General features: G+C 60.1%; 60 protein-coding genes and 4 pseudogenes (2 of these 64 cut by a window edge). 34 read left to right on the plus strand and 30 right to left on the minus strand.

Annotation, left to right across the window (positions count from 1 at the left end; genetic code table 11):
- Positions 1–292 carry the 5' portion of a Crp/Fnr family transcriptional regulator gene (locus AU381_RS25725; protein ID WP_064244426.1) on the minus strand. The gene continues 266 nt to the left of window position 1, outside the view, so 292 of the gene's 558 nt are visible here — the first part of the coding sequence; it begins with the start codon at positions 290–292; its stop codon lies off the left edge, out of view.
- Between the two features lie 57 nt (positions 293–349).
- Between AU381_RS25725 and AU381_RS25730 the strand changes: the two genes are divergently transcribed.
- Positions 350–868: a hypothetical protein gene (locus AU381_RS25730; protein ID WP_064244427.1), complete on the plus strand. Its 519-nt coding sequence runs from the start codon at positions 350–352 to the stop codon at positions 866–868.
- Positions 869–1,004: 136 nt separating this feature from the next.
- Here the strand turns inward: AU381_RS25730 and AU381_RS25735 are convergent, their stop codons facing one another.
- Positions 1,005–1,226, minus strand: coding sequence for a heavy-metal-associated domain-containing protein (locus AU381_RS25735; protein WP_064244428.1), 222 nt, complete (start codon positions 1,224–1,226; stop codon positions 1,005–1,007).
- Between the two features lie 122 nt (positions 1,227–1,348).
- Here AU381_RS25735 and AU381_RS25740 point away from each other — a divergent pair, with 122 nt between their 5' ends.
- The 14 genes from AU381_RS25740 (at position 1,349) to AU381_RS30920 (ending at position 13,887) form a co-directional block, all read left to right on the plus strand.
- Positions 1,349–1,765, plus strand: a complete 417-nt coding sequence (locus AU381_RS25740) for a hypothetical protein (RefSeq protein WP_244520140.1) — start codon at positions 1,349–1,351, stop codon at positions 1,763–1,765.
- Positions 1,766–1,874: 109 nt separating this feature from the next.
- A complete protein-coding gene (locus AU381_RS25745; RefSeq protein WP_064244429.1) occupies positions 1,875–2,279 on the plus strand; it encodes a FixH family protein in 405 nt (134 codons plus the stop codon).
- Positions 2,276–3,700 (plus strand): efflux RND transporter periplasmic adaptor subunit, encoded by a 1,425-nt coding sequence (locus AU381_RS25750; RefSeq protein WP_064244430.1) that lies wholly within the window; start codon positions 2,276–2,278, stop codon positions 3,698–3,700. Before AU381_RS25745 ends, AU381_RS25750 begins: the two co-directional genes overlap by 4 nt.
- Complete coding sequence (locus AU381_RS25755; protein WP_064244431.1) at positions 3,697–6,873, plus strand: efflux RND transporter permease subunit; 3,177 nt, start codon at positions 3,697–3,699, stop codon at positions 6,871–6,873. The genes AU381_RS25750 and AU381_RS25755 overlap by 4 nt, the downstream gene beginning before the upstream one ends.
- 212 nt (positions 6,874–7,085) lie before the next feature.
- Positions 7,086–7,472: a hypothetical protein gene (locus AU381_RS25760; RefSeq protein ID WP_244520141.1), complete on the plus strand. Its 387-nt coding sequence runs from the start codon at positions 7,086–7,088 to the stop codon at positions 7,470–7,472.
- Positions 7,473–7,590: 118 nt separating this feature from the next.
- On the plus strand, positions 7,591–9,027 hold the full coding sequence (locus AU381_RS25765) for a multicopper oxidase family protein (protein ID WP_082910368.1): 1,437 nt from the start codon (positions 7,591–7,593) through the stop codon (positions 9,025–9,027).
- Positions 9,028–9,048: 21 nt separating this feature from the next.
- Positions 9,049–9,489, plus strand: coding sequence for a DUF411 domain-containing protein (locus AU381_RS25770; protein ID WP_064244433.1), 441 nt, complete (start codon positions 9,049–9,051; stop codon positions 9,487–9,489).
- 20 nt (positions 9,490–9,509) lie between these two features.
- A complete protein-coding gene (locus AU381_RS25775; RefSeq protein ID WP_244520142.1) occupies positions 9,510–10,121 on the plus strand; it encodes a DsbE family thiol:disulfide interchange protein in 612 nt (203 codons plus the stop codon).
- The gene (locus tag AU381_RS25780) at positions 10,118–10,681 is read left to right on the plus strand and encodes a TlpA family protein disulfide reductase (RefSeq protein ID WP_064244434.1); all 564 of its coding nucleotides are present in this window, start codon (positions 10,118–10,120) and stop codon (positions 10,679–10,681) included. The genes AU381_RS25775 and AU381_RS25780 overlap by 4 nt, the downstream gene beginning before the upstream one ends.
- Complete coding sequence (locus tag AU381_RS25785) at positions 10,678–11,040, plus strand: hypothetical protein (protein ID WP_064244435.1); 363 nt, start codon at positions 10,678–10,680, stop codon at positions 11,038–11,040. Before AU381_RS25780 ends, AU381_RS25785 begins: the two co-directional genes overlap by 4 nt.
- 3 nt (positions 11,041–11,043) lie before the next feature.
- On the plus strand, positions 11,044–11,736 hold the full coding sequence (locus tag AU381_RS25790; RefSeq protein WP_064244436.1) for an SCO family protein: 693 nt from the start codon (positions 11,044–11,046) through the stop codon (positions 11,734–11,736).
- A 134-nt stretch (positions 11,737–11,870) separates the two neighbouring features.
- Positions 11,871–12,563 (plus strand): DsbA family protein, encoded by a 693-nt coding sequence (locus AU381_RS25795; protein ID WP_244520143.1) that lies wholly within the window; start codon positions 11,871–11,873, stop codon positions 12,561–12,563.
- Positions 12,564–12,569: 6 nt separating this feature from the next.
- A complete protein-coding gene (locus tag AU381_RS25800) occupies positions 12,570–13,304 on the plus strand; it encodes a cytochrome c biogenesis CcdA family protein (protein WP_064244438.1) in 735 nt (244 codons plus the stop codon).
- A 241-nt stretch (positions 13,305–13,545) separates the two neighbouring features.
- Positions 13,546–13,887: a hypothetical protein gene (locus AU381_RS30920; protein WP_244520144.1), complete on the plus strand. Its 342-nt coding sequence runs from the start codon at positions 13,546–13,548 to the stop codon at positions 13,885–13,887.
- Positions 13,888–14,618: 731 nt separating this feature from the next.
- Here AU381_RS30920 and AU381_RS25810 read toward each other — a convergent pair.
- Positions 14,619–15,110 (minus strand): DUF305 domain-containing protein, encoded by a 492-nt coding sequence (locus tag AU381_RS25810; protein ID WP_064244440.1) that lies wholly within the window; start codon positions 15,108–15,110, stop codon positions 14,619–14,621.
- A 265-nt stretch (positions 15,111–15,375) separates the two neighbouring features.
- Here AU381_RS25810 and AU381_RS25815 point away from each other — a divergent pair, with 265 nt between their 5' ends.
- On the plus strand, positions 15,376–15,849 hold the full coding sequence (locus AU381_RS25815; RefSeq protein ID WP_064244441.1) for a c-type cytochrome: 474 nt from the start codon (positions 15,376–15,378) through the stop codon (positions 15,847–15,849).
- 650 nt (positions 15,850–16,499) lie between these two features.
- Here the strand turns inward: AU381_RS25815 and AU381_RS25825 are convergent.
- The 12 genes from AU381_RS25825 to AU381_RS25880 all read right to left on the minus strand — a co-directional run bounded on the left by AU381_RS25825 (position 16,500) and on the right by AU381_RS25880 (position 27,280).
- Positions 16,500–16,697, minus strand: coding sequence for a hypothetical protein (locus AU381_RS25825; protein ID WP_156528665.1), 198 nt, complete (start codon positions 16,695–16,697; stop codon positions 16,500–16,502).
- Positions 16,698–16,844: 147 nt separating this feature from the next.
- Entirely contained in the window at positions 16,845–17,042 is a 198-nt protein-coding gene (locus AU381_RS29950) for a hypothetical protein (protein ID WP_064244444.1), read from the minus strand.
- A gap of 743 nt (positions 17,043–17,785) precedes the next feature.
- Positions 17,786–18,091 carry a hypothetical protein gene (locus AU381_RS25835; RefSeq protein ID WP_064244445.1) on the minus strand — a complete coding sequence of 102 codons (306 nt, stop codon included), beginning with the start codon at positions 18,089–18,091 and terminating at the stop codon, positions 17,786–17,788.
- Positions 18,092–18,180: 89 nt separating this feature from the next.
- Positions 18,181–18,627 carry a hypothetical protein gene (locus tag AU381_RS25840; protein WP_064244446.1) on the minus strand — a complete coding sequence of 149 codons (447 nt, stop codon included), beginning with the start codon at positions 18,625–18,627 and terminating at the stop codon, positions 18,181–18,183.
- A 34-nt stretch (positions 18,628–18,661) separates the two neighbouring features.
- Complete coding sequence (locus AU381_RS30930; RefSeq protein WP_244520145.1) at positions 18,662–19,312, minus strand: hypothetical protein; 651 nt, start codon at positions 19,310–19,312, stop codon at positions 18,662–18,664.
- Positions 19,212–19,661 carry a hypothetical protein gene (locus tag AU381_RS30935; RefSeq protein WP_244520146.1) on the minus strand — a complete coding sequence of 150 codons (450 nt, stop codon included), beginning with the start codon at positions 19,659–19,661 and terminating at the stop codon, positions 19,212–19,214. Before AU381_RS30935 ends, AU381_RS30930 begins: the two co-directional genes overlap by 101 nt.
- Positions 19,661–20,116 (minus strand): DUF3846 domain-containing protein, encoded by a 456-nt coding sequence (locus tag AU381_RS25850; protein ID WP_064244447.1) that lies wholly within the window; start codon positions 20,114–20,116, stop codon positions 19,661–19,663. Before AU381_RS25850 ends, AU381_RS30935 begins: the two co-directional genes overlap by 1 nt.
- A gap of 1,496 nt (positions 20,117–21,612) precedes the next feature.
- On the minus strand, positions 21,613–22,431 hold the full coding sequence (ku, locus tag AU381_RS25860) for a non-homologous end joining protein Ku (RefSeq protein ID WP_064244449.1): 819 nt from the start codon (positions 22,429–22,431) through the stop codon (positions 21,613–21,615).
- 12 nt (positions 22,432–22,443) lie between these two features.
- Positions 22,444–23,361 carry a non-homologous end joining protein Ku gene (ku, locus tag AU381_RS25865; RefSeq protein ID WP_064244450.1) on the minus strand — a complete coding sequence of 306 codons (918 nt, stop codon included), beginning with the start codon at positions 23,359–23,361 and terminating at the stop codon, positions 22,444–22,446.
- 104 nt (positions 23,362–23,465) lie between these two features.
- Positions 23,466–25,370 carry a DNA ligase D gene (ligD, locus tag AU381_RS25870; RefSeq protein WP_082910381.1) on the minus strand — a complete coding sequence of 635 codons (1,905 nt, stop codon included), beginning with the start codon at positions 25,368–25,370 and terminating at the stop codon, positions 23,466–23,468.
- A gap of 43 nt (positions 25,371–25,413) precedes the next feature.
- Positions 25,414–26,631, minus strand: a complete 1,218-nt coding sequence (locus AU381_RS25875; RefSeq protein ID WP_064244451.1) for an MFS transporter — start codon at positions 26,629–26,631, stop codon at positions 25,414–25,416.
- A 37-nt stretch (positions 26,632–26,668) separates the two neighbouring features.
- Complete coding sequence (locus AU381_RS25880; RefSeq protein WP_064244452.1) at positions 26,669–27,280, minus strand: TetR/AcrR family transcriptional regulator; 612 nt, start codon at positions 27,278–27,280, stop codon at positions 26,669–26,671.
- A gap of 355 nt (positions 27,281–27,635) precedes the next feature.
- Between AU381_RS25880 and AU381_RS25885 the strand changes: the two genes are divergently transcribed.
- Positions 27,636–29,063: an ISNCY family transposase gene (locus AU381_RS25885; protein WP_064244453.1), complete on the plus strand. Its 1,428-nt coding sequence runs from the start codon at positions 27,636–27,638 to the stop codon at positions 29,061–29,063.
- Positions 29,064–29,397: 334 nt separating this feature from the next.
- Here the strand turns inward: AU381_RS25885 and AU381_RS25890 are convergent, their stop codons facing one another.
- A complete protein-coding gene (locus AU381_RS25890) occupies positions 29,398–29,781 on the minus strand; it encodes a hypothetical protein (protein WP_244520148.1) in 384 nt (127 codons plus the stop codon).
- Positions 29,782–29,963: 182 nt separating this feature from the next.
- Between AU381_RS25890 and AU381_RS25895 the strand changes: the two genes are divergently transcribed.
- Both AU381_RS25895 and AU381_RS25900 read left to right on the plus strand, forming a co-directional pair.
- Positions 29,964–31,574 (plus strand): RcgA family putative transporter, encoded by a 1,611-nt coding sequence (locus AU381_RS25895; RefSeq protein ID WP_064244455.1) that lies wholly within the window; start codon positions 29,964–29,966, stop codon positions 31,572–31,574.
- Positions 31,564–32,589 (plus strand): RcgR family putative quorum lactone hydrolase, encoded by a 1,026-nt coding sequence (locus AU381_RS25900; RefSeq protein ID WP_064244456.1) that lies wholly within the window; start codon positions 31,564–31,566, stop codon positions 32,587–32,589. The genes AU381_RS25895 and AU381_RS25900 overlap by 11 nt, the downstream gene beginning before the upstream one ends.
- Before the next feature lie 82 nt (positions 32,590–32,671).
- Here AU381_RS25900 and AU381_RS25905 read toward each other — a convergent pair.
- Positions 32,672–34,972: pseudogene (locus tag AU381_RS25905) on the minus strand (Tn3 family transposase); the annotation flags it as partial.
- Between the two features lie 27 nt (positions 34,973–34,999).
- Between AU381_RS25905 and AU381_RS25910 the strand changes: the two are divergent.
- A complete protein-coding gene (locus tag AU381_RS25910) occupies positions 35,000–35,335 on the plus strand; it encodes a recombinase family protein (protein WP_244520154.1) in 336 nt (111 codons plus the stop codon).
- A 382-nt stretch (positions 35,336–35,717) separates the two neighbouring features.
- Here AU381_RS25910 and AU381_RS25915 read toward each other — a convergent pair whose 3' ends face one another.
- A complete protein-coding gene (locus tag AU381_RS25915) occupies positions 35,718–36,950 on the minus strand; it encodes an SAM-dependent methyltransferase (protein WP_064244457.1) in 1,233 nt (410 codons plus the stop codon).
- A 298-nt stretch (positions 36,951–37,248) separates the two neighbouring features.
- On the opposite strand from AU381_RS25915, the pseudogene AU381_RS29955 reads away from it, so the two are divergent.
- Positions 37,249–37,376: pseudogene (locus tag AU381_RS29955) on the plus strand (IS256 family transposase); the annotation flags it as partial.
- A gap of 351 nt (positions 37,377–37,727) precedes the next feature.
- Here AU381_RS29955 and AU381_RS25925 read toward each other — a convergent pair.
- Positions 37,728–38,792: a sensor histidine kinase gene (locus AU381_RS25925; protein WP_064244459.1), complete on the minus strand. Its 1,065-nt coding sequence runs from the start codon at positions 38,790–38,792 to the stop codon at positions 37,728–37,730.
- A gap of 106 nt (positions 38,793–38,898) precedes the next feature.
- A pseudogene (locus tag AU381_RS30940) lies at positions 38,899–39,037 on the minus strand (IS5/IS1182 family transposase); the annotation flags it as partial.
- A 144-nt stretch (positions 39,038–39,181) separates the two neighbouring features.
- Between AU381_RS30940 and AU381_RS25930 the strand changes: the two are divergent.
- From AU381_RS25930 to AU381_RS25940, 3 genes are all read left to right on the plus strand, one after another.
- Positions 39,182–39,715 carry a group I truncated hemoglobin gene (locus AU381_RS25930; protein ID WP_064244460.1) on the plus strand — a complete coding sequence of 178 codons (534 nt, stop codon included), beginning with the start codon at positions 39,182–39,184 and terminating at the stop codon, positions 39,713–39,715.
- Between the two features lie 542 nt (positions 39,716–40,257).
- Positions 40,258–41,334 (plus strand): AI-2E family transporter, encoded by a 1,077-nt coding sequence (locus AU381_RS25935; protein ID WP_064244461.1) that lies wholly within the window; start codon positions 40,258–40,260, stop codon positions 41,332–41,334.
- Positions 41,335–42,054: 720 nt separating this feature from the next.
- Positions 42,055–42,429 (plus strand): response regulator, encoded by a 375-nt coding sequence (locus tag AU381_RS25940; RefSeq protein ID WP_342028753.1) that lies wholly within the window; start codon positions 42,055–42,057, stop codon positions 42,427–42,429.
- A 164-nt stretch (positions 42,430–42,593) separates the two neighbouring features.
- Here AU381_RS25940 and AU381_RS30385 read toward each other — a convergent pair whose 3' ends face one another.
- The 3 genes from AU381_RS30385 to AU381_RS25950 all read right to left on the minus strand — a co-directional run bounded on the left by AU381_RS30385 (position 42,594) and on the right by AU381_RS25950 (position 43,627).
- Positions 42,594–42,743: a hypothetical protein gene (locus AU381_RS30385; protein ID WP_037461818.1), complete on the minus strand. Its 150-nt coding sequence runs from the start codon at positions 42,741–42,743 to the stop codon at positions 42,594–42,596.
- Positions 42,744–42,816: 73 nt separating this feature from the next.
- Positions 42,817–43,173: a hypothetical protein gene (locus AU381_RS25945; RefSeq protein ID WP_064244463.1), complete on the minus strand. Its 357-nt coding sequence runs from the start codon at positions 43,171–43,173 to the stop codon at positions 42,817–42,819.
- Between the two features lie 58 nt (positions 43,174–43,231).
- Complete coding sequence (locus tag AU381_RS25950; protein WP_037402107.1) at positions 43,232–43,627, minus strand: PRC-barrel domain-containing protein; 396 nt, start codon at positions 43,625–43,627, stop codon at positions 43,232–43,234.
- 383 nt (positions 43,628–44,010) lie between these two features.
- Between AU381_RS25950 and AU381_RS30945 the strand changes: the two are divergent.
- Positions 44,011–44,428 (plus strand): annotated as a pseudogene (locus AU381_RS30945) (integrase core domain-containing protein); the annotation flags it as partial.
- 126 nt (positions 44,429–44,554) lie between these two features.
- Here AU381_RS30945 and AU381_RS25955 read toward each other — a convergent pair.
- Positions 44,555–44,761 (minus strand): CsbD family protein, encoded by a 207-nt coding sequence (locus AU381_RS25955; RefSeq protein ID WP_014762710.1) that lies wholly within the window; start codon positions 44,759–44,761, stop codon positions 44,555–44,557.
- Between the two features lie 416 nt (positions 44,762–45,177).
- Here AU381_RS25955 and AU381_RS25960 point away from each other — a divergent pair, with 416 nt between their 5' ends.
- The 4 genes from AU381_RS25960 (at position 45,178) to AU381_RS25975 (ending at position 48,535) form a co-directional block, all read left to right on the plus strand.
- Complete coding sequence (locus tag AU381_RS25960; protein WP_064244464.1) at positions 45,178–45,438, plus strand: hypothetical protein; 261 nt, start codon at positions 45,178–45,180, stop codon at positions 45,436–45,438.
- A gap of 472 nt (positions 45,439–45,910) precedes the next feature.
- Entirely contained in the window at positions 45,911–46,876 is a 966-nt protein-coding gene (locus tag AU381_RS25965) for a magnesium and cobalt transport protein CorA (protein ID WP_064244465.1), read from the plus strand.
- A gap of 287 nt (positions 46,877–47,163) precedes the next feature.
- The gene (locus tag AU381_RS25970) at positions 47,164–48,162 is read left to right on the plus strand and encodes a sensor histidine kinase (protein ID WP_064244466.1); all 999 of its coding nucleotides are present in this window, start codon (positions 47,164–47,166) and stop codon (positions 48,160–48,162) included.
- 16 nt (positions 48,163–48,178) lie between these two features.
- Positions 48,179–48,535: a response regulator gene (locus tag AU381_RS25975; RefSeq protein ID WP_064244467.1), complete on the plus strand. Its 357-nt coding sequence runs from the start codon at positions 48,179–48,181 to the stop codon at positions 48,533–48,535.
- A 144-nt stretch (positions 48,536–48,679) separates the two neighbouring features.
- On the opposite strand, the gene AU381_RS30390 is transcribed toward AU381_RS25975, so the two are convergent.
- Positions 48,680–48,844 (minus strand): hypothetical protein, encoded by a 165-nt coding sequence (locus AU381_RS30390; protein WP_164476211.1) that lies wholly within the window; start codon positions 48,842–48,844, stop codon positions 48,680–48,682.
- A gap of 497 nt (positions 48,845–49,341) precedes the next feature.
- On the opposite strand from AU381_RS30390, the gene AU381_RS25980 reads away from it, so the two are divergent.
- A complete protein-coding gene (locus tag AU381_RS25980) occupies positions 49,342–49,677 on the plus strand; it encodes a hypothetical protein (RefSeq protein ID WP_064244468.1) in 336 nt (111 codons plus the stop codon).
- A 102-nt stretch (positions 49,678–49,779) separates the two neighbouring features.
- Here AU381_RS25980 and AU381_RS25985 read toward each other — a convergent pair whose 3' ends face one another.
- From AU381_RS25985 to AU381_RS26005, 5 genes are all read right to left on the minus strand, one after another.
- Positions 49,780–50,196, minus strand: coding sequence for a hypothetical protein (locus AU381_RS25985; RefSeq protein ID WP_064244469.1), 417 nt, complete (start codon positions 50,194–50,196; stop codon positions 49,780–49,782).
- Between the two features lie 19 nt (positions 50,197–50,215).
- Complete coding sequence (locus AU381_RS29225; protein WP_082910371.1) at positions 50,216–50,806, minus strand: hypothetical protein; 591 nt, start codon at positions 50,804–50,806, stop codon at positions 50,216–50,218.
- A 405-nt stretch (positions 50,807–51,211) separates the two neighbouring features.
- Positions 51,212–51,913: a thermonuclease family protein gene (locus AU381_RS25995; protein WP_064244470.1), complete on the minus strand. Its 702-nt coding sequence runs from the start codon at positions 51,911–51,913 to the stop codon at positions 51,212–51,214.
- Positions 51,910–52,446: a thermonuclease family protein gene (locus AU381_RS26000; RefSeq protein ID WP_064244471.1), complete on the minus strand. Its 537-nt coding sequence runs from the start codon at positions 52,444–52,446 to the stop codon at positions 51,910–51,912. The genes AU381_RS25995 and AU381_RS26000 overlap by 4 nt, the downstream gene beginning before the upstream one ends.
- Entirely contained in the window at positions 52,443–53,051 is a 609-nt protein-coding gene (locus AU381_RS26005; protein WP_064244472.1) for a hypothetical protein, read from the minus strand. The genes AU381_RS26000 and AU381_RS26005 overlap by 4 nt, the downstream gene beginning before the upstream one ends.
- A 222-nt stretch (positions 53,052–53,273) precedes the next feature.
- Between AU381_RS26005 and AU381_RS26010 the strand changes: the two genes are divergently transcribed.
- The 4 genes in view from AU381_RS26010 to AU381_RS26025 are tightly spaced (at most 11 nt apart) and all read left to right on the plus strand, a layout consistent with a single transcriptional unit that may run on beyond the window.
- Positions 53,274–54,185, plus strand: coding sequence for a lytic transglycosylase domain-containing protein (locus AU381_RS26010; protein ID WP_064244561.1), 912 nt, complete (start codon positions 53,274–53,276; stop codon positions 54,183–54,185).
- Positions 54,186–54,196: 11 nt separating this feature from the next.
- Entirely contained in the window at positions 54,197–54,535 is a 339-nt protein-coding gene (locus AU381_RS26015; protein WP_015241462.1) for a TrbC/VirB2 family type IV secretion system protein, read from the plus strand.
- Positions 54,536–54,538: 3 nt separating this feature from the next.
- On the plus strand, positions 54,539–54,838 hold the full coding sequence (locus AU381_RS26020; protein WP_014531077.1) for a VirB3 family type IV secretion system protein: 300 nt from the start codon (positions 54,539–54,541) through the stop codon (positions 54,836–54,838).
- A 2-nt stretch (positions 54,839–54,840) separates the two neighbouring features.
- Positions 54,841–54,927 carry the 5' end (the start) of a VirB4 family type IV secretion/conjugal transfer ATPase gene (locus tag AU381_RS26025; RefSeq protein WP_064244473.1) on the plus strand. Its footprint extends 2,373 nt past the window's final position, so 87 of the gene's 2,460 nt are visible here — the first part of the coding sequence; it begins with the start codon at positions 54,841–54,843; its stop codon lies off the right edge, out of view.

Here is a 54,927-nt window from a genome sequence, read left to right on the forward strand (position 1 = left end):
CAACGGGTACGAGCAACGCCTGCGTCGCCATCGCAGCGACGGCGTCGCAATGGTACCGCTGCGAAAACACGGACGCCTCGGCCAGTACTGTGCCGGGTGTCGAGCGCTGCAGCACTGCCGGGCTTCCGTCCGCTTGGTGGCGCACGAGGTTCACGCACCCGCTTGTCACAAGGAACAACTTCCGCACGGGGTCGTCCCGGTGAAACAGGTACTCGCCTTTTGCGAAGGATTTTTCGGCGACGGCCTTGGGCCGAAGATGGGCGACTATTTGCTCCGACATGATAGCTATCATGTCACTCGAGTTCGCCCCCTGGCAAGCTGGCGTTCTCGCAACAGCTAGTGGTGAACCATGAAATCTCTGATCCCTGCAATCCTCGTCTTCCTTCTGTCATTGCCCGCCGCGGCCAACGAAGAACACGTTCATTCTTCGCACTATGCCGGACAGCAGATGCGCGAGATCAAGAGTCTGTCCCCGGATGATGTATCCGAATTGCAAAATGGACGAGGGTGGGGGCTGGCGAAGGCGGCCGAGCTGAACGGCATGCCGGGGCCCTCTCATGTTCTGAAGATGAAGCGCGAGCTTGGATTGACGGCCGATCAGGAGGCCGTAACCCGGAATATCTTTGAAAAGATGCGGCACGAAGCCATTGCCGAGGGGAAACGACTGATCGCAGAGGAAGCGTTGCTGGAGGTCGGATTTCGCGAACGATCTCTCGACCGCGACAGCCTTCGAGATCGGCTTCGCGGGATTGAACTGAGCCGCTCCAGCCTGCGCTACATCCATCTTGCCGCGCACCTGGAGATGTTCCGTGTGTTGGACGAACACCAGAACAAGCGGTACAACGAGCTGCGGGGGTACGGACGCTAGTCAAGGCGCATCGATCCTGAGAGGCGCTTCTCTAAACCGGATTCGCTTGTTACGATCCCGCCGTTACCTTTCCATCAAAATTCGCGAACAGCACGCGCCGTCGCAACGGCGCGTGCTCGTGACGGCGGCCGCAGAATCAGGCGACGTGGCTGCAGCAGGATTTCTTGAACGAAGCCCTGTAGCCAGCAGCTTCGATCGCGGCGATGAAGGCGTCCGAGCCGATCCGAGAGTCGATCGACGCCGTTTGTGCCTCGAGATTGACGGCGACCTTGGCGTCCGGATCGACTGATTTCACAGCCTTCTCGACCGCGCTCACGCAGTGGCCGCAGGTCATGTCGGATACGTTGAGATGGTACATCGGAAGTCTCCCGTTTGATTTGACTGCCTCAAGGTGGGGCTTCCAACAATGGTAAGGTCAAGAGGCCTGTTTTAAATTTCTGCGTCGGCGGTGGTGACTGCGGCGGTCCGTCGCAACTTTTCGTGACAGTCTTCCAATCGACCCCGGTCTATGCCAGCTTATGCGCCATGATTGCCATGGTTGTGCTCAGGCGTCTTCTTTTCGCGTTCGCGTTGCTCGGGATCATGTTCGGTCCGGTGAGCGTGAGCGCGGCCGCCAGCGCCATGGCCCTTTCTTCGGACATGCAGATGGCTTCGATGCCGGGGATGGATGATGTCGACGACATGTCCGGCTGCCCGGAGGAGCAACAGGCGCAAAAGGACTGCGGGAAAACATGTCCTCTGGCGCTGATATGCTCGTCGACCATTCTGGCCGATGAGAACAGGGCCGACGGCTGGCGCATGCGCCTCGCAACGCGCAGCCTGTCGCATGGGTTCCTGCAGGAAGCCCATCTGCCCTCGGCCACCGTCGAGCCGCCCCCCAGACCTCCACGGGCCTGATCTCACCCTCCTATCAACCGGACAGGTGCCTTCCGGATGTGAAGCGCCCACCCGACCTCGTTGTTTATTTAGGACGCGGCCTGATCTGCCCGTTCAAGGTGAGATTGCTATGACTGAACGCTATTTTTCTCCGAGGACAATCCTCGGTTCGCTGGCCATGGTCTTGGCCGCGGCGACGACATCCTTCGCCGCCGCCTCCGATTACGAGTTCCAGCTCGTCGAGCCCGAGGTCGCCCAGGGTCCGGAAGCGACCGTTGCCGTGCGCCTGGTCGACAAGCGGACGAATGCGCCCGTGCCGGAAGCGGTGATCTTCACGACGCGCTTAGACATGGCACCGGAAGGCATGGAGGCGATGACGACCTCGGTGGAGGCGATGCCGTCGCCCGAGCCCGGCGTTTACAAGTTCAAGACGAATCTCAGCATGGAGGGCGGCTGGCGCTTCAAGCTCGCCGCCAAGGTCCAGGGCGAGACCGACACCGTCCAGGGCGAACTCGTTCTGCAGGCAAAGCCATGAAGAAATCCAAATTCCTGCTCCTCGTCACCTCCTTCGCCATCGCCGGCGGGGGAGGGTTCGTGGCGGGCACGCGCGACGTGGCCCCGGAACTCAGTGCATTTCTCTCCGGGCCTGCGCTCGGGGAGACCGTCACTCCTCGGCCCGTGCCTACGGGCGAGGTCATCTACTACCAGCATCCCGACAGGCTGCCGGAATATTCCGCCACACCGAGATCGACCTCCGACGGTCGGTCCTTCCGGACAGTGCGGCAAAGCGAAGACGTTAGCTTCGAGCCCGTGAAACCTTCGACAGGAAACTCTGAGGCAGCGTCCAGCGATGGCCGGAAGATACTCTACTACCGGAACCCGATGGGCCTTCCCGACACATCCAAGGTGCCGAAGAAGGATTCGATGGGGATGGATTACATCCCGGTTTACGAGGGCGACGAAGCGGACAGTTCCGTCGTCAAGGTGTCCCTTGGCAAGCTGCAGCGGACCGGAGTGAAGACCGCGACGGCGGAGCGGAGCGTTGTCGCCCGCGCGGTGCGCGTGCCGGGGACGGTCGCCTTCGATGAGCGGCTGATCCGAATTGTCTCAATGCGAGCCGACTCCTTCATCGAGGATGTCGCCAATGTCACGACCGGCGATCGTGTGACGAAGGGGGACCGCCTCTTCCAGTTCTACTCGAAAGAGATCGCGAAGGCGGGAGCCGAATACGCCACTGAACTCAGGAGCGGCGGGAAGCCGGACCTGGACGTCGGAGGGGCGCTGCAGCTGCGCAACCTCGGGGTGCCGGAGGAGACGATCCGTTCGATCACCCGAAACCGTGCAGTGCCCAGGAGCATTCCCTATCTCTCGCCCACCGACGGCGTCGTTTTGGAACGGAGAGCGACAACCGGAATGATGGCGGAGGCCGGCGATGTCCTGTTCCGGATCGCTGACGCCTCGCGGATATGGGTGATTGCTGACGTTCCGGAATACGATGCCGCGTCCGTTCGAAAAGGCGCTCGGGCGAAGGTCGTCGTGCGAAACCTTCCCGGAAAGACGTTCGATGGTGCCGTCGATCTGATCTATCCGGAAGTCCAGATGCAGACCCGGACGGCAAAGGTTCGGATAGAGCTTCCCAATCCGGACGGCCTGCTGCTCGCCAACATGTATGCAGAGGTTGAGATCGAGTCCGGCGCAAGCGACCCGGTTGTCGCCGTGCCGAACAGCGCCATCGTCGACACCGGCCAACGCCAAGTCGTCTTCGTCGACAAGGGCGACGGGCGGTTCGAGCCACGGGACGTCGCTCTGGGCGTCCGCGGTGAAGACAAGACGGAAGTCACCAAGGGGATCGATGTCGGCGACAGGGTCGTCGTCTCGGCCAACTTCCTGCTCGACGCCGAAAGCAACCTCAATGCGGCGCTGAGCGCACTCGGCACCAGCGAGGCGCAGCCATGATATCCAACGTCATCGCCTGGTCGGCTCGCAATCTTGTGCTGATCGTTGTCGCGGCGGCGCTGTCGATCGCAGCAGGTATTTACTCTTTGCGGACGCTCCCTCTCGATGCCATCCCCGACCTATCGGACGTGCAGGTCATCGTCTTCACCGACTATCCGGGGCAGGCACCGCAGGTCGTCGAGGACCAGGTCACCTATCCATTGACGACGTCGATGCTGACGGTGCCGCGATCGCGGGTCGTCCGCGGCTTCTCGTTCTTCGGCGTCTCCTTCGTCTATGTGATCTTCGAAGACGGGACCGATCCCTATTGGGCGCGTAGCCGCGTGCTGGAATACCTCAATGCCGCCTCAAGTCGGCTTCCCGAAGGCGTGTCGCCGAACCTCGGGCCCGACGCGACAGGCGTCGGCTGGGTCTACCAGTATGCGCTGGTCGCGAAGGAACTGTCGCTTGCCGAACTGCGGTCGCTCCAAGACTGGGTGGTCCGCTTTGCGGCCTCCAAGTCCGAAGGGGTTGCCGAGGTCGCGAGCGTCGGCGGCTTCGTGAAGCAGTACTCGGTCGTGGTCGATCCCGCGCGGCTGAAGGCCCAGGATGTTACGTTGAAGCAGATCGCCGACGCCGTTCGCGCCAGCAACCGCGATGTCGGCGGACGGACGGTCGAGATCTCCGAATTCGAATTCATGGTTCGCGGCAGGGGCTACCTGCAGGGGATCAAGGACATCGAGAACATTGTCCTGATGGCGGAAGGCGGCACGCCGCTCCGTCTCGGCGACGTCGCCCGCGTGGAGATCGTTCCCGACGAACGGCGCGGCATCACCGAGCTTAATGGCGAGGGCGAGGTCGCAAGTGGCATCGTGCTCCAACGCTTCGGCGCGAACGCGTTGACGGTCATCGACAACGCGAAGAAGAGCCTGGCCGCGATCAGGGACAGCCTGCCCGCCGGGACGGAAATCCTTCCGGTCTATGACCGCTCCGAACTGATCGACGCTGCCATCGAGACGCTGAAGGGAACGCTGGTCGAGGAGTCCATCGTTGTCGCACTGGTGACGATCGCCTTCCTTCTCCATGTCCGCAGCGCCCTGGTCGCGATCATCATGCTGCCGATCGGCATCCTGATTTCCTTCGTCGCCATGCGGGCGCTCGGCATCGGGGCGAACATCATGAGTCTCGGCGGTATCGCCATCGCCATCGGCGCGATGATCGACGCCGCGATCGTGATGATCGAAAACGCCCACAAGCATCTCGAACGCGCTCCGCCCGACAAATCCAGGACAGAAATACTGATCAAGGCGGCGAGCGAGGTCGGTCCGGCGCTGTTCTTCAGCCTGCTGATCATCACCGTGTCCTTCCTGCCGATCTTCACGCTCGAGTCCCAGGAAGGCCGCTTGTTCGGACCGCTCGCCTTCACCAAGACCTTCGCCATGGCGGCTGCCGCCCTGCTGTCGATCACGCTGGTGCCTGCGCTGATGGTCGTGTTCGTCCGTGGCCGGATCGTTCCGGAGCACAGGAACCCGCTTAACCGTTTCCTGATCCGGATCTATCGGCCGGTTATATCCGGGGTGCTCCGGGCGAAGACGCTCACCATCCTCTTGGCACTGGTCGCCCTGGCCGTGACCGTGTGGCCCGCCCGTCAGATCGGCAGCGAATTCATGCCGAGCCTCAACGAAGGCACGCTGATGTACATGCCGACCACCTTGCCCGGCCTGTCGGTGACGAAGGCGGCCGAACTGATGCAGACGCAGGACCGGATCATCAAGTCCTTCCCTGAGGTCGAGACGGTGTTCGGCAAGGCGGGAAGGGCGCTGACCGCGACCGATCCCGCGCCCACCGAGATGTTTGAGACGATCATCACCCTGAAGCCGAAATCCGAGTGGCGTCCGGGTGTGACGATTGACAGGCTGAAGCAGGAGATGGATGCGGCGCTGCAATTCCCCGGCGTTTCGAATGCGTGGACGATGCCGATCCGCGCCCGCATCGACATGCTGTCGACGGGCATCAGGACGCCCGTCGGCGTCAAGGTCTACGGAACGGATCTCAAGGAGATGGAGCGGATCGCCCGCGAGGTCGAGACGGTGCTGAAGACGATCCCCGGCACGTCGAGCGCCTATGCCGAGCGCGTGATCGGTGGCTACTATCTCGACATCGTTCCGGACCGCACTGCGCTCGGGCGATATGGATTGAGCATCGATGACGTTCAGGATGTGATTGGCGCGGCCTTGGGCTCCGAGGTGGTCACCTCAACGGTCGAGGGTCGCGAACGCTATGGTGTCGCAGTGCGCTATCCGCGCGCCTTCCGAAGCGATCCCCAATCCATAGCCCGCGACGTTCAGGTCGCCCTGCCCGGTGGCGGCACGGTACCGCTGGGAGAGGTCGCCGAGGTGAAGCTGACGCGGGGTGCGACGACGATCCGGACCGAGAACGGGCAGCTCGCCGTCTATGTCTTCGTCGACATCGCCGATCGTGACCTCGGCGGCTATGTCGCCGAAGCGCAGCAAGCGGTCGCCAGCAGCGTGAAGATGCCGCCCGGATATTCGGTCGCCTGGAGCGGTCAGTATGAGTATCTCGAGCGGGCGAAGGCGCGTTTGGCGATTGTCGTGCCGCTGACGCTCGCGTTGATCTTCCTGCTGCTCTACCTCAACTTTAAGGCGCTCACCGAGACGCTGATCGTCATGTTGTCGCTGCCCTTCGCGCTCGTCGGCGGCATTTGGTTGATGTGGTGGCTCGGCTTCAACGCCTCCGTTGCGGTAGTCGTCGGCTTCATCGCCCTTGCCGGGGTCGCGGCGGAGACTGGGGTGATCATGCTGATCTATCTCGATCAGGCCTGGAAGGAGCGACGCTCCGCATGCGAGGCCGAAGGTCGAGACCTGACGCGCGCCGACCTTCACAAGGCGATCATGGTCGGAGCGGTCGAACGGGTGCGGCCGAAGATGATGACGGTCGTCGCGATCATGGCGGGCCTGGTGCCGATCCTCTGGAGCACGGGTGCCGGCTCGGAGATCATGCAGCGGATCGCCGTCCCGATGATCGGCGGGATGATCTCGTCCACGATCCTGACGCTCGCTGTGATCCCAGCGATCTACGGGCTCGTCAAGGGATGGCGGCTGCCGGCAGCCGCAGCCGCCCCGTCGGCCGACACCGAGACCGATCAGGCGATCCTGAAGGAGGCCGCAGAATGAAGGGAGGAGGCCATGATGGACGATATGATGGGCGGCGGCATGATGTGGGGCATGGGCTTCGCGGGACTGATCGGGCTTGTTGTGGTCGCTCTCGTGATCGCGGCGCTCGTCAAGTACGTGTTCTTCCGTTGACGGCTTTGCCCGCCTCACGCAATCGTGGCCCGAATGCAAACTTTCCGGCCGCCGCAAACGGCCGACGCGGCTTGCCTTTGGTGCAGTTCGGCATCATTCTTTCTCTGATGAAACGTTGGTCGGCTCGACAGTTGATCCCTCTGCTTCTTGCGGTTTTCGTCGCCGCGGGCATGAGCCTGTCGGCTGCTCAGGCAAGCGTCATGACGGCCAAGATGACGACGATGGCCGAAATGGACATGTCCTCTGAAGCCGGCTGTCTGGATTGTCCCGCCTACTCCCCTGACAGCGGGATGAAGGCTATGGCCTGCGGTGTCGTCTGCGCGGCCCCCGTTCTTGCGGCGCTGCCGACGGCTCTGCCTCTGCCTTCTTGCGAGACGGCTGTTTCCCTGCCGCCGCGTGAGGCGCTCCTGCACGGCAGGGCGTTGCCGCCCGAGCCTTATCCGCCACGAACCTCCGACATCGCCTGATGTCCCGGCGGTCGCGATCCAAGCGACCGGACCGGGCAAGCGAACGCGTGCGAGCCGCGCGTTCCATCATCCACGATGATCGGAAGGATCGAATGTGACTACCGAATTTCATGGCCGCATGTCGCGCCGGGCCTTGCTCCAGGTCTGCGCTGGCCTCCTGTTGACCACTGCGTTGCCGGCGGGAGCGGTGCGGGCTGCGCCATCCACCGGATATCGGATCACCGCCACGCCAGCCCGTGCTCGTCTTGCCGGCCTAGCTCGTCCGGAAACCGATGTCTGGACCTATAACGGGACAGTGGCGGGCTCGCTCGTCCGGCTGCGCCAAGGCGTACCGGCGCGCCTCGTCGTCAAGAACCGGCTTAGCCAGGAAACCACTGTTCACTGGCACGGCATCCGGTTGCCCAATGAGATGGACGGCGTGCCCGGCCTGACGCAGCCGCCGATCAAGCCAGGGGAGAGCTTCGTTTACGAGTTTACCCCGCCCGACGCAGGGACCTTCTGGTACCACCCGCATTCGAACAGTTTGGAACAGCTCGGCCGCGGACTTGCCGGAGCCGTGATCGTCGAGGAACGCGAAGCCGTCGCCGTCGATCGCGATCTTCTCTGGTTCTTGGCCGACTGGCGACTGACCGAGGGCGGCGGGATTACTGCCAGATTTGGCAACCGCATGGAGGCGGCGATGTCCGGTCGGGTCGGCAACACCGTCACGCTGAATGGCCGGGTTTCTGAGGCGGAAGCGGTCCGGGCAGGCGAACGCGTCCGCCTGCGTCTCGTCAACGCTTCCCTCGCGCGGGTCATGGCGCTGCGTTTCGATGGCCACCGGCCGGTGATCGTTGCGATTGACGGACAACCGTGCGATCCGCACGAACCCGCGGCCGGCCGAATTCTGCTCGGTCCGGCCATGCGCGTCGATCTCATGATTGACATGCAGGGAGAGCCGGGGCGGCGGTACGGCGTCATCGACGATTTCTACGACGGCCTCTCCTACCGACTGACCGAACTCGCCTATGAGGAGGGGCCGCCGCTCCGCGCGCATCCGCTCGCCGCTTCGCTTGACCTGCCGCGCAATCCCTTGCCGGAGCCCGATCTTGCCACGACCGAGCGTCACGAGCTGACGCTCCAGGGCGGCATGATGAGCGGCATGATGATGGGTGGGGGTGGCATGCAGGGCGGAGGAATGATGCACGGCATGATGGGCATGGGCGGTGGTCCCGCCTGGTCGATTAACGGTTTGTCGATGACGGGAGACGGCCATGCCGGCATGGCGCCCGCCCTCACGTTCCAGCGTGGACGCAGCATCATGCTGACGATGCGCAACGAGACCGCCTGGTGGCATCCGATGCATTTCCACGGCCACAGCATGCGGGTGCTGAGCCGCAACGGCGTGGCCGTACCGCATCGTCAATGGCAGGACACCCTGCTGATGGCACCGAAGGACGTCGTCGAGGTCGCCTTCGTTGCCGACAATCCCGGCGACTGGATGCTGCATTGCCATGTCTTGGACCACCAGATGAGCGGAATGATGACCGTGCTGCGCGTCGACGGATCCAATTGAGTTATTCAGGGAGAAACCGAAATGAACCATACAATCCGCTTCGCCAGCCTCGCTGCTCTCATCGCCTTCGCCTCGCAGGCACTCGCCGAGCCCCTCCAGGCGACGCTCTACAAGAACCCGCAATGCGGCTGCTGCGAGGGCTATGCCGCCTATCTCCGCGACAACGGCTTCAATGTCGACGTGAAGCCAACCAACGACCTCGCCGAGATCAGCGCCAAGGCCGGAGTGTCTGAGGCGTTCCAAGGCTGCCACACCACGTTCATCGACGGCTACGTGGTCGACGGACACGTTCCGGTGAACGTCGTCCGCAAGCTCATCACCGAGAAGCCCGCGATCGCCGGCATCACACTGCCGGGGATGCCGATGGGGTCGCCTGGGATGTCCGGCACGAAGACAAAGAAGTTCGTGATCTACACCGTCCCGAAGGACGGCAAAGCACCTTCCGTCTACGCGGAGGAATGATTGCGGGAGGGAGGTACTCCATGACCCACTTTGCAACACACGAAACATCAAGGATGGATGGCCGCCCGACATCCGTCTTGCGCCGCCGGCTGCTGCTGGCCCTGCCGGCCGTCGCATTCGCAGGGCTGGCCGCCGTATTCGCCTGGGGCATCAGCCGTGATCCGAACCAGCTTCCGTCTGCGCTGATCGGCAAGGACGTGCCCCGGTTCGACCTACCGCCCGTTGAGGGCCGGATCCTTGGTCTCGCAAGCAAGGACCTCTACGGCGAAGTCTCCCTCGTTAACGTCTTCGCCTTCTGGTGCGTCGCCTGCCGGGCCGAGCACCCGTTGTTCATGCGCCTCCCTCGGAACAAATCCGTTCCTATCCATGGCTTGAACTACAAGGATCGACCACAGGACGCGGCGCAATGGCTGAACACGCTTGGCGATCCCTACACCCGCACGGGAGCCGACCGGGACGGCCGCGTCGCCATCGACTGGGGTGTCTACGGTGTGCCCGAAACCTTCGTGGTCGGGGCTGACGGGCGCATCGCCCACAAGCACATCGGGCCGGTGACCGAACAGGCGTTGCGCGAGACGATCCTGCCTCTCGTTGAGCGGCTGCGTCGAGAGGCGAACGGAGGGACCTCATGAGGCTGCTTGTCTATGCCATCCTGGCGGTCGTTGCGTTTGCAGGGCAGGGGTTCGCTGCTCCGCCGGGGAACTTCGTGCTGCATGCTGCTCCGGTCGCCGTGCCGGAACTTCAGTTTACCGACGGCGAAGGACAGCCGCGTTCGCTCGCGGATTTCCGCGGCAAGGTCGTGTTGCTCAACCTCTGGGCGACGTGGTGCCTGCCGTGCCGCGAGGAGATGCCGACACTTGACCGGCTGCAGGCGACGCTGGGCGGAGACAAGTTCCAGGTGCTTGCTCTGTCGATCGACCGCGGCGGCGTTGAGACGGTGAAGAAGTTCTACGACGAGATTGGCATCCAGCACCTCGCGATCCACGTCGACACTTCCAGCCAGGTCGGCTTTGCGCTCGCCACTGCAGGACTGCCGACGACCCTGCTGATCGATGCCGAGAGCAGGGAGCTTGGACGGCTGATCGGCCCCGCCAAATGGGACGCGCCGGAAATGGTCACATTCCTGAAATCCATCGTCGAGAAGGAACGGGAGCGTCTGGCGGCTCCTGAGAACAAGGAGAAATCTCTATGAACATACCCAATTCAGCCAAGGCGCATCCGCGCGCACCGCCGCAACCGCTCGCCGACAAACTCCCGTCGTGGCTGCGACGCCGCCGGGGACTCGTCGTGCTCGGAATCCTTGTGCTCGGTCTCGGCGCCGCCTTCAACTGGAGCTGGCTGGTCGCTGTCGGTGTTGCGCCGCTGCTGCTGAGCTTGCTGCCCTGCGTCGCCATGTGCGCCCTCGGGCTCTGCATGAAACATATGGCTGTCTCTCATGGCAAGGCGTCGACAACCGTTTCGTCGGAGACCGATGCCGTTCCCGCTCCGCTCGAGGCCCCTCGGTCGTGCTGCGCATCCCGATCCAGCGATATCACGGCTGTCGAGAGGTGACCCATGCGCGCCTTGCATTCCGCTGCACTTGCCATCGCGGCGACGGTTGCTTCCTTCACCTCGGTGCTGGCGCACTCGCTTGAGGAGGTACACCAGGAGCTGCGCGCCAAGGAGACGTACTTCCAGCCTGTCGACAGCAAAGCTCCAGGATACACGCTGCAGGACGCCAACGGCCGCCTTGTCCAGCACGGCGACTTCCTCGGTAAGGTCGTCATTTTGAACTTCGTCTACACGAGCTGTACGGACGTCTGTCCGCTTCACGCCGAACGGATCGCCGATCTGCAGGCGATGATCAACCAAAGGCCCATGAAGAAGATAGTCAAATTCGTCACCATCACCACAGACCCGAAGCGCGACACCGGCCCGGTCCTTCGCGATTATGGCGAGGCCCATGGTCTTGACCCCGAAAACTGGATGTTTCTGACCTCTGCACCGGAGGAGCCCGAGGACACGACCCGCAAGATCGCCGAAGCCTACGGCCTCAAATTCACTGGAGGCGAGGGCGGCATGCAGATGCACGGGATCGTCACCCACGTGATCGACCAGGACGGCCGCCTCCGTGCCCGCTTTCACGGCCTGAGGTTCGATCCAGCTAATCTTGTCGCCTTCGTCAATGCGCTGACAAACCGGGTCCAGGAGCGGCACGCGCACGCACAGCCGAGCTTCTGGGACATGCTCAAAGGAGCGTTCCGATGATAGCAAAGCAACCCAGCAGTTCGGAATCCGGCTCCTCCGGCTCCGCCTCCGACCAAGTAGGAAGGGAAGGACGCCTGAAACCTTTGGTGTTTGCCTCGTTTGCCCTGGCCGGGCTGTCAGTCGTGCTTTCTGTCGTGGCGCTGCTCTTCGCAGCAGGGGTACTTTCGCCTCTGCGCGACGGCTCGGATTTGGATGGCCGGATGCACGCTTATCTCCTGGCCAACCCAGAAGTCCTCATCGAATCCATGAATGGCCTGCAAGCGCGTCGGCAGGCAGCGGAAAACAACGATCTGACGGCCGTCATTTCGCAGCGGCACGATGAAATTTTCAATGATCCCGGTTCGCCCGTCGGGGCCAATCCAAAGGGGGAGGCCATCCTGGTCGAGTTCTTCGACTACAATTGCCCTTACTGTCGCCAGGCGACGCCGATGCTCGACAAACTCGAGCAGGAGGACAAAGGGTTGCGCCTCGTCTTCAAGGAATATCCCATCCTTGGTCCGGGCTCAGTCTTCGCCGCCCGAGCCGCGCTCGCTAGCCAGAAGCAGGGCAAATACCTGGCCTTCCACAAGGGGATGATGGCCTACCAGGGCCGCATAACGGAAACCTCCAGTCTGGAAGTCGCAGCCAATGTCGGTCTCGATGTCGAGCAGTTGAAGCAAGACATGAAGGACCCCGCGATCGACGAGATCATCAAACGCAACGTCGCACTGGCGCAGGCCTTGCACATTTCCGGTACGCCAAGCTTCGTCGTCGGCAAGGAAATCGTGCAGGGCTTGACCGACGCCAGTTCTCTGAAGCGGTTGATCGCATCTGCACGGGGGAGCTAGGAAACCGTGTCGGCGATCTCGAACATCGGTCTGATCACAGCCTTCACGGCCGGGCTGATCTCGTTCCTGTCGCCCTGCGTCCTGCCGCTCGTGCCAGGTTACATCTCGTATGTTTCGGGTCAGTCGCTCGGCAGCCATCCTGGGTCGGGGGCCAACCGGCTCGCGACGCTGTCCCTCAGCCTCTGCTTCGTGCTCGGCTTCTCGACCATCTTCGTGGCGCTCGGGGCGACCGCCACGGCCTTCAGTCGGCTTCTCCTGTTCTATCGATACGAGGCGACACTCGTTGGCGGCGTGATGGTGATTGTTTTCGGCGTGTTCATGACCGGCCTCGTCCGCTTGCCCTGGTTCGAACGGGATCTGCGCTTCCACGGCAGCATCCGCGGCGGTCGTCCGGTCGGTGCGTTTCTGCTGGGACTCTCCTTCGGCTTTGGCTGGACCCCGTGCATCGGTCCCGTGCTGGGCGCGATCCTCACCGTTAGCGCGCTCTCGTCTACGGCTTCGGCGGGCATTGTTCTCCTCGCCATCTATTCGCTGGGTCTCGGCGTTCCGTTCCTGTTGGCCGCGGCTTTTGCGGATCACCTAATGCAGCGGCTGAAGTCCATGCGCCGCCTTGGACGAGCGCTGCAGGTCGGCGCGGGCGGCGTGATGGTCGCGATGGGTGTCGCCATGATCTCCGGCACGATGACGGCCTTCTCGTTCTGGCTCCTGGAGAACGTGCCGATGCTCGCGCGGATTGGCTAAAGGAGGGCGTGAGATGCAGATAAGACTTCAACCGGGACTACGGCTCTCTCGAAGGGATTTTTCCTTCATGGTGGGGCTCTTCGCACTCCAATGTTCGGCGCAGGCGGCTCAATCATCGGCCCTCAACGAGCGGTTCGATTTCTTGAGCAAGAACGGCAATAGCACTTGTTCGGCGACATTCACGGAGTCGATTGCCAAGATGCCGGTCACCGCTCGACTCCAGGGTTCTTGCTGCGCACCCATGGATCGGCATCGCTACGGCGAGCAGGTCGAGGCGCTCAAGAAATATGCCGCAATCGCGGAGATTCCTCCGGATCCGTATGACGTCGCCGCCGGGATCGCGCAGAAGGCCATGCGCTTCTACGACTTGGCGCTCTCGCCCGATGAGCAGCGGGCCTATCAGTATGCGATGGACAATTCGGACGAGCGCGGGCCTTGCTGCTGTCGGTGCTGGCGGTGGCAGGTCTATGGCGGACTAGGCAAATTCCTCATCCGCGAGCACCGCTTCACGGGCGAGCAGTTGGTCGACGTCTGGAACCTCTCGAGCGGCTGCGGCGGAGGCGACGAGCACCGCCACGGCTGAGAAGGGCAGTCGATCTCTGCGACCGCTTGCCCGAACGGCACCCCAACCTGTTCACCACCGCGAGTGGGTCGGATGCAAGCTTGTCCGAACCAGATGCTGTAGAGTGCTGACGGCGACGGGGCGCGAGACCTCGCCAGGCAAGTGAGAAAGCCTGCTTCAACCACCGAAGACTGAACAAATTTCGGAGCCGGAGGGAACGGAGCGCGGAACCGCCGGATTACCGAAATTCTGAAACCGCGAGGATCGGCCATGCACAGTTTCAGCCCCGGTATCGCTCATCCTGAACATTCTGAGATCTCTGGCCCGGTGTGGAATGCCGCAAGAGTGCTCCTGAGCTTTCCCTTGGGGCTCCTCGTCGGCGCGTACTTCCCCGCGAAGGCAGACGCTCACAGCGCGCCTTCAGGATGGGTCTATCCGTACCAGTGCTGCAGTGACCGCGACTGTGAGCCGGTCCACGGTGCCGCGGTAGTGGAAGGCCCCGAAGGATATTTGGTGGAGCAAACAGGCGAGGTCATAAGCTACAGCGATCCGAGGCTGAAAACCTCACCCGACGGTGAATTTCACCTATGCCTGCCTTCGGGTCGCATCCGTTCCCGAGCGATATGCCTGTTTGTGCCGCCCCGCTCGTTCTAGGCTGCCGCACCGCCGATTCCGTACTCCGCAAGAACCTAAAGCTATCGCCGCGGCGGCCTGCGCATGGGCGGCGCAAGGCTCAGTTCGTCCGTTGAACCTTAGCCCCTGTTGCTCAATCGTCCTTGAATCGCATTCATCTGGTCGATCTCCTGGCGCTGTCCTTGAGAGATATTGTTACAGAGATCGATAAGTTCCTGATCCGTGAGACTGGCTTTACGACACATCAGGATCGCGCCGGAGTGGTGCGGGATCATCGAAGCGATGAACTGTCGATCACCGACAAGGGTCTGGGTACGCGTTCCGGCGAAGGCGGCAACGAAGAGCAGGGCCAACCCGATGTAAAGGGCAGCGTTGAGACCCTTGTGCTGGTACATCCCGCCCATGGTCGCGAGCATGATGATTCCCATGGGAGCGACCATCGTCAGCGCCATATAGAGCGTGTTGATATTGTTCCGGAAATCGGGCAGGCCGTCGATCATGGAGAACATCACGAGGTACATGACGATGAGACTGAGCGCCATGTTGACCGCGAACATTAGGTAGCGATGAGTGGTCATGCCCTGGTGCTGCCTTGGTTCGTTCTCTCTCATGTCGACCTCCAGCGCTCAGCGACCATACCTGCGGGTCTATTCCTAAGCGGTAGGAACTGACGGTCCGGGCGTTCGTTCCATCACAACCGCCCGACGAGCACACGGTTTCAACCCAATTGTTCGCCGGATACTGAAATCGTACGAATAGACGTAGTTCGCATGATGGAAGGCAGGGCTTATTTATGTACGGCAAGGACTTGGTGTGGCTGCTCAACATTGTCGGGGCTGCGACGCTCTCCACGGCCCTGTTCTTCCGGGGCAGCAAATGAGCAGGACCGCGGTTCTTTTCCCAGTGCTCGGGATCGCCGGGGCGGGATTGGGGCTGGCAGTGGCGTGGCTTTGGCTCGCAGGACCGACAGCGACCGGCGACACGTCGGCCGCCACAGTCGCACTCGGGAAGACGCTCTATGCCAAGCGCTGTGCCGCCTGTCACGGTGTCGGGCTGGAAGGTCAGCGGTACTGGAAAAGCCCGCTTCCCTCCGGACGCATGCCGGCGCCGCCGCACGATGCATCCGGTCACACCTGGCATCACCCGGACGGCGTTCTCTTCCGCATCACAAAGGAAGGACCGGCTGCGGTTGTTGGCGGGGACTACCAAAGCGATATGCCGGGCTTCGGGAGTATCATGAGCGACGACGAGATCCGAGCAGTTCTCGCTTTCATCAAGAGCACCTGGCCGGAACGGGAGCGGGAGTATCAGGCGGAGATGAGCCGTCGCGAGCGGGAAGCAGTCCAGTGACAGTAGGCGTGCGCCTCTCGGATCATCGTCACCTCGGTCTAGCGCTGCCCTCGTACAGAGCCGTCACCGGTTTCGGGCCGGACGCATAGCTGGTCTCGGATGAACCGGGTGGAATTTCACCGCCCTGAATGATCGACCGTGCAGGGCGCGACCGTATCCACGCTCGCCGATCGAAATCCTGCCATTACAGAGACGAGGCTAAGCGGCCGATTGGCCGCGATCGCGCGATTCGCTCTGCGAGGTGCCCGATGAACCCTCCGCATCGCGTGCACCAGGGCAAACCCTACGGTGGCTTCGGCTGCTCCGCTCCCTGGGGTCGCTGCGGCCGCTTGCCGGCCTGTGCCGGCGCGGCTGGAAAACGCGGGCGCTTTTGGAGTTGCGATAACGGCTTCAATGCTTGCTGTCGGACAGCGGAATGCCCTTTAGATGGGCCGAAAATGCGAAACCAGAATTCGTGGTCTGCCTCTCGACAATCGACGTAGGCCTCAAGCGCGCAATGAGCTACGGCCGTTGTGGCATCGACACCGTACAGCTCTACAGCGGCTTCGATGGCGCTCTCGTGATCGAAATTACCTGCAAAGATGCTTTTCACCCGGTCATACCTCATTTTCGTTGGCGGTCCTTGGCTTGGCTGGCTTGTCCCATTAACCTCATACCCTCGTCTGTCCACGAGATGGATGTTCGACTTCCTGCAAGCGGTCCACCCAAGAGGACAGGGTGCTGATCTCGACCAGGCCGTAATCGAGGAGAACGCGAAGCCGGCGCCACGGAAGGTCGATTTCCTCGCCCCGGGCAATCAGCGCCATGTCCTCCTGAACCTGCTGAACCGCGTTGATCTTCATGTTCACGAAGTCTTCCATTGTTGGTTGATGACCAATGCTCACCAATTCAATCTGAGACTTCAAGCATCAGGACGAAATATCTCCAGAGGGGATATGCGGCGCCAGTCGGGCCACGGCGGAAAGCCGCGCCCTGCGATGCAGGCCGCGGCTTTCTCACTTCGGCTTGTTGTCATTGTCGGCTTTGGCGTTGAAATCGCACTGGTAGCTGACCTCGACCTTGGCGATGAGCGGAAGCGAGACCGCCACCGAGATCTTCAACTGGCCCGTGTGGGACAGTTTGGCGACTTGCCGATTGAGGTAGAGGCGAAGGCGCCGGCCGGTTTTCTGGCAGAAGGTTACGAGCGCTTTCATGAGGTTGATCCTCCTTAGTGGTTGTGCGTAATCGCGAAGCTCGAATACGGCTGGCACGGCCGAGTGCACCGCGTAGCGGACGCAACGGAGCGAAGCGGAGAGGAGAACCCTTTGGGGTTGCACGCCAAGGCCGGGCCTGACGTATCGTGCGCAGAGTTAGATTGCGCATAGCCACTAAGGAGATACCGGGAAGCGCGGCCTTCGTAGCCCCGGCCGCCGACTTCGCCATCAATCGGCAAGTCGCCATCCGGCCGTCAGGCCGGAGCTCGGTCGCGGTCTCGCTGCCGCGGATCAGGCGCGCACCAGGCCTTCAACAGCCGACAACGACACCAAGCCGAAGTGAGACGGCCCGCTTGCGGGGCGGCCGCCGTGGATGGGGAGGGGAGCACGAGGGGAGGGGTGTCAAGGGCGCCCCTCGTTCCGTCCCTGGCCCGCTCGATGCGGGCTTGGGGCGGCCGGAGCGCTTTGAAGTTGGGAAGAAAATCGCCTATATTGATTTCCGGAGTGGGGACGAGCCTTGCGGCCCGCCCCCGTTTCCTAGAGCCAGAATTGGACTCGGATCCGCACTTGCCAGGTGGTCCGGGTCCTTTTCACGTCTAGGGTGATGCTAAGTGGCAGGAACCACATGCAACACCTCCGGTTCGGGGGCGAGGCCGTCGCCTCGGTCGGGGTGGCCCATCCTCCCCGAATGCGCCGCTGGCCCGGCGCTGCTGCTTCCGCCCTCGAAACTGATGTCCTCCTTCTTACCGTACTATGCCGAGTCGTTCACCAAGGCTCGGCGGGTGCGGCGGTCCCGCTTCCTTGAGCATCGCCAACATCATTTCCTTCGTCAGGCCGCGGACCTCGTAGCCTTGCGTCCGGGCGGCCTCGATGATGGATTCCAGGGTCGGGTATTCCTCAAGAAATGCGCCTAACCAAAGGGCGCATTCGTCGGTTTCCGGGTCTGGAAACGCCTGTAGAAAGAAGGTCCGCAACGGCCGATCGTAGCCGATCGTCCCTTCGTCGTCCGTTGTCGTCCCGTTCGTGATCTGCACGGTGTATCGACTCAATTTCCGCTCCTGTAGCTTTTGCTGCCGGCCGCGCTGTCGAATAGCGCGGCCAATCTTTGGTTGCAGTCTTAATAGCGTCCACACGTTTTCTAAAGCCGGAAATGCGCGACGAGCGCCTGATTGGCGCGGTGGCAAGCAAGGGCGTAGGCGACGATTTGCGCGATCAAATCCGGATCGGCCGCGCCCGCCCTCTTTGCCCTGTAGGCGAAGTCCTCCGCGAGCTCGCTGTCCTCCTCGCCGACATGCTTGTTGCCAACAATCCATGAAATCTGTGCGGTTGGGACTTCGAGCCGGGGCTTGATCGGAACGGCAGAAATCGAGCCCTTCCGGGTGCTCGCTGCGGCTCCGGCCTTCTCTGCCTCGGCTTCGGTCGGAAAATAGGCCATGACCAATTTCCGGCGCTGCGCGTCGGCGGCGCTGATGAAAGCGTGCCTGCCGTCCTCGGTCTTATACAGCGCCCAATCAGCGGCAGTGCCGCCGAAATAGGGGTCGCCCTTGCCATAAAACTCCACTGCGGAATAGATCGTGTCGACCATCGGAACTGTCCTCTTCTTGGATTTGGGCGAGTGATCAGGCGGCGCTAGCGCCGCTGATCATCTTCAACACGCGCTGTGCGGCGTAGCGTCCGGACTCGTTCAAGTGCCGTTGCCAAGCGCCTTGCGAGGGCGACCAGCGGAAGCCGTTTGCCTTCAACACGCGCCGCGTCGGGTCGTCCGGCTTGCCGGGGAAGATCAACTGGATACGCGCAATGTCGGCGTTCTCCTTGATCTCGACGGCGCCTGCGCTCGTCTCGACCTTTTCGGTTTGGGTGCCGCGCTCCTTCATCCTCGCAATCGCCGCAAGGCGTTGCTGCAGGCGGCGGAGTTCGGCGCGGCTGTTGGTCGTGGTGAAGCCGCGCCGGGACTGCCACGGCGCTAACTTGATGCCTCTCGCTGCGGCGTCGGCGGAAAGGCCGGTATGGGCCACAACGGCAGCAATCATGTCCTCTTCGCTGGAAAGGTCTTTCTCCATGCGCCGGATGATCGCGTTGGCGGCTTTCATCCGGTCGATGGAAAGCGCCAGCTCCTCGATGCGGGTAACGATGCGCTGCATCGCCACCGGATCGCCAGATCGGATCGGCTCATCGTCCGTGCCGTGCGGGAAGGCCTTCCGCTTGGCGGACTTGCGGGCCATTGCGTCGTGCGCCTTCAGATCGGCGCGGCGGGCGTCCGAAATCCTCATGCCGCTTTTCGTTGCGGGCCACGGGAAAGCGGGCAGGGCCGGTAATAAACCAGTTCATGCAACGGCCTTCTGCCGCCCAATAGCGGCGCGTCAAATCGACATGACGCCGCGCGAAGGCTTCGATTTCAGCCTCCGGGATCGGCTCGCAAGCCTTGTTCCAAAGTTCCACGACATAGGCGCCAAACTGATTCAGCCGCTCGGCCAGGTCCGCAAGCTCTGACCTTGCGCGCCGGTCGGGAAAGTGGGTGAGCGCGTGAAACTGCGGCTCGATGTCCTCCGCCGCAATGGTTGCGGCGAAGGTTCCTGCGACGATGGCGAGGATGTTGTTTTCGAGCGCTGCGATTTTCATCATGCCTCTCCCTCGACAAGGGTAGGGGCGCGGCGCTCGATGCGGCATTGCAAACCTGCGAGCGCACCGGCGATGATGATACCGCCCGGCGAAATCTCGTCTGCCTTTGCGAATACCGGATCCAGGACCGGGCGGCAGCATTTGAAATGCTTCGCTGAATCCTCAAGGCTGATGAGGGGGGACGTATAAGGCGTGCTGCCATCGCCTCCGACAAGCACGATCTTGCCTGCGATCGGCTGCGGAAAGCCCTCAAAGATCGTGAAGGCGGTCAACCCGTCCTGCAGTCCTTCCTCGTCGACGAAAAGCGTGTGCCGCTCATCGAACCGCACGACCTCCAGCAGGCGGCAGCCGATAATCGCGTAAAGCGGCCGGATGCCCAGATCGACCTGAAGCTCTACCGGCTTAAAAATCGTGGTTTCCGGATCCAGCACATAAGCGGTGTTTGCTCTTACCATTTTCTAGCCCTTTCCTTCCCGCGAAGCGGTCTAGCGTCTGCCCGAGGGGCAGGAGCCCCGCTCCTGCTCCCCGAGCTCGCGCGGAGCAGCGGGAGAGAGGGAGGCAAGGGAACAAAACGGAGGGGGTTCGCCCGCCCGAGGCCAAAGCCGAAGGGGCGACGCAAAATCCGCGCATGCGGATTCGTCGATCCTGCACGGAGCGAGCCGGAGGCGAGGGGAGGAAGGACGGGGAGACCGTTTTTTCCCTTGTGAGGGAGAGAGGGCAGCGCCCTCTTTCCCTCCTTCAGGAAGGCAAAGCCGGCCGCCTGGCGGCCGCCATTTCAGATACGAGAAGGGCCGCCCTGGCTCGTAGATCAGGACGGCCCCGTGGTGCATGACAAGAAGGGCTAGCGACTTGCCACGACCAACTCTCGATTGTCGTTGCCGGTTGGCAATATGCTGATTTCACCGCAAGCTGTAAACTGCTTTCATAAGCAATCTGATGCAGTCATGACGTGAAGGCCGCGAGGCGACTCTTGCGCAACCGATCGTTACCCCATTGGGCAAAGAACGCTTTTTGCGGTTTTCGTGCCGAAGGCATAGAGCGGGGTCGCGTCAGCGATGCGCCAAATTGATACCACCCGAGACGTTTTGTGGGTTCCAAGAACACAACCACTTCCATTAAAGTGGTCTGCACCATGAACAACCACCGGTAGGATGAATGGCAGGACCATCGCTGGAGCAATGGATCTCGGATCTCGGATTGCAGCAAGTCAATGATCCGGACGTTGACAAACCAGTTTATCGGCTACCACCCCGGACGGTCGAATTACACTCGGCGCCGTGCCCGAAACCTCTCCCGGCCGAAACTGGCGCGCCACTGCTTGGTATAACCGAAGCGGTCTACGCCCGCTACGAAGCAAGCGTTTCCCGCCTGACGGTAGGCCGTCTGATCCATCTCTGCGCGGTGCTCGGGGCAAGTCCGATGAGCTTCTAGCGCCGGCAGCTCCCCATCTGTGGGGCGAAAACCAAAGCAAAGTGGATCCGCTGCTGGCCTGCATGGACAAGCTGCGAGCCTTCGACGAAGAAACCGTTTTCAGCCTGTTCGATTGACTAGGGACGACCGGCACGAGCGGTCGCTGCTGGAGAGCGAGATCCCGCCTTGGCTGCGGCAGCGCGGCCTAGCGCGTATTGCACCACATTTACCGCCTCCTCTTGAGCCACAACGGGATTCCCCGTCGCAGGGCATCCTCAAAGTTCAGTAGCTGTAGAACGTCGCTGGCCTCGTTGGAATGTAGACCGGCTGCAAAGCGCTCGCCTCCATTATCCGCATCAAGCACAGCGGGTCGGCCTGTGAAGACGTCGAATACCGTCCAGGTTCCGTCTAACTCCCGCCTCAAGTCGTATCGGAGGGTGGTCATGGCGGCGACATTTCAGGGTGAGGCCGAAGTATGCCGTGCAATTTTCTGATGATCGAGACGGGACAGGCGGCGAGGGGCGGCATAGTTTGCCGCGCTTTACGATTTCTTGCTCCCGGCCTTCTTGTTCTCGAGGCTCTCCTTGAGTGCCGACATCAGGTCGATGACATTGCCGGTATAGGTTGGACCGCCGTCCTTGCCTTTCGGCTTGGCACCTTTTTTGGCCGATTTTCGCTTGTCCTCTATGATCTCACGCAGCCTTTCCTGCACCGGGTCGTGGGCCATTTTCGGATTCCATGGCTTGCTGCGCTCTTCGATCACCTTGGTTACGAGGTCCATCAGCTTGGGATCGTTATCTCCCTCGCCGATATCGCCAAAATAGTTTTCCGGCTTCCTGACTTCGTCGCCGTAGCGTAGCGTCCACACGACAATTCCGTTGCCGCACGGCTCCAACATCACGGCTCGCTCGCGACGGCCGATGACGAGCCGCGATATGCCGACGACCTTTTCCGCCTCCATCGCATCGCGGATGACGCTGAAAGCCTCATGGCCGACCTCGTCCGACGGCGACAAGTAGTGCGGCTTCTCAAGCCAAATCCATTCGATCGTGTCGCGGGGCACGAATTTTTCGATGTCGATGGTCCTGGCACTTTCGAGTGCGACGCTCTCGAGCTCCTCGTCCTCGATGACGAGGAAGTCGTTTTCGCCGCGTTCGTAGCCCTTCACCTCATCGTCTTCATCAACTTCCTCGCCGGTCACCAAGTCGACATAGCGTGAGACGACGCGATTGTTTGTTTTCCGGTTGAGGGTGTGGAAGCGGACCTTCTCCGACTCGCTGGTCGCCGGCATCATCGAAACCGGGCAGGTGACGAGCGAGAGCTTGAGATAGCCTTTCCAATATGGACGTGGGGGAGCCATCGTTCACTTCCCTTAGCTGGCGCGGCGACGCTGGGCAGGCGCTCTCTTCGCCGCCGTCTTTGTTTTCGCCTTGGCTGCGGCCGATCGCGTTGCCTTTGCTCGGCCCTTGGCAGCGCTTGCCTTGCCCGCCCGTCGCTTCGGTTCGGCCGCGGCCGTGATGCCGGCGCTCTGACGCAGAGCCTCCAGCAGCTCATTCGGCTTCGAGACCTTTGGAGGCGCCCGCTTCGGCAGGGTCTTGCCCTCAAGTTTGGCTTTGACCAGCTCGGCGAGCGCGGCCTCGTAGCGGTCGTCGAATTCGTCGGCCGAGAAGCTTCCCTTCTTCGTGCCGATAATGTGCTTGGCGAGGTCCAGCATCTCGCCCTTGATCTTGATGTCGGGAATTTCTTTGAAGGCCTCTTTGGCGCTTCGGACCTCGTAGTCGAAGTTCAACGTGGTAGCGATCAGCCCTTTGTCATGCGGGCGGAGCAGCACGGTACGCATTCGCCGGAAGAGGACTGTATGCGCGATCGCGGCGACCTTCTTCTTGCGCATGCCTTCGCGCAGAAGGGTGAATGCGTCGATGCCCATCTTGTCGGGCGTCATGTAGTAGGGCTTGTCAAAATAGACCTTGTCGACGTCGTCACAGGTGATGAACGCCTCGACGCGCAGCGTCTTGTCGCTCTCCGGAACCGCGGAGGCAACCTCCTCCGGCTCAAGCACGACATACCGGTCATCGTCGACTTCATAGCCTTTGACCTGGTCTTCCTTTTCAACCGGTTTTCCGGTCGCGCTGTCGACGAATTCGCGGCGCACCCGATTGCCGGTTTCTCGGTTGACCGTATGGAAGGAGATGCGCTCGGAGGTCGAGGTGGCGGTGTAGAGCGCCACCGGCGCGGTCACTTCGCCAAATCGAACATAGCCCTTCCATTGAGCTCGTGCCGCGACTGCCATGGCGTTACTCCTGGCGCATCTGCAAAATCAGGGAGTCAACCGAATCGCTTTCCCGTTTGTTCCGGGCGAACGACAAATCTTTTCAAGGATTTTCGTGCGGAAGCTCACAGGCCGCGGCGGCGCGTTGGCGGACGGCTCGTAGTGAATGCGTCCGGTTTCAGCCCCCGCTCAATATCTTTCCACGTGACAGGTGCCGCAACTGGAAAGCCGGCACGCGCGCGCGGCGAGTACGCGCCGACGGCGGTGGTGCCGCGCCCGTTCCTGATATAGTCGAGAAAGAGCTTGCCGGGTCGGTGCGAGAGTTGGGCTGACGTGACATAGCGCTCCCGATCCGTGGCGGCGAACTGTTGTGCCAGGCGCTTGGCGTAAGCATGCACCGCATTGTGGGTCAGCCTTTCCTCCAGAGGCGCCATGAGATGAACGCCCTTGCCGCCGGTCAGCTTCGGCCAGGCCTTGAAACCCTCCGCATGGAGCAGATCCCGGAGCCGCAAGGCTGTCTCTATGACGAACTCCCACGAGACGCCTTCGCCGGGATCGAGATCGAAGATCAACGTGTCTGCGTGTTCGATGTCGTCGACAGTCGCAGCCCAAGGATGCAGCTCAACGACGCCGATTTCGACCAACCCCAGCAGGCCCGGCAAGTCGTCGACCCACAGCCGAACGCCTTGGCCGCCCTCGCGCTTCTGCATGCGCAACTGGTGGACCGCCGGCGGAATCGGCGGCAGCGGCCCCTTGTGATAGAACGTCGTGCCGTTGACGTGCCTCACCAGCTTCAGCGGCCGGCCGCCAAGGAAATTGAGTGCGCGGTCGGAGACACGCATCCAATAGGCGGTGAGCTCATCCTTCGAGGGCACGACCGCATCAGGTAGAAGCTGCAAGATATTCACGCGAGGAACCCGGCCGTAGGCCGTGGCTGCTGCCGCGGGCTTTGCTCGTGACGGAGCAGGTTCGTCCTGCAGACCTTTGAAAACGGGCTCCCGCAATAGGCCGTCGTCGGTGACGCCACTGTATTCCACCTCAGCCTGGATGCGGGGTGCGATCCAGGTCGCCTTAGGTTTTTTGATCGGGTGGGAGAGGGGGCTTTTGCCGGTGACCAGCGGATTGAGCCGCTCGCGCACCTCTCGTGCGGCCGCGAGACTGTAGCCGGTTTGCGCCTTGCCGGCATAAACCAGGCGGTCGTCTTCCCAGCGACCGAGATAGAGGGAAGCAATCCTGCGCGGCTGTGCGCCGAGCTTTTCCACGAAGGCGATGATGGGGAAGGCGTCACGCTTCGTGCACTTCGTTTTCGTCCAAAGCTCCTGACGGCCAGACCGGTATGGCGCGTCCTTGCGCTTGGAGACGATACCTTCGAGCCTCATCATGCATGCGTGCTCATACACCTGAGCGCCTTCGTCGATGTCGAGATGATCGACGTAGGCAATGGCCCCCCCACGGTCGCCTATGAGCTGGCGCAAGACCCGCTTCCGCTCGATCAACGGCACCCCCCTGAGGTCGTATCCGTCCATGTAAAGCAGGTCGAAGGCCTGAAAGGTCAGCCGCGCCGATGAGCCTTTCGAGAGCTCGCGGCGAAGTGCTTGAAAATCGGGCAGGCCGGTCTTGCCGAAGACGGTCGCCTCGCCGTCCATCACCGCATCATGGTCGGCGAGCGCCTTGGCGGCGGTCGCGATCGGCCTGAACTCGCGCGTCCAATCAAGCCCCGTTCGCGAGTAGATCGTCACCTCCCCGCCGTGCACATGGAGTTGCGCCCGATAGCCGTCGAACTTGATCTCGTGCAGCCAGTCAGAGCCATTTGGCGGCCGCTTCTTCAAGGTCGGATGGCACGGCTCAATGAACCCGGGGGAGGGAGCCTTTTTTGCGCCTGTTTTCGCCATTCGAAGCGCAGCCGAGGTCGGCCTCTTCCAGTTCGTGCGTTTGCTGTGGCTCTGGGCGGGCGCTTTCAAGACACGCCTCCATGTCGTGCACTGCGCGCTTAATTCAGTCCGACGGGATTCGTTCCGAAGCAACGGCATCAACAGCCGCGCGACGGCGGCGAGCCTGAATTCGTTCATTGCGTCAAGCTTCTTTCCTGACCCTGTATATCTCGGTCAGAAAGATTGCGACCGCTGTGGCGGGCAGCGCGAAGCCGATCAAGGAGGCAAACCACCACCCACCAACGGCAAATGCCCAGGCACCCAAGGCAGAACCAATGGCGCCGCCGGTGAAGAAGATAGCCATGAACAGGCCGTTGAGTCGGCTGCGCAACTCCGCGCCGAGTTCGTAAATCGAGCGCTGCCCGGTCACCAACGTCATGGTCACGCCGAAGTCGAGCAGGATTGCAGCAAGCGTCAGAAGCGTGAGCGCAAGGGTTGACCCTTCAGAAGCGATTTGCGTCATCAGAAAAGCGACTCCGACGCTGAGAAGGCCGAATGCCGTTGCCGGCCGAACCAACCCCTTATCCGCGAGGCGCCCGGCGAGGGGGGAAGCAATTGCGCCCGCGACACCGGCCAGAGCGAAAAGCGCAATGCCGTTATGAGTCAGCCCAAATCGCGGGCCTGCAAGATAGAGCGGCGTGACGGTCCAGAAGAGGCTGAATGCGGCGAACTGACAGGCCTGATAAGCGGCGCGGCGCTGCAGGACCGGCTGCGTCGCGAGAAGCTGGGCCATCGACTTGAGCAGCTGGCCGTAGCTTAGCCGGGCCGCCGGCATGCGGGTCGGCAGTTGCACCCATAGCAGGGCTCCAAGTCCGACCATGACGATAGCGGAAAGATAGAAGACGGCATGCCAGGAGCTGAGGCCGGCGATCAGCCCGGAAATCGGCCGCGCCATCATGATCCCGACCATCAACCCGCTCATGATATTGCCGACGACGCGACCCCGAGCCGCATCCGGAGCAAGGTTGGCAGCGAAGGGCACGATCATCTGGACTGCAACCGAGCCTAGCCCGATGGCGAGCGAAGCGGCGAGGAAAGGTCCGGGTGCGGTTGAGAGGCCGGCCGCGATCAGGGCAAGAGTAACCAGGCTGATCATGGTCACGATCAGCCGACGATTTTCCAGGAGGTCACCCAGCGGCACGAGCAGCAGCAACCCCAGACCATAGCCGATCTGGGTCAGAGTGACGATCAGGCCGGCTGCCTCCGCCGGCAGGCCGATGTCGAATGCGATCGGGCCGGCGAGTGGCTGGGTATAGTAGAGGTTGGCGGCAATCAGGCCGCAGGCGGCGGCCATCAGAAATGTCATGCCGGCAGAGAGCCCAACCGGGTGCTGCGTCTGGGCGATGGAAGGAGTTGTCATTGGAAGTTCCTTGGGAGAAAGGAGGCGGGCGGTTTAATCAGTCGAGAATGCGCAAGACGGCTTCGGCGGAAGGGAGCATGTGGTTCTCCAGCTCTCCGGTTTTGCCGGCGATGCGGACGCCCTGAAGATAGGAAAACAGCGCAAGCGCGGTCCCCGCTGGATCGACGTCCTTGCGGATTGAGCCGTCCACGTGGCCATCGCGGATGAAACCTTCGAGCCGGGTGACGAGCTTGCGATTGTGTTCGCCGACCCTGTCGGCGATCTCGGCGTCGGACAGAACCAGTTCCACGGCGGCGCCAATGGCCAGGCATCCGCGCCTGCCGGTCTCGCCACAGGCGGACATGGCATAGGAATTGACCACGCGGGCAATCTTTTCGCGACCGGTGGAGGCTGAAGACAGCGCCTGATCCAGAAGATCGGCCCGGATCTGTTTATAGCGGTCGTAGGCGGCGACGAAGACGTCACGCTTGTCACGAAACGCCTTGTATATGCTGCCAGCGGTCAGTCCCGTCTCCGCTTTCAGTTCGGCGATGGAGGTCCCGTGATAGCCCTTTTCCGAGAATATGCGGATCGCCGCATCCAGAGCGCGGTTCATGTCGAATTCGCGCGGCCGCCCGACGGGACGAGGAGAGGTGCTTCCGAAATTCATCTGATAACCTATTAGGAAACGACCATTTCCTAATAGGTTGCCGAATATGTTCGGTCAAGCCGCTTTAGCGTACGTCACCAATGGAATCTGGGCAAATGGTGGGTCAGGCGAGCCCACTGTCTTCGAGCGGGCCGACTCGGTCTCGTCTGAACCAAACCTACAGAAGAATAAGGGGCGAAGTTCCATAAGCTATCTTATGCGATATGTTATTGTAACGGCATTTTAGAGATGCGACATATGAGCCAGTTAGAGATGCGACAGTCGTCGCCGCTTGGGATGCTGGTCAAACGTCAAGGTTTGGAAGGAAGACTGGCGACGTGAAGCGTGGTTGAGACCATGAGCGTTCGGAGTCGTCATGTCTTGTTTGATCACCATGTCGCAGAAGGAATTGCATCGTCTTGAACTCATCCAACAGATTCGCGGCCGTAGCCTGACTGTCGTCGAGGCGGCCGCGTTGCTCGGTCTCAGTCGCAGTCAGGTGCACCGGCTGTTGCAGGCCTATGATCTGGCCGGCGCCGACGGTCTGGTCTCGAAGAAGCGCGGCCGGCCGAGCAACCGGCGCCACAGCGAGGACTTCCGCAACCTGGTGCTCGACCTGGTGCGTGAGCATTACGTGGATTTCGGACCAACGTTGGCCGCCGAGAAGCTGCTCGAACGCCACCGGATAGCCGTCAGCAAGGAGACGCTGCGTCAGTGGATGATGGAAGCCGGCCTCTGGGTGTCGCGACGCGAACGCAAGAAGCGGGTTTTCCAGCCGCGCGGCCGGCGCGATTGTTTCGGCGAACTCATTCAGATCGATGGCTCGCATCATTGGTGGTTCGAGAACCGTGGCCCCAAATGCGCCCTGCTCGTCTATATCGACGACGCCACCGGCAAGCTGTTGCATCTGCGCTTTGCGACTTCAGAGAACACCTTCGACTATCTCCACGCAACGAAGGCCTATCTGCAGCAATGGGGCAAGCCGATCGCCTTCTACAGCGACAAGCATGGCATCTTCCGCACCACCCATGCTTCCAAGAAGGACAGGACCAGTGGCCTGACGCAGTTCGGGCGGGCTCTTTATGAGCTCAACATCGACATCATCTGCGCCAACACCCCGCAGGCCAAGGGCCGCGTCGAGCGCGCCAACCAGACGCTGCAGGATCGTCTGGTCAAGGAACTGCGGCTGCGCGGCATCGACACGATCGCGGCGGCCAATGCCTATGCGCCGGAGTTCATCGCGGATTTCAATCGTCGCTTTGGCAAGGAACCGCGCAATCCGAAGGACATGCATCGGCCGTTTGCCGCGCATGAGAACCTCGATGGTGCCATGTGCCGCAAGGAGATCCGCAAGCTGTCGCAGGCCCTGACGCTGCGCTATGACAAGGTGCAATTCATCCTCGATCCGACCGATATCGCCAAGACGCTCGCCGGCAAGAAGGTCACTGTCTGCGACTATCCCGATGGCCGTCTCGAGATCACCCACGAGGGGACGTCCCTGCCCTACAGAACCTTCGACACGCTGCGCTCGGTGCACCGCTCCGAGGTGGTTGAGAACAAGCGCCTCGATGATATGCTGGCGCTGGTCGCCGAGATGCAGGCCGGCCGAGAGCAACAGCGCAGCAAAAGCGGGCCGCGTCGCACCGGCCAGACGGACCATATGTTCGGCATTCCCGACGGCAGCCAAAGCAATGGCTACCAAAAGCGCGGCACGAAGCCTGGCAGGAGGACGGATTTTACCAATGATCCGGTGGTCATCGCCCGGCGACAGCAAGCCCTTGCGCAGCTGAAAGCGGCGGAGTGATCGGGCTGTCAAAGCTAAAGTTTATTCTTTCACCCTAACCCATCCGCCGCCGACCGGCCTACGCAACCCTGACCAGCTCCAGCCGGCCGGCGGCTTGCGTCTGCGTACTTTGTAAACATATCAACTTGAAAACGCAGTAATAATGGATAGGATGAAGTCGCATTTCTAAGTTGACTACTTTGTCTCTTCTTTAAATAGCTGTGACAGTTATAACATAACTGCCCAATGACGACTGGCGTGTTCGACGCAATGTTCCACACGGGACACCGCCGCCGACATAATCGACAGCAGTGTGGTCTCAGCACACTATTGTGCAATCGACATAAAAGGAGACTCAGGAAACCGATGTGCTTGGCCGATCGCAAGGGGCTTCCAAGACGGAATTCATCTCATTGGGGTTCAGGGTGCCACGTGTCGCGATCAGGTAAGCCGCCATATAGGCCAGCTTCAGCCTCGATTCCCGATCGCCCCGCGGCCTGTAATTGACGATCGCCAGCCGGCCGGCTTCTTCATCCCGCGCAACATCTAACAGTCGGTTTGCATAGGCTACGTTCGTAACCTCGCTGGCCGCCCTGCGTTCATCCCACGCACGAACGGCGTCCGCGGTCGCCAGTTGCGCCGCTATATGCCGCTCCATCAAGTCGCAAAGGGAAACCGCAGTTTCCTCCCCGCTCTCTTCTTTTTGTCCCGCCTTGCGCTCCGGCGCTGACGCACTCAAAGCCGCGCTCGGGCGCGGAGAAATGGAGCCGGTACCACGGGACGAACGCGAACTGGATGACGACAACGATAGCATGGTGGAATGCCTCACCGATCAAGTTGCATTGCGGGCGTTAAGACCATTGATTGAGGCTGAAGGCACGATAGGATACGAAACGAAACGAAATTTGGGCCTTTAAGCCATTGGAAAAGAACGGAAAGATTTTTGTCGCACCGCCCAAGGACGGGAGCGATTTCAAGGAGCTGTTCAAGCAGTTAGCCGCTGCGGGAGCAGGCCGGCCATTGGGCAGTGACGGGTTTCCGCAAGGCCCATGGACGCCGGAGCTTCTGGCAGAGGCGATTTCTCAGATCGACTCCAACCGGATCGGGGTCGATTTGCGGACGGTGCAGCTCTGGTTTCAAGAGAACGAGAAGGGGATTAGCCCGTCCAACATTCGTTGGCTGGCGCGGGTCTTTGGGTGCGACGATCCGGAAGCGACCAGCGAATGGCAGATGGAGCTCAGCGCGGCGCAATCACGGCTAACCGCCAAGAGGCGAGATTCGAAGAAGGCGGGAAGCAGCACGGCGCTGCGGGTTCCAGATATGCCGCCGCCTGTGACGGTCGATAATCAGACGCAGCCTGCGGGCGATCTGCCACAAGGCATTGATGCCACCCGGCGCAGACAGGGTTTCAGCTTGGCGAGAATATCGGAGGCGCTTTTTAGCCATGGATCTCCCTTGAATCTACCGGCGTCGATATTCGCGGGTGCCTCCGCCCTTGGGTTTTTGTCGTATATCGTGGGGATCCACAGCGCCACCTATAGCCGGGCGGATGGTGTCGTTAAGCAGGTCGGTTTTCTATGGGCACCGAATTGGACGTTCCTCTTCATGGTGCTCTTGCCGCTATTTTTCGCGTTCGTGATAGAGCTGCTGGTCTTCTGGAAACATGACGCGCGCTTCAAGCTGGTAGCGCAGGGCGACCAGTTGGAAAGCGACGATGCCTGGACGCGCAACGTTCGAGCTTATTCGTACACATACTGGGCGGTTTTCTTGATCTGCGTCTTGTTCGCCGGTCTTTTTCAGTGGATCGGCGTGTGCTTGATCCCGTTGATCAACGGCGGTGGCAACTATGCGATAGATTGGGGCAAGTTAGCCATTGTGCGCCCTGAAGTTATATCAGTGCCACTTTCGATTGTTTTCACGGCGCTCGCATATCTCTACATGTGCCTATGCTTTTATCTTTTTTTCGCGGGCCTCATTTTGCTTCATACGATCGTCCATGATCTCTGGAGAATTGAAGAGGCATCAACTGTGCGACCGGTGGAACATCGGCGCGAGGGCGGTGAAATCGGCCTGAGGGTGATGCGGGGAATTTTCCGGTGTACTGTCCTGGGTGTTCTGGTCGCCATATGCATGAAGGTCCAAAGCTCTTACCTGAGCTCGAACGGAGGAGATATCGTGACCTGGATAGCCCACGATATGTCTTCGGCCGTGTATGAGCGCCACGACGGCGGCAATAGCTTCAGCTATAGAATGCCAACGCATTACAGCAGCCTCCTAGTCGCCATTTCGACCTGTATCGTTTTTCTGTACGGTTCCATCCGCTTGGGTGTCGAAAAGCGGTTCCGCGTGCCTCTATGGAGGATGTCTGCAGTCGTAGGGTTGCTCTTTGCCAGCTACTTGTTGATCGATGCCTTTGAGGGCTTTTCGATCCTCCTCGGCGTTGGAGTGCTGCTCGCGACATACGGCCTCTTTGATCCAGAGTTTGGGCGATGGCGAGTAAGCGAGTTAGGAAGCAACCAGAGTGTATCATAATTGGCTTGATCGTTGGGACGAGCGGCGGGCGCGGCGCGGTGAGGAAGCGAAGAAAGTAACGAATTTCATCCTCGACGCCGGCCGGGCCTTTCCGGCCGAGAAGAGGATAGAAACTATCGACGAGTTTTGTGTCCTTGCGGACCAGGCCCTGTCTGATTCAAGATTTTACGATGAGCCGAGCGGGAGCGGTCAGGGCTTTAAAAGGCACGATGGGTGGCTCAGATTTCCATCGGACATTTCTACTGACGTCGAAGAGAACAACGTCGTTTGGGCAAAAATCACCGAGAGCGGCTCGCTCGATCAGGCATTGGTGATTTTTCATCACTGGAATGCCAGCGCCCGAAATCGTCAGATTGCCAAGTTTTTCTCGCAGCATGGGATCACGGTTGTCGAGATTGCTATGCCTTATCACTTCGAGCGCAGCCGTCCCGGCTCGCTGTACGCCGATTATATGCTTAGTTCGAATCTCGGCCGAACGATCCAGTCTGTAAGGCAGGCCGTATGGGATGGGCGAAAGCTCATCCGCTGGCTGAAGAGCGAAGGCTATCGAGAGGTCTCGGTTCTTGGCATGAGCCTTGGCTCCTGGGTTGCGGGATTGATTGCTGCGCATGATCCGGCCGTATCGAAGGCCTCGTTATTTTTGACGGCGGGTAGTCTCGCAGACATGGTTTGGACGGGGCGCGCGACCCGATCGATACGTGATAGCCTTGAGCCAGAGATTGAGCTGAGCGATCTAAGAAGGGCTTGGGGTCCACTTAACATGGAGAACTACGTGCATCGTTTGGCACGGCCTAATCTAGATCTTCACGTTGTGTTGGCTAAGAGAGACAAAGTGGTCTTGCCAGAGCTGTCGGAGAGATTCATGCAGAGGCTGAAGGACGCCGGAGCCAGGCCAAATGTTTTGGAACTGAACTGTGGCCACTATTCGCTCGCCATGCCGCCTTACATTTTACTGGCCGGTTTGAGCTTGAAGCGGTTTCTATCGCGTGCGGACAAATCGACCCCGCGAACATGAAGTTAGCGTCGGGCGCCAGTTTGAGGGCATAGCGTTGGTTTCCCACTAAACAACGCTAAGGTAGAACGAAGCCTGAACGCCGTCACGCTGCTCGCTGTTTTCCGGTCAGGTTGAGCGGTTTCCGACCGGTCGCACTTGCGGCACGATCCCAAAGGAAATCGCCGGAGAAAGCGATGTGCTCCCATCCGACCGGTGAGGTATGGGTCAAGAGATCGTCGGGGCCAATTTCGCCTTGTGCCCGCAGGTGCGCCACGGCGTCGGCCATATAGATCGAGTTCCAATAGACGATTGCCGCGATGACGAGGTTCAAGCCCGACGCCCGGTATTGCTGGGCCTCATGGCTGCGATCGATGACGCGCCCCTGACGGAAAGTATAGATGGCCTGCGCGAGGGCATGGCGCTGCTCGCCTTTGTTGAGCCCGGCGTGGCATCGGCGGCGCAGTGCCGGGTTCTCCAGCCAGTCGAGCATGAACAGGGTCCGCTCGACCTTGCCGATTTCCTGGAGGGCGATATCCACCTGGTTCTGGCGCTCATAGGCGGCGAGCTTCCGCAACATCACCGATGGCGCGACATGGCCGGCCTTCAGCGAGGCGACGAGCCGCACGACGTCATCCCAATGCTCGCCGATGACGTCGGCGCGGATGCGTTTTCCGAGAAGCGGCGCGATCGTCGGGTAGCTCGCAGGGTGGTCGATCGGGATCAGCCGCCGGTCCGGAAAGTCGCGTAGTCTCGGGCAAAAGCGGAAACCGAGCATGGCGCAGAGCGCAAACACATGATCGGTGGCGCCGCCAGTGTCGGTGTAATGCTCGACGATTGAGAGATTGCTCCCGTGGTGAAGCAGGCCATCGAGGACATAGGGCGCCTCGTGCGTCGCCGCCGAAATCACCTTGACGTGATAAGGGCCGTGCTGGTCCGAGACGTGGGTGTAGAAGCTGAAACCGGGATCAACGCCGTAGCGGGCGTTGATGTCGCCGCCCGAGGCGCCGCGCTTTCCGCCGCGGAAGAACTGCCCGTCCGAGCTTGACGTCGTACCATCGCCCCAACTCCGTGTGATCGGCAGGCGATGTTGAGCGTTGATGATGGTAGCGAGCGCTGCCCGATAGGTATCCTCGCGAACATAGGCATCCTGTGTCCAGATGAGTTGATCGCGCGTCACGCCCTGGCTGGCGGCGGCCATCCGGGAGAGCCCAAGATTGGTGGCATCGGCAAGAATGGCGGCGAGAAGAGCGCTCTCGTTGGGGCAGCGTTCGCCGGTGCGCAGGTTTGTGAGGGCCGCCATGAAGCCGGTTTCGCGAGCGACTTCGTGCAGAAGTTCGGTGATGCGAATGCGTGGCATCATCGCATCGAGCCGATCGGCGAGCGCTTCCGCTTCGGAGGGGACCGCCGTCTTGACCGGCGAGATCTGCAGCCGATCCTCGACAAAGCGCACGCCTTCGAGCTGCTCCCGTTTGAGGCGCTGCGCAAACTTCTTCAGCCGCCAGTCGAGCTCGCGGCCACGTTGTTGGAGCCATTCCTCGGCTGCCGTTGGCAGCCCGAGTTCGGCGACGATCGGCGCGGCGGCAGGCTCCGGCAGGAGATAGCTGTCGAAACGCCGATAGGCGGAAGATCGCTCGACCCAGACGTCGCCTGAACGCAGCTTGTTGCGCAGGTGAGCGAGCATCGCGGTCTCGTAGAGCCGGCGATTGATCCTGCCGTCCGGCCCGATCACGAGTTTGCGCCACTCCTTCTTGAAGGGCATTGGCGCATCGGGCGGCACATCCCGTTTGCCCGATCTGTTGAGATCGCGAAGCAAATGAATGCCGGCGATCGTCCGAGCGCTTCCTCGTCCGGCCTTGAAGTCGAGCGCTTCGATCAGCGCGGGGGCGAACTTTCTCAGTGTCGCATAGCGGTCCACCGCCACCATGAGCGGATCGACATCCGCGGTCTCAGCAAGTGCTACGACTTCGGGTCTTGCCTTGATCAAGTTCGCCCAGCCGACTGTCTCTTCGATCGCCTCGATCGGGTCGGAGTCGTTGTTGAGAGCGGTGGAAAGTGCGTCGATCGTCCCGTGAAACAAGCGCATCAGTCGGCCGACATCCTTGGCGGTGGCAGCGTAGCGCCGGCTTTGTTTGTTCTGGGCACGGTTCAAGGCATTGCCGATCAGCTTGTCGGCCAAGGCAATGGCGGCGTCCGTCAGACGCTCTTCCAGATCGATCAGGCAAGCAACCAGTGTCGCGCGCCGGCGTGATGTTGTGTAGCGTTCGAGTAGATAGGCAGGAGACGCGCGCCCCTCGCGCACGAACTGACGATATCGGTCGGGATGCACGGCGGCGGTCAGTTTCGCCGGAATCCCGATTTCCCTCACCATTCGCAGGCGATCGAGAATGTCGCGGACGTACTCGGACGGTCACTCGCGGAGCTGTTGGAAACGGTGAAGATGCTGCGGGAGCGGAAGATCGACCTTCTCAGCCTTGAGGAGAAGATCGACACCTCCTCGGCCGCCGGCGAGCTGATCTTTCACGTGTTCGGCGCCATCGCGCATTTTGAACGCAGATTGATCTCAGAGCGGACAAAGGATGGCATTGCCGCCGCACGAGCGAAGGGAAAGAGGCCCGGACGCCAGCCGCTCGACATGAAGAAGGTCGATGCGGCCATAAAGCTGATCGAGGCGAAAACGCCTCCGGCGGAGGCTGCCAAGCAACTTAGCCTTGGCCGCTCGACGGTCTATCGCGAAATGCGCCGGCTAGGCATCAGCCGCCCTGCCTAGCGCAACTTCGCTCCTATGAGAGGCTGTCGCAGTGCTTCAGAAACGAATCTCCGCCAGCATATAGCTGCTGGGTTAAACGTCCCCGAGACCGGTGCTCGCGTCAAAATTGGCAAAACGGCCCGATATACCGCCCTCAAAGCATCAGTACGCACACCGGCGGGCATCACTTTCGTTTCGTGACGCCCTCCAGCGCCTGCATTCGACTTTCGCCGTTCTTCGCCCCGTGGATCGCCTGAGCGCAGAGACGACCGGCTTGCGATCCTCCGTGACACGAGCGAGATCAGATGGGAGCCTGTCACACAAATCCGAGCCAGCAGTGATGGACACTTATCAGTGGGCACTAGCAGCGATTCAGGCCCGCGCACTTGCTAGTGGTGCCGCCTCATTCCGCGGCCCGTATCCGAGAGTTTGCCATCGTACTATGGGCCTGCTCCCAATAAACCATGTAATCGCGGGTGAAGGGGACGGAGTCTGCCCGCTTGGCAAGCTGCATCTGAAATACCATCATCGAGCGAAAGCGGAATCCGATCTCGCACAGAACGAGATAGAATTCCCACATGCGGCAGAACCGTTCGTCATAGAGTGCCGCAATGCGCTGACGATTAGCCATGAAACGCTGACGCCAGTGGCGGAGGGTCTCCGCGTAATGCCGACGCAGAATTTCGACGTCGGTGACAACAAGGCCCGCACGCTCTACGGACGCGAAGACCTCGGAAAGCGACGGAATATCCGCCCCGGGGAAAATGTACTTGCGAATGAACGGATTGATCGGACCAGGCGCGTCGGAATATCCGATCGAGTGCAACAGCGCGACGCCGTCCGTGGTCAGGAAATCGCCAAGCCTGGCAAAGAACTCGTCGTAATTCTTCTTGCCTACATGCTCGAACATGCCGACAGAAACCACCCGATCATATTGACCGAGTTCCTCACGATAATCACGCAGACAAAAGCGTACGCGATCAGCGAGGCCCGCAGCGGTAGCGCGCCCCTCTGATACCTTGTGCTGCTCGGCGCTCAAGGTGAGGCCGGTGACGTCGGCGCCCGTCTCCTCGGCCAGGTACAAACCAAGGCCACCCCAGCCAGAACCGATATCGAGAATCTTAAGGTCCGGCCGGTCGAGCAACAGCTTTGAGGCGATGTGGCGTTTTTTATGCTCCTGCGCCGCCTCGAGATCATCGTCCGCGCTCGTGAAGTAGGCGCAGGAATACTGGCGGTCCTTATCGAGGAAGAGATCGTAGAGCTGTCCGGACAGGTCATAATGATGGGCGACGTTGCGCCGTGCGCGCTTGATTGGATTGTGTTGCTTCAGCCGACGCATGATGCGGGACAACAGCGAGAACCAAGGCATCTGCTCGAAGTTGCGATAGTTTTTGGCAGCGATTTCGAGAAAGTCGAAAAGAGTTCCTTCCTCGATGGTCAGCAAGCCATCCATGTAGGCTTGCCCTATCGACAGTTCGGGGTTCAGGGCCAAAGTATAGTCAAGATGGCGAGCGCCGAGCCGAATTGTGCACTGAGGAGACGTGCCGTCTCCGTAATGGTGAACCTTGCCCGCTCCATCGATCAACCGGACATTGCCAGTCCGGACGATTGATTTCAGGATTGCAGGAAACAGCATGCAGCAAGTCCTCAGCTCTGTTCGTCGACCGACTGCCTCTGGCGCACCTTTGCAATGATCGAACGCCCTGGCGACGAGCAACAATGCGCCGAAAGATCCCGTTGACAGCGATAAAGCGTTGCGGACCATCGTGCGAAAGACTGCGATTTTCAACTCTCGCTGGTCCCTCGAACTATAATGACTGTAGCCATGGCTGTCGAGATTCCGGGAAAGCAGGTCATGGTCTGATCCTCCATTTCGGCAATCACGGCAGGGAAGAAGAATCTGGGGGATCACCATGACCGTTCTCCACCAAGCTCTTGTCGGCGCATTGCTGCATGAGCAGAACGATGAGTGGGCCGTTCAACGGTCCAGATACGTGACCTTGAGACCATCGCCGCGATGAGCGATGATCCGCAAATCAGCCTGCCTGCCGTGGCACGCTGACCCAATTTCCGGCTCTACCTGGAAAGCACGGCCTCAGCCGAATCTACAAACCCAATAGGCAGCCAGGGCAACGGCTGCGACAATGCCGATAAGCACAGCCTCGGCGGAAGCCGGATTATTCGCATCGCGCCGATCGCGGATGAGCAGCCGTTTCCGGCGCGACTGCCTCACGTTGCGCGTTTCCGAGCTTTCGCCACTCGGTTGACCCGACACTTTTCTGATCAGGCCCGCAACCTCGGAGCGCAATGCTGTGAGCTGCCGGTGGATGTCGTTTATCTTCGGGCATCGGTTTCACCTTGGCGGTAAGCGGAACCCGTCAACATGCAGAACGTTCCGATGGCTCAAAGAAGTTCACACCCCGCGCGGCAATTGCGACGTGAAGGTCGCTCGCGTGACCGACACGCTCGTGCCGGTGGAATTACTGACCACGTCCACTCGCGCGTCGAGCTGTGTCGCAAGAGCTTGGACAATCGCCGTCCCGAGCCCGCCACTTGTTTCGACTGCACCATCAGCTTGCTTTCCCACACCATTGTCGGAAACGATCAGCTGCCAATCCGGGCCCCTGATCTCATAGGTAACGAGGATCACGGCGTCCGGATTGGCGACAGGGAACGCGTATTTTATAGCATTGATCACGAGCTCGGTGACGATCAGGCCCAGGCCGACAGCCTTGTCGGACCCGATGCTTCCCTCGTCCGCTATCACCTTGATCGCAAGGGGCTGACTTTCGCCGATCATAGAAGAAGCCAGGCTGTCGCAAAGCTTAGTCAGGTAGGAAGCGACCTCGATCCGGTCGATGCCGGATACGTGGAGGTGCCTTTGCACCTCTGCGACCGACATTACGCGCTGGTGGGCATCCCGCAAGTCGCGGCGTGCTTCCTCGGAGGTGACAGCCCGCGCTTTCAACAGCAATATGCTGGCGATGATCTGGAGACTATTAGCAACGCGGTGCTGCATTTCCTGCAGCAGGATTTCCTTCTGATGGAGCAACTGTTCTGTCTGCTTGAGGAGCTCTTCCCGTTCCCACTCGATCTTGCGGCGTTCCGTGACATCAGTGAATGCCAGGAGGATCGTCGAGCGGCTCCCGTAAGTGACCTGTCGGGCGTTGAGCAGCATGATCCGGCGGCCGAGATCGGGAAAATCATGTGCAACCTCAAAGCCATCCATCGAGACATGTTTGGGGATGATCGTCTCCAGAAGAACGCGCAGGGCGGGAATGTCCCATTGGCCGTCACCGAGTGCGTAAAGCAGATGGCCTCTTGTATATTCGGGATCGGACTTGAACGTCTCATAAAAGGAACGGCTGGCAGCCAGCACACAAAACTGGTCGTCGAGCACAATAAAGGGCTCTGGAATGGTATTCACAATTGCCTGAGCCAACGTCTGCGCGTCTTCAATATTTTGAAAATCGATCATAGCTTAATAGATCCAATCCTGGCCGCAGATCACTTGTTCGCAATGAAGGCTCTATTTTCAACGTATATTATAATTCTCCTCGCCAAATGTCATTGACCTAGCTTGACTAGCGTTGCCAAATTCGGATTGATGCGAGCCTGATGAAAGCCAAATAGTTGGCTCGAGTTTGTCATATCGAGTCGCAACACGCCGACATCGCCTAATCTTGTTGAAGAACGTTCGATCAAGTTAGACGCGCGATGGATGCTGTCCGTATTTTACCCCTGTGCCCCAATCTAAATCCAGTGGAGTTTAAATTAGTCCGTTGGCGGACAAAGTGGTCAAGTTTGAATTGACGGTTTGTTCTAAACGGACCAGCATTATCCTCTCCCACTACCAAGGAGGTGACCATGACACAGGCTGTTTCGACTTCTATCACAAGACGAAGCGTGGTCGCAGGGCTGACGCTGACCGCCGCCTCCGTGGTTGTGTTGGCGGGGACGGATAACGCGCAGGCCAACCAAACCATGCCTGAGAAAAGTCTGTACGAGCGGCTGGGCGGCGTCTTCGCCATCGCGGCGGTGGTGGATCACTTCAGCGACGCCGTCGTGAAGAACCCCATCGTCGGCCAGGAGTCCAAGAACCCGCAGCTGCGGGAATGGCACACCAAGAACCTCGGCAGGCTGCCCGGCCTCAAGTTCATGCGGACACTGTGGGTCTGCGACGTTTCCGGTGGGCCCTTCCAGTTCACGGCCACCAAGCCCGGTACGACGCCGCTCGGCCTTGAGGAAGCCCACCGAGACCTCCGGATCTCCCCCGAAGAATTCGATGAGGTTGCGGCGGAACTCGGACGGACCCTGGATTTCTTTAAGGTCCCAAAACGCGAGAAGGACGAAGTCCTGGCAGCCTTCGCGGCCCACAAAGACGAGGTCACCGCCGGCTAGGTCGCGGCCGCCAAGCGCGGCTGAAGCACCCTGAGCATCCGAGTCTAACTATCCCGTCCAGCTAAGGCTGGCGAGATTGTTAGCTGCGATGCTGCGCCGCATGAGTACGCTGAATGCACATCGCCTCGTTCGCTGCAACCATTCGTCGGCTATCCGAGACAGGGCAGACCCTCGCAAGCATCCGCGGGGCACGTTGATATGTTCACGCCCTAGATCGCAACCGATTGACGGAACCTAGGTCAACCGATCGGGATTGGGCGGATGGTGTCGGGATGTCGACAGCGCGATACTGGCAGCGGGCTCGGCGGCCAGGGGCCGCCCATCCAAGGATGCGCGGCTCGTCGTAGAATGCGCCGAGAGGTACCGGCTTTCGTCAGTGAGACGATCCGCTGCGATAATGAGACGGAACAAGATGTCGAATGAAATGGACTGATACTCAATGATTCTGCGGCGGCTCAAACATCACGGCGATATGGCCACCCGAGCCGCTACTCGCGTTCGCCCGCTGTTAATTTAGCCGGAAGCAATAGGAAAGATTGGGCATGATACCTCTCGGTAAGCCAATCGAACAAATTCTCGGGGTCGGCGCCCTTCTTCTGCTGGCGTTCGGTTGCGCTCTCGTCCTTCAGCCTTTCCTCTCAGCCATCCTGTGGGCGGCGGTCATATGTTTCTCGACATGGCCGGTCTACCAGAGGTGCGAGCGGGCCGTCGGTGGCAATAAAAGCCTGGCGGCCGCCGTGATGACGATGCTGGTTGCCCTCGTTCTCGTCGCACCATTCGCCGTGATGGTGCCGACGTTGACAGACAGCGTAAGCAACCTGCTCACGGCGGTGAACCAGATTCTCGAGCAGGGCCCCCCGGCGCCACCGCGTTGGGTCGCAGGACTGCCGGTCATTGGCGAGAACCTGGCTGCTTATTGGGAGAGCTTGGCCCACAATGCCCCCGCGTTCATCATTGAGCTCAAGAAGCTGATCGGCCCCGCCACAAACTTAGCAGTAGCCAGCGGAGCGGTGCTCGGCGCCGGGCTGTTAGAACTCGGGCTGAGCGTATTCATCGCCTTTTTCTTCTTCCTTCACGGCCGGCGGATGGCCGCCTACGTGCGCGAAGTTGGCGAAAGGTTCGCCGGCCTCCGGTCCCGAAAACTGCTCACGGTCGTCGGCGCGACCGTCAAGGGCGTCATTTACGGTTTGATCGGCACGGCCCTCGCCCAGGCCGTCCTGGCCGGCATTGGTTTCTGGATCGCCGGTGTGCCTCAGGCGCTATTGCTTGGGTTCCTCACCTTCGTTCTGTCGTTTGTGCCGATAGGCCCCCCGCTTGTGTGGGGCTCGGTGGCGCTATGGCTTTTTGTCCAGGGAGCCGTTTGGTGGAGCTTCTTCGTCGCAGCATGGGGATTGCTCTTCGTCAGCAGCATCGACAACGTCATCAGACCCTATGTCCTTGGCAAGACCAACAACCTACCCGTGTTGCTCGGCCTCTTCGGCTTCCTTGGCGGCGTCGTCGCCTTTGGATTCATCGGAATTTTTCTGGGGCCAACGCTGCTGGCGGTCGCCTACAGCCTCTTCCTTGAGTGGACCACCGCCGAAGTCGAGGAACGCAGGCACCCCACTGAGGAAATCTGATATCTCTTGAATTCTTGAAATTTCGAGGGTTTAACCGACACCTATCTCTCCCGCGTCTAATACGCAGGATAAAATGGACCTGAATTAATGGCGGTGGCCCCGGAATGGGCGGCTCGTTGCAGTGCTGTTTTGTACAAGGGCGCGAGTGTGGCCCTTGTACCGCAGCTTGACAGTAACTTTACTCCCAAAATTTCTCCATGGGACAAGTAAAGTATCCTTGGTCGTGGTTTAATACCAGCGTCCTCGTCCGTAAAAGCCGCCGCCTAGCAGAATAACTATCAGAAGTATGATGAGAAGCGTGGTGATATCCATGTACGTCTCCTAGGAGTACCTAGCACGGTGCTTTTCTCGTGATTGCACTCCAACGTTCCATAACGTTTAGCGCTCGGTTTTGTTCCATTTTGAGCTGCGCATGATACCGCTGACGTGAGTTCGTTATCCTCGACACAACCAAGCTCACGAACGCACGTGATCGATCGACTCCTTGGCCCGGTGACGACGCCGACATAAAAGACACCAAAGGGGTCGGATGGACGCATGGACACGAAACGAGGTGGCGACTCCGCCGGCCGGCGCTTACAGCGACACGGTCGTAGTGACGGTCACCTATTGAACGTCCAAAGGAGACTCAGTTGCATTGGAACAGTTGCCCGTCGCCTGCGTTTCCCGCCCATTGCGATAGGCTTGCAACGGTCCAAGGCCATGGAACCGGTCAGGATTATGCTTGTGGAAGACGAAGGGCTGTTACTCTTCGAGTTTGAAGAAGCCCTGATCGAGGCAGGCTTCAATGTCGTCGCCTTCTCCAGCGGAACGAAGGCCGTGGAGTACCTCAGGAGCGCAGAAGGCGCGGCCAAGGGTGTGGTCACTGACATCAAACTCTCGGATAGGGCCTTCGATGGTTGGGAGGTGGCGCGCATTGCCCGGGAAGTCGACCCGGAGGGAGCTGTCGTATACGTCAGTGGGCACGGCGCGGTTGACTGGCCGTCGCAGGGCGTTCCAAACAGCATCGTGCTTGAGAAGCCGTTCGCCATAGCGCAGTTGATCACCGCGATCTCGCAACTCCTCAACGGTCGTTTAGCCGACGCCTCTACGTGAAGCGGTGGTGCGTCTATTGAGTTGCCGTCGATGATTGACGAAGGAAATCTTCGATCGCATCGGCCGAAACCGGGACGCCCAACAAATGTCCCTGAAGCTGACCTGATGTGGTGGACGGGCTCCGCTCCCGGTCGATCCCGGAGCTTGACAGATCCGCTCAGCACTCAGTTTTCCTGGACCGACACGCCATTCTGGTCGAGTCGGAGTTCAACGCCGGCCGGCTTCGTTTCCTCGCGATAGAGGTAGACGCCCAGGACTATGACGGCGACAACCAGGCCGCCAATGATCAGGTACAAGGTATTGTTTTGCTGCATGAGGAGAGCAATCTTGCCTTCTTGTAAGTGGAAGAAACTGGGACTATCCGGCCCTAGTTTTGAACAGTGTGAATCAATACCAACGGCGGCGCGTATCCGCCAAAGTCAGCCCGACAGCCACGCCCAGCAGAAAACCGACAATGCCGACCCCACCAAGCACAGTCGCTGTGGTGCCCGGGTTCTTTCGCGCGACCTCTGATACCGCTTGGACCTGTGCGCCTAGTTGCTTCGTTGCGCGCGCGGCCGTTTTCGACGCATCGTCGTAAAGATCAGATGCCCCCTCGCGCGCTTGATGCAAAACGCCGACAGTTCGTTGCGCAAGCATCTTGTTGATCTTTGTCACTTCATTGCGAAGCGTCGCGATCTGCTTTTCTAGTCCCTCCTGCGCATCGCCGATACCCGGTGCGGCAGGCTTAAGAGTCTCGGCCATTCAACGTGTCCTTATAATGGAGAATGACGGAACGACGAAGCGCGGCCGTCGTTCGGGATTAGCGTTTCCAGCGGCCTTCGTATTTGAACTCGGGGGCCGCCTTGAGCTGATCCTTGGTCGCGTCCATCACAGCCGTCCATTTCTTGTCGTTTTCGACGTAGGTGATTTTGACGGCCTTCGGGCTGACAATGACGTAGCGCTCGCCCATCCCGAGGACCCCTCCGACCGACACGATATATCCGGCCAGCTGACCTTCCGAGAGGATCAGATCCTTGATCTCGCCGATCGTTTCGTCGGCATTGTTTGTGACGTTGAGATTGACGAGATTGTAGCTCAGCACGTCGGTCGGCTTGGCGGTGATGAAGGTTTCGGTGGTTGTGGTTTCCGCCGTCTGCGCGGCAGCCGCTCCAACAATCATCGTAGTCGCTGCAAGAGCAATCAGAATACGTCGCATGGTCCCACCCCTTGGAGGATGTTCAGGAACCCGGAAACGCCATGAAGTGATCGAAAGTTCCAACGACCTCAGTGAATTGGGCGGTGTGGACGGATTCTGACCAAAATGAAGCCTGCTGTGAGTGCGACAATGGACGCGAAAATTCGCTTCGTCTTCTCGCATCGTAGGGCGACGCGTTTGAAGCGTTTGAGCTCGCCGACAGCTTGTTCGAGGCGGGCGCGTCCTCTGTAAAGGGCCTTGGAGAAGAAGCCCGGCTTTTGTTTCTTATTGGCCTTGTGCGGAACGACGGGGATGATGCCGCGGTTCGTGCCGTCTGCCGGTTGTCCTTGTCGCCGGCGCGGCAATGAGGCTCGAAACACCTCCAGCGCCGCCGCCCAATCCTTTCGGAAATCTTTCCCGACGAAACGCGGCGCTCTGCCTCCGGTTTCTCTTCAATGCCTTGCGCTTCTTCACGGCCCATGGCGTCGAGGTCCATCGCGTAATGACGACAATGGCACAAGCTTCCGCTCCCATCGCTGCGCCAAGGCGCTGTGGCGGATCGCCATCAGGCACATCCGCACCAGGCCCTGTACGCCCAAGACCAATGGCGAGGCCTAACGTGTCGTCCAGACCGCTCTGCGCGAATGGGCCTATGCCAAGGCCCACAAAACACCGGAGCAGCGGGGCGCCGACCTACCGATCTGGCTCCACCGCTACAATTGGCATCGCCCCCACGGCAGCTTAAAATCCAAGCGGATCAGCAGACTCGGCCTCACCGACGACGGCTCCACATTTAGGCAGGTTTTTCTGTACACCAAGTAGTTCGGCAAGACCCACTAATGGCGAGCAACATCAGTGTGCGCTGATGGAACGGTCGAACAGCCCAAACCGAGCCGAATAAGAAACCCCGCCGACGGCGGGGTTTTGATTATGCCAGAGCGGGACGACTTACCAGTCGTCCTGTTTGCTGTACCAGTCGTCAATCTCCCTCTTCGCGCGGTCCTTCTCAAGACCATAGCGTTCTTGGATTTTGCCTTCGAGCTGGTCGCGTTTACCGGCGATCTGGTCGAGATCGTCGTCAGTGAGCTTACCCCACTGCTCCTTGATCTTACCTTTGAATTGCTTCCAATTGCCTTCGACCCGATTCCAATCCATATGCGTTTTCTCCTGAGTTTGCGCCTGTACAACAAACTCACAACGGTCGAATTAGTTCGAGCCGTCGCAGTGATATGTCAGAACGGCGGCTTGGCGGACTCCAACTCACGCCGATAAACGGAATCTTACGCGCCCGCTGATGAGCGCCTTCATCCGCATTGAAAGGCTCTGGGCGCAATCCTCATGGAAAGTGACATTCGAATATTCCTATTGTGCCTTCCGCGCCTTGATGACTGACCACCCCAACACGTCAGTCATCGAGGCGCGGAAGCCAACGGCTGCGACTGGCGTAGCATTCACTCTTTCACACCGACAGGAAGCGGATCTCTGTACGCGGATCTTTGTATGAATTGTCGGCACCTGGAACAACGGAGGTTACTTAGCGTTTGCTCATTTGGGGGGTTAGGGAGGTTGCCATGATCCTGGTCACACATGATCCAAGCCGGCAGAATTGCCAAGGCTCCGATTCGGCGTCCCTCATTGCATCTGTCCGTTGCGCGATCGCATCGGAAGTGCCATTCGACGTGACGAATTTATCGTACCGTGTTTTGGGCGACAGCATTGTAATCGAAGGCAATGTGGTTAAGCGTAGCGACGCCGAGCTTATCCACCGAATTGCCGAGGATATTGCCGGTCAGGGGCGTGTAATTATGAGGGTCGGCGGCATAAACCACTAGGCCGCGGTCCAGGTCGGCTTCGGACTCCCATAATTCCATCAAGTTGATACGTGAAGGATCTGATGGATAGGCCCAGGCAACCCGAAATGCGCGAGCGCGCCTGATCAAATCCGCATGTGCGTCAACGAGGGCCTTCCGCCGAGCGGCCGGAATATACGCATAATCCTGCTTTGTTCGCCCTTAGCGTTGCTTGGCGTACTTTCAACGCGATGTCCTCAGTTTACCACAGATTTTCTGGTAGGCGGTAGGCGATGAACAATACCACGCGAAATCAATAACTTATTTCCATACTTGTTATTACGTGATTTGTTATAACATAACAGATAATATATTAGAGTGCTGCGTCGGAATTTCCCGGCTGCTCCCGCCATCCTCTCTGAGAGCTCGCGTTGACTTGCGCGCGGCTGCGTCACGTCGGAGACTTGCCTGTCGCCTGTCTACCCGTGTCCGGTTGCTGGAAAGAAGAAATCTCATGCCTGTAGTCGCCTCGTTCATATACCGAGACGGAAAGCGCGCCGAAGAACTGCCGCTCTCCCCCATGCCGATTTCCTTCAATGAAAATGAATTCGCATGGATCGGCTTGCATGCGCCGACAGCCGAGGAGATGGCTGCGCTTCAGGAGGCGTTCGGACTGCATCAGCTTGCCGTCGAGGATGCGCTCAATTCGCAGCAGATAGCAAAGGTGGACATATACGGCGAACAGCTGTTCGTGGTCGCAAAGACCGCGCACCTCGAAGGCGACAAGATCCTCTACGGCGAGACGTCGCTGTTTGTCGGGCGGCACCATATCATCTCTGTCCGGCAGGGCTCTGCACGTGCGCATACCGAGCTTCGCTCACAACTGGAGGCCTCTCCCCAATTGTTGCAGAAGGGGCCGGACTACGTGCTGCATGCGATCATCGATTTCATCGTCGATGGCTATCTCCCGGTCGTTCAGACGATCGAGGACAAGGTGCTGGCGATGGAAAAGCACATGCTAGTGGCATTTCTCGGGCGGGAGGAGATCCGCCGAATTTTCCGTCTGCGCCGACAGGTCATCCTGTTCCAACGGATTCTTGGTCCGATGTCGGAGGTCGTCGGCAAGCTGGTTCATCTGGAATTGCCGTGCATTGATGAGCACGCAAGACCTTATTTCCGCGATGTGCATGACCACGTCAGGCGCGTGGACGCCCTGGTCAGCGGTCTGCGTGAGGTCATCACCTCGGTTTTTGAGGCCAGCAACCTGCTGGAGCAGCAGCGGCAGGGGACAATCACGAGACAATTGGCAGCGTGGGCTGCCATCCTCGCGGTTCCGACGGCAATCGCAGGAATCTACGGGATGAACTTCCGAAACATGCCCGAATTGGACACGCGGTACGGCTATTTCGCGGTGCTTGGAACGATCGCTGCGCTTTGTTCTTTCCTCTTCTACCGGTTCAAAAAAGCTGGCTGGATCTGACCCTCGTTTTTGCATGCGCACCTTTCGTTGGTGCGGCGGAGCGTCGTGAGCGCGCCTCGCCCGGAGGAATTGCCCGCCGTCACACACCGTCCGTCGGCTTCAATGCCGCTGATTTGTCGGGCACTGCCAGACGAATTCTTGAGATCGGAGTTCCTGGCCACTGTAGACCGGGGCCCCTAGCCGTCGCCCAGGAGTATCAGCCGGGAGCCTTTCATCCGAAGAGCCCTTTGCATGAGCATTACGGCATAGAGTATTATCCTGAAAAAGTTGATCGTGCGGGAATAGCGATGAACCTGGAAGATCTCTATCGCCTGTTGCGGAACGGCCATGTCGAGGCGCAAGGCATAATCGACACGGTCCCCGATCCTTTGCTTGTCCTTGACCAGAACCTGTGCGTCCGGACCGCCAGCCGGGCCTTCTTCACGTTCTTCAAAGTCGACCGCGACGAGACAATCGGGCAGCACATCTATGATCTCGGCGACCGGCAATGGGACATCCCTGAGCTGCGTCGCCTGCTGGAAGAGGTGATCCCGAAGAGCACGGCGGTTGTTGACTATGAGGTAGAGCACGACTTTCCGAGCATCGGTCGGCGGACGATGCTCGTCAGTGCGCGCCGGCTGTTCCATCCCGACAACAACAGCCGCACCTTGCTGCTCTCGATCGTGGACGCGACTGAGCGACGCCAGCATGAGGCCGAGAAGGATGTGCTTCTAGGAGAACTGCGGCATCGCATGAAGAACCTGCTCGGCTTGGTCCAGGCAATAGCCCGCCAGACGACAGCGGCGGGCCGCTCCGGCGAGGAATATCGGGACGCTTTCCTCGGCCGGTTCAATGCGCTCGTGCAGGCCCACGAAGCGGCTTACGCGCAAGAGGGCGAGGCTGACCTTCAGGAGGTGCTTGAACGAACGCTTGAACCCTATTCAGCAGGTCCGACCGGGGTTCTCGTCGAATCGGGGCCGGCCGTCCCACTCGCATCGAAACAGATCATGACGCTGAGCCTGATCCTGCACGAACTCGCGACCAATGCGATTAAGTATGGCGCGTTGTCGATACCCGAGGGCCAGGTCCGCGTCCGCTGGGCGGTCGCGGAAGCGAGCGCGCCACATCTACGTCTGGTCTGGCAAGAGAGTGGCGGCCCCGCGGTTGCGCCGCCGGCCTCTTCCGGGTTCGGCACGCAGCTCATCGAGTTCGCGGTCAGCCGCGAATTGGGCGGACGGGTGGAACTGAACTATCAACCAGCGGGTTTGGTTGTCGAGATCGTTGCCCCGTTAGGATCGGTCTCATGACATCGAGACTGGTCTCATGCGCAAGACCGTACTTATCGTGGAGGACGAGTTCCTGATCGCGATGGATCTCAAGCTGCTGCTTGAGCGGAGCGGCTGGTATGTGCTCGGACCCGCGGCGACGGTGGAGGAAGCGCTCGAACTGCTGGACGATGAATTGCCTGCCGTAGCACTTCTCGATGTCACCTTGAGGGACGGCTCGGTAACACGGCTGGCGGAGGCGCTGTGCGAGCGGAACGTACCCTTTGTCGTGGCAAGCGCTTATAGCAGACCTGAGCTTATCGGGGGAGAGATCCTGGCCGGCGCACCTACTGTCGGCAAGCCGACCGAGGAGCGGCTCTTGATCGCAGTTCTGGAGAAGGCGGTCCGATCCTGACTTGCATGTCCACTCGGATGTTTCCTCAACCTCAAATCTTCCTTTCGGCAGCTTTGGTCCGGCAGGAGACCTTCGGTCTGAACGACTCTTCGCGCGAATGAGCGGTCCGGCTCCCCTCACCTTTCCGCCGCGCCCGTCACCCGCTTATCGAGGCGGCTCAACGCTGATCAGCGCGTCGAATGCGGCCTCTTCCTGCTGGTGCAGAGCGACAGCACGCTCCAGCTCGGCCGCGATCAGCTGACGCTCGCCGGCGTCGATGGATGCCGCCAACTCGGCCCGCAGTTCCTCAATGTGCTCGTAAGTGGTCATCGTCAGCTCCTCTGATTGAAAACAGAGGCAGCCCCCCGAGGTGATGGGCTTGGGTCAATGAGCGCGTTAAGCGGCCTGGAGGGCAGATGGGGGAGCCGATTTTGTCGTTTACGGCAAAATTGGGGGAACCGTCTGTCATTGAGGCAAGCCCATCAGCTCGGTACCGTCGACCTATGTTGAGAGAGAGAAACTCCCTCTCCGTATCGCACCGAATTAACGGCCGAAGGCCGCGTAGATTCAACTCACTGAGAGGGGAAGAAAGAGCTCTGCCCTCTCTCCCCCACAAGCACTAAACCGGTCTCCCCATGCTTCTGCCGATGGCCTGCAGCACCGATCGGCCGCGCCGACGCGGCCCTGCGGGTGGGTGATCCCCCTCCGGTTTAGCGCTTGTCCCCCTCTCTTCCGCTGTTCCGCACGAGCTCGGGAGCAGGAGCGGGCTCCTGCCCTCCCTTCGATTTGGGAGGTCCGTTAGCGCGGAGCCTGGGATTGAGGGTGCGATGACAGAGGATTTTGGAATGGAAGCCGCGGTGTCGTTGGATGCGATGATAGAGCGGCATATAGCGGCGCTATTGGCGACTTCTGAGGCGGTGCGCGAATGGGATGAACGCCGGGCGGCCGGCGACGTGACCAACGTGGCCTACGCAAATGCTCTTCTCGAGGTGACGAAAGAGGAAGAGGCGGCCAGGCTTAGGATCGTGCAGCACCAGCCGTGCGACGATCGGGAATCGGGGCTGAAACTGGCCTACATTGCAGCGTATCTGTTCGCGACGGGAGGTTCGCTTAAGCAGGACGAAATGGAGGCTGTAATGCGCACGGCCGAACCCTTCGCCTAGAGGAAACAGGCTGCGGTCTTCGCCCTATGGATCAGCGTTGAAGGCGTAAGTTCTCGATTGTACGATCGAGAGTAAAAAAGCCGCCCTGAAGGAGGCTTTTTTTCAGTTGATCGTGGCAATCCACTCGCCGGATGCTGACTTAGCGAAGCCGACGATTCGATCGATGGGCTTCGCGTCAGGTCCCATCTTGACCGAAGTCATGCAGGCGACGCCTGGCCCTGCCCCGGCCTTGTCACATTGGCCGAGCGCTAGGGAGATTTCCGGCAGATTATTTCCATCCCAAACAAGGGGAGACGCCGCATGAGCCTTGCGGTAGGCCGATTGTGCTTCCGCTTCGGTGGGCGCTTCAACGGTCGGAACCGGGCAAAGAGATGGATCAGCGGAGATAGCCGCAACCAATTCGGCTTTCGAGATGGCCTGAGCTTCGACTTTCGGCTCGGATGTCGCAATGTATGTGCCGCCGGCGCCAGCCGCTAAGCCGAGGGTGGCTGCGATCGCGATTATGGCATTCTGGTGCATTGAATGTTTCCTCTGATGCCTAGGTCCTGAGATTGAACCAGAAGCGCTCTTTCACGCCTTTGTCATTCGGGATGTCGAAATACCAGTCGTTAGCGCGGCGCGGGCGTGGTGTTGAGATTTGCACCTTGCAGCTACTGTTGTTGCGAGCCACCAGCGCAGAGCTGTTGCTGTTGTAAGAGTAGCTGATGGTAATGCCAGCTCGTCGATTTGCTTCCTCATCTCCATAAAGGGATTGGAACTGCGCTCGGTTCTCGCACCGATCCACTGTTTTCACGCAGCGGTTCGGCTCACGGTTTCGGTTCCAGTCATCATGATTGCCGCTCTCGGTGTAACCGACTTTGGTTCCTGCCGGGCATTCCTCATATTCTTCCCGACCTGGCTCGCCCGCTTTCGCCTCATGGCAAATGGGCCAATCGAATCCAGGCCGCGACATTGCGGCTATCAGCTTCTTCATAGGTGCAACGCAATAGGGAACGCCCTGCCAGGACGGGCTTTGAGAAGCAGCGCAAAGGAGAACCTGGCAGCCCCAAGAAGCATCTTGTGCTTTTGCTCCCGTGGGGGCGAAGGCAAGCGCAGCAAAACCGGCTGCGGCATAAAGCAGGTGTTTCATGTCAGTTGGCCCTCATGATGGTTGCGGCTGGAGATCCCCGGTCGACGAATAGCTTGTCGATCGGAGTTGCGTGTTGCACTCGGCCGCCCGCCGCGTAGATGACGGCGGCCACGAGCGCGAAGGCTGAGAACCACAGGATCCCGATCCGAAAAGGAACGGCTGGTTGGGAATGTCCCGGCAAAGCGGTGGAAAGGCGAAGAGACCAACGAGAAAGCTGTCCAGTGCCAGATGACGTTGATCGAGGAAGAGGATCGAATCGATCAAGAGCACCAGGGCCAACGGACCGTGCACCCACCAGAATCTTTCCGAAACGACGATGAGCGCAAACGATAAGGGAATGGCGAGCATTAAGCTCGCCAGCGGATCGATTGCGAATGAGCTCGCAATATGTGCGAAGTCGGGCAACTATCGGTCTGTCCTCTTGGGCTTTTTCCGCGCGTCGATGAAGGGAGGCGATATTTCGCTTTCCCGCTCGACAAGCAGGTTGAAATCAGCGATCGGCTGGCGGCCTAGTGTCTTGTCCACCGCCTTTCGACGCCACTCGTTCATGTCCAGGACGTAAGTGGCCCACATGCCATAGCGGGCCGCCATCGCGTGCTGCTGATAGGCCAGGTATTGGCTGTTATACGAATAGGGCGACGCGACTCGCGCCCATCCGACACGAAGCATCTCCAGCGCAATATCGCGCCCGCCTGACGTGCAGCGGGCCTGCGGAATACCGTCATTGCCATAGGCTACGACGGTACATTCGACGGGTTTGTTGCCTATCGCCCTCTTGAGCCAAGCCTTTGCAAGTGGGCCGCACGGAACAGGTGAAGGCGCTTTTTGCCGCTCGCGATCCACCCACTTGGGATCAATGGCCCACTGCGGGAGCTCGCACGCGTCAATGTCGACGAGGCGAACGCGCTGTGCATACTGGGGATACCACAGGGTCCGTCCGTCCATCACAGCGACCCGGCCTTTGTAGATCGGGTTTTGGTAGATCGGAGCTTCGGTCAATCTCTGCTGTGGCCGAGCCGCCACGGCGGGAGTCTTGATCAGATCCGCGGCTGTTGCCACGTCGGCGATCGTAGCAAGAGCGACGGCTGCAAGTAGGTATCGCTTCATTGTTCCGCCTTCCTGGTTCGCGCATTCACCTCGCGGCTCAACAGAATGGCCGGATGCTGAACGTCTTCGAAGTGCCAGAGGCCAGCTCGCTTATCGCGTGCAAGTTTCTCAGCCACGGCATAGGGAACGTGATAGGGCATGCCCTCACCGTTGAGGGCCGCGAAGGCGTATCCGCTCGTGATCAGGACATTCGCCAGATCGAGCCGCTCTTTCCCCACTGTGGCGTAGCAGACGACGTAAGCGATACCGTCTTTCTTTACCACCGGGGCGCAAACGGGTTTGGTGTCTTTGATATAGGCCGCCAGCACGGCAAGGGACGCCTCGCCGCAATCGCGCTTCTGCCCGTGCTTGTCCGTATAGGCAGTGCCGCGCAAACAGGACTGCACGCCATACAGGCGGAAGCGCTCGCCGTTGGAAACCCACGTATCGCCAGTTTCCAGGGTGACGCCGGGGAGAAGATCGAAATAGCCTGACGGCGCCGCGGATACGGATGTTGGCAAGAGAGCCAAGAGAAGGGAAAGAGCCTTTCTCATTGACCCTTCACCCTCGGATCGGCCCACATCCCGAATGAGCCCTTCTGACCGATCTCCTCGGCCTTGGCGAGGTCCGGACGAACGAGGGTACCATCTGGCTTCTTCGCGAGGCGGAGCGCGCCAAGCGACAAAAGCTGCTCCTCGAACATATCGACGGAGTCAAGGCTACCGGGGAAATTATAGTAACCGTAGCAGGTGGCGTTCTGGACCGGCGAACCTTGCTCGCTCACGAAGGCACGGCAAAACACGACCTTCGGGTTTTGCAACAGGATCTGAAGCTGCTGCTGCGCATAATCGGCGCAGCTCCCGGCGAAGTCTTCACTGCGATTGACCATTTCGCCCTTGCATGGCTCCAGGCCAAAAAGGTGCAGTGTTGTCTTGTCATCCACGCGAAAGTCGGTCGGTGAAACGGCCTTAAATCCGGCCGTTGTTGCATAGCCCTTCCGATCGGCGACCTTCCCGCTTCCGTCGTAATATTCGAGCACGAGAACCGTCTTACCCGGCGCTGCGAGCGATTTGATGTAATCCTTGTTGATGTCCGAGAGGGACAAAGCAGGTGTTGCGATAGCGCAACTTGCGAGTGCGGCGATGATGGTCCGTTTCATTTTCTAGCCCTTACCCATATTGCTTCAGATCGGTTCCCTGCAATAGGGGGTTTAAGTCTGCCTCGAAAAGTTGTATCGCTGAACCAAATCGATGCGACACCTTCACCAGCTTAATTGGTTTTCGTTTCGATCACAACACCGCAAGTCAGGCGCGGGGCGATGGAAAAAAGGGCTAGATTTTCAGGCGTTTTGGGCTGGGCCGCTTTGACGGGAAGCGCCCTTTTGTGCACGAGTTGGGTTCAGATTTCTCACGCCCAAGATGGGCGGAAATCTTCAGGTATTATAGCAAAAAGAAGCACTTGGACGAACGAGCGCAAGGCGGAGCTTGCAACGAGCTTCGATGAGCGCTGGCGCGGCTCAGAGAAGGAGTTCGTGCTAGGCGCTGATGGCGTTGTGAAGCAGCAAAATGCGGGTCAGAACAAAGCTGATAAAAGCCCCCATGATTTTGGGGATATGCATCATATTGATGCAGCTTTGAGCAATTTCGCCCCCTCCAACGACGTACCGAACAGGGTTCATGAACCGCAGGTTCCCACGGGTTCGATACAGCAAATTGATGCAGTTCGGCAGATCAATGACAACACCAAGGACGTGTATGAGTGCGGTCCGTCTCCACTCAGCCCGGAAGAGGTTAAGTCTCTGGTTGTGCAGACGGCGCGCAAATTTCGCGTCGATGAAGTCTTCGCGACGGCCATCGCCTGGGCGGAGAGCGGCTTTGACCAAAGCCGCAATTCCCCAAAGGGCGCGCGCGGACCGATGCAGCTCATGCCTGCTACGGCTGCGCGGTTCGGCGTCAAGGACATCTGTGATCCCGCACAGAACATTGAGGGCGGGATGAAGTACCTGCGCTTTTTGCTCGATGAGTTTCAGAACCCGCTCCTGGTCGCGGCTGCCTACAACAGCGGCGAACAGCGGATCTACCAACACGGCGGCATCCCGCCGTTCCAGGAAACAGTCGGATACGTCGCCAAGGTGGTGAACTACCAACTCGGGCTGCCAATGCCGTCGGCAGAAGGCAAGGCGAGGCCGGCCGCCGCTCCGCAGGCGGTCTCGGATGCGACTGACAGCGGCGACGCCGGTGTCATCGCCGTGAAGAAGACCGGCAAGTTTGTCGGCGGTGTCATGCACTTTTGAAGGAGAGAAACATGCAATTTGAAATGCAAACGAGGAAGTCTCAGGCGGTGAAGCTCGCAGCCACGCTCGGCATTGTGGCGGCTTTCCAGGTCGCGGGCGCTGATGTTGCTCTCGCGCAGAGTGCAGGCGGCGCCTTCGGGCCGCTGCAGACGGCGGTACAGATGATCGTCGATTTCATCACCGGCCCGTTCGGTCGGCTGCTCGCGATCATCGCCGTTATTGGTCTTGGCTTTCTGGCATTCGCCGGACGCTTGTCGTGGTTCACGGCCGGCGCGGTCGTGATGGGAATCGGTCTGGTGTTTGGCGCACCGGCGATCGTCGACGAGATGATCTCGGCGGTCGGTCAGTGACCGATGAGTGAGTTTCAGGACGAAAAACCAGCTCTGACGCCGTTGGTGATCGGGTTAACCCGGTCCCCAACGCTTTGGGGCGTCCCCTACATGGCGGTGGTGCTGATCGTCGGCGTCACCATTATCGGCTGGCTTGCAACGAACGACCTCCTGGCATTGCTCATAGCGCCGGTCGCTTACCTTGTCCTGTTCTCGCTCTGCACCTGGGACAACAGGATCCTCGATGTGATGCAGGTGACGTCCCGCAAGACGCCCCGCACGCCCAACAAGCGCTTTTGGGGCACCAACTCTTACGGACCGTGACCATGCTGAAAGTCGTCAAAGAAGAGCTCGGATTCGGCCGGGTCGCCAGCAATGAGCGTCCCATGTCGACTCATATTCCGTATCTCCGA

The sequence above is a fragment of the Sinorhizobium glycinis genome (assembly GCF_001651865.1).
GTDB classification, from domain to species: domain Bacteria; phylum Pseudomonadota; class Alphaproteobacteria; order Rhizobiales; family Rhizobiaceae; genus Sinorhizobium; species Sinorhizobium glycinis.

Excerpts from the sequence above, each read along its gene's own strand:
- AU381_RS25815 (WP_064244441.1), top strand. The coding sequence starts at position 15,376 with ATGAGCAGGACCGCGGTTCTTTTCCCAGTGCTCGGGATCGCCGGGGCG.
- AU381_RS25810 (WP_064244440.1), bottom strand. The coding sequence starts at position 15,110 with ATGAGAGAGAACGAACCAAGGCAGCACCAGGGCATGACCACTCATCGC.
- ku (WP_064244449.1), bottom strand. The coding sequence starts at position 22,431 with ATGGCTCCCCCACGTCCATATTGGAAAGGCTATCTCAAGCTCTCGCTC.
- AU381_RS25790 (WP_064244436.1), top strand. The coding sequence starts at position 11,044 with ATGCGCGCCTTGCATTCCGCTGCACTTGCCATCGCGGCGACGGTTGCT.
- AU381_RS30920 (WP_244520144.1), top strand. The coding sequence starts at position 13,546 with ATGGATCGGCATCGCTACGGCGAGCAGGTCGAGGCGCTCAAGAAATAT.
- AU381_RS25765 (WP_082910368.1), top strand. The coding sequence starts at position 7,591 with ATGTCGCGCCGGGCCTTGCTCCAGGTCTGCGCTGGCCTCCTGTTGACC.
- AU381_RS25755 (WP_064244431.1), top strand. The coding sequence starts at position 3,697 with ATGATATCCAACGTCATCGCCTGGTCGGCTCGCAATCTTGTGCTGATC.
- AU381_RS25850 (WP_064244447.1), bottom strand. The coding sequence starts at position 20,116 with ATGGTAAGAGCAAACACCGCTTATGTGCTGGATCCGGAAACCACGATT.
- AU381_RS25940 (WP_342028753.1), top strand. The coding sequence starts at position 42,055 with ATGCTTGTGGAAGACGAAGGGCTGTTACTCTTCGAGTTTGAAGAAGCC.
- AU381_RS30385 (WP_037461818.1), bottom strand. The coding sequence starts at position 42,743 with ATGCAGCAAAACAATACCTTGTACCTGATCATTGGCGGCCTGGTTGTC.
- AU381_RS25750 (WP_064244430.1), top strand. The coding sequence starts at position 2,276 with ATGAAGAAATCCAAATTCCTGCTCCTCGTCACCTCCTTCGCCATCGCC.
- AU381_RS25730 (WP_064244427.1), top strand. The coding sequence starts at position 350 with ATGAAATCTCTGATCCCTGCAATCCTCGTCTTCCTTCTGTCATTGCCC.
- AU381_RS25770 (WP_064244433.1), top strand. The coding sequence starts at position 9,049 with ATGAACCATACAATCCGCTTCGCCAGCCTCGCTGCTCTCATCGCCTTC.
- AU381_RS25745 (WP_064244429.1), top strand. The coding sequence starts at position 1,875 with ATGACTGAACGCTATTTTTCTCCGAGGACAATCCTCGGTTCGCTGGCC.
- AU381_RS25880 (WP_064244452.1), bottom strand. The coding sequence starts at position 27,280 with ATGAATTTCGGAAGCACCTCTCCTCGTCCCGTCGGGCGGCCGCGCGAA.
- AU381_RS29225 (WP_082910371.1), bottom strand. The coding sequence starts at position 50,806 with ATGAAACACCTGCTTTATGCCGCAGCCGGTTTTGCTGCGCTTGCCTTC.
- ligD (WP_082910381.1), bottom strand. The coding sequence starts at position 25,370 with ATGCCGTTGCTTCGGAACGAATCCCGTCGGACTGAATTAAGCGCGCAG.
- AU381_RS25735 (WP_064244428.1), bottom strand. The coding sequence starts at position 1,226 with ATGTACCATCTCAACGTATCCGACATGACCTGCGGCCACTGCGTGAGC.
- AU381_RS25925 (WP_064244459.1), bottom strand. The coding sequence starts at position 38,792 with ATGATCGATTTTCAAAATATTGAAGACGCGCAGACGTTGGCTCAGGCA.
- AU381_RS29950 (WP_064244444.1), bottom strand. The coding sequence starts at position 17,042 with ATGAAAGCGCTCGTAACCTTCTGCCAGAAAACCGGCCGGCGCCTTCGC.
- AU381_RS25995 (WP_064244470.1), bottom strand. The coding sequence starts at position 51,913 with ATGAAGCGATACCTACTTGCAGCCGTCGCTCTTGCTACGATCGCCGAC.
- AU381_RS25955 (WP_014762710.1), bottom strand. The coding sequence starts at position 44,761 with ATGGATTGGAATCGGGTCGAAGGCAATTGGAAGCAATTCAAAGGTAAG.
- AU381_RS25980 (WP_064244468.1), top strand. The coding sequence starts at position 49,342 with ATGACAGAGGATTTTGGAATGGAAGCCGCGGTGTCGTTGGATGCGATG.
- AU381_RS25785 (WP_064244435.1), top strand. The coding sequence starts at position 10,678 with ATGAACATACCCAATTCAGCCAAGGCGCATCCGCGCGCACCGCCGCAA.
- AU381_RS25930 (WP_064244460.1), top strand. The coding sequence starts at position 39,182 with ATGACACAGGCTGTTTCGACTTCTATCACAAGACGAAGCGTGGTCGCA.
- AU381_RS26000 (WP_064244471.1), bottom strand. The coding sequence starts at position 52,446 with ATGAGAAAGGCTCTTTCCCTTCTCTTGGCTCTCTTGCCAACATCCGTA.
- AU381_RS26005 (WP_064244472.1), bottom strand. The coding sequence starts at position 53,051 with ATGAAACGGACCATCATCGCCGCACTCGCAAGTTGCGCTATCGCAACA.
- AU381_RS25950 (WP_037402107.1), bottom strand. The coding sequence starts at position 43,627 with ATGCGACGTATTCTGATTGCTCTTGCAGCGACTACGATGATTGTTGGA.
- AU381_RS30390 (WP_164476211.1), bottom strand. The coding sequence starts at position 48,844 with ATGACCACTTACGAGCACATTGAGGAACTGCGGGCCGAGTTGGCGGCA.
- AU381_RS25775 (WP_244520142.1), top strand. The coding sequence starts at position 9,510 with ATGACCCACTTTGCAACACACGAAACATCAAGGATGGATGGCCGCCCG.
- AU381_RS25780 (WP_064244434.1), top strand. The coding sequence starts at position 10,118 with ATGAGGCTGCTTGTCTATGCCATCCTGGCGGTCGTTGCGTTTGCAGGG.
- AU381_RS25885 (WP_064244453.1), top strand. The coding sequence starts at position 27,636 with ATGTCTTGTTTGATCACCATGTCGCAGAAGGAATTGCATCGTCTTGAA.
- AU381_RS25875 (WP_064244451.1), bottom strand. The coding sequence starts at position 26,631 with ATGACAACTCCTTCCATCGCCCAGACGCAGCACCCGGTTGGGCTCTCT.
- AU381_RS25970 (WP_064244466.1), top strand. The coding sequence starts at position 47,164 with ATGAACCTGGAAGATCTCTATCGCCTGTTGCGGAACGGCCATGTCGAG.
- AU381_RS25960 (WP_064244464.1), top strand. The coding sequence starts at position 45,178 with ATGATCCTGGTCACACATGATCCAAGCCGGCAGAATTGCCAAGGCTCC.
- AU381_RS26015 (WP_015241462.1), top strand. The coding sequence starts at position 54,197 with ATGCAATTTGAAATGCAAACGAGGAAGTCTCAGGCGGTGAAGCTCGCA.
- AU381_RS30930 (WP_244520145.1), bottom strand. The coding sequence starts at position 19,312 with ATGAGGATTTCGGACGCCCGCCGCGCCGATCTGAAGGCGCACGACGCA.
- AU381_RS30935 (WP_244520146.1), bottom strand. The coding sequence starts at position 19,661 with ATGAAAATCGCAGCGCTCGAAAACAACATCCTCGCCATCGTCGCAGGA.
- AU381_RS25965 (WP_064244465.1), top strand. The coding sequence starts at position 45,911 with ATGCCTGTAGTCGCCTCGTTCATATACCGAGACGGAAAGCGCGCCGAA.
- AU381_RS25975 (WP_064244467.1), top strand. The coding sequence starts at position 48,179 with ATGCGCAAGACCGTACTTATCGTGGAGGACGAGTTCCTGATCGCGATG.
- AU381_RS25915 (WP_064244457.1), bottom strand. The coding sequence starts at position 36,950 with ATGCTGTTTCCTGCAATCCTGAAATCAATCGTCCGGACTGGCAATGTC.
- AU381_RS25840 (WP_064244446.1), bottom strand. The coding sequence starts at position 18,627 with ATGGTCGACACGATCTATTCCGCAGTGGAGTTTTATGGCAAGGGCGAC.
- AU381_RS25945 (WP_064244463.1), bottom strand. The coding sequence starts at position 43,173 with ATGGCCGAGACTCTTAAGCCTGCCGCACCGGGTATCGGCGATGCGCAG.
- AU381_RS26020 (WP_014531077.1), top strand. The coding sequence starts at position 54,539 with ATGAGTGAGTTTCAGGACGAAAAACCAGCTCTGACGCCGTTGGTGATC.
- AU381_RS25985 (WP_064244469.1), bottom strand. The coding sequence starts at position 50,196 with ATGCACCAGAATGCCATAATCGCGATCGCAGCCACCCTCGGCTTAGCG.
- ku (WP_064244450.1), bottom strand. The coding sequence starts at position 23,361 with ATGGCAGTCGCGGCACGAGCTCAATGGAAGGGCTATGTTCGATTTGGC.
- AU381_RS25935 (WP_064244461.1), top strand. The coding sequence starts at position 40,258 with ATGATACCTCTCGGTAAGCCAATCGAACAAATTCTCGGGGTCGGCGCC.